Annotated in this window: 44 protein-coding genes and 1 other RNA gene; 20 read left to right on the top strand and 25 right to left on the bottom strand. The window is 45.9% G+C overall.

The window, feature by feature from the left end; all coding sequences use genetic code 11:
• Positions 1-401: 401 nt before the first annotated feature.
• The 8 genes from L1D44_RS17120 (at position 402) to lpxL (ending at position 10286) form a co-directional block, all read left to right on the top strand.
• Positions 402-1367, top strand: coding sequence for a LysR family transcriptional regulator (locus tag L1D44_RS17120; RefSeq protein WP_239892542.1), 966 nt, complete (start codon positions 402-404; stop codon positions 1365-1367).
• Between the two features lie 206 nt (positions 1368-1573).
• Positions 1574-3787, top strand: coding sequence for a molybdopterin-dependent oxidoreductase (locus L1D44_RS17125; RefSeq protein WP_239892543.1), 2214 nt, complete (start codon positions 1574-1576; stop codon positions 3785-3787).
• Positions 3788-3797: 10 nt separating this feature from the next.
• Complete coding sequence (locus tag L1D44_RS17130) at positions 3798-4343, top strand: 4Fe-4S dicluster domain-containing protein (protein ID WP_220769183.1); 546 nt, start codon at positions 3798-3800, stop codon at positions 4341-4343.
• Positions 4343-4933, top strand: a complete 591-nt coding sequence (locus tag L1D44_RS17135) for a molecular chaperone TorD family protein (RefSeq protein WP_220769177.1) — start codon at positions 4343-4345, stop codon at positions 4931-4933. The genes L1D44_RS17130 and L1D44_RS17135 overlap by 1 nt, the downstream gene beginning before the upstream one ends.
• A gap of 113 nt (positions 4934-5046) precedes the next feature.
• Positions 5047-6009, top strand: coding sequence for a formate dehydrogenase subunit gamma (locus L1D44_RS17140; protein ID WP_239892544.1), 963 nt, complete (start codon positions 5047-5049; stop codon positions 6007-6009).
• Positions 6010-6152: 143 nt separating this feature from the next.
• Positions 6153-7217 (top strand): porin, encoded by a 1065-nt coding sequence (locus tag L1D44_RS17145; protein ID WP_239892545.1) that lies wholly within the window; start codon positions 6153-6155, stop codon positions 7215-7217.
• 132 nt (positions 7218-7349) lie between these two features.
• Positions 7350-9218, top strand: a complete 1869-nt coding sequence (locus tag L1D44_RS17150; RefSeq protein WP_239892577.1) for a methyl-accepting chemotaxis protein — start codon at positions 7350-7352, stop codon at positions 9216-9218.
• A 138-nt stretch (positions 9219-9356) separates the two neighbouring features.
• Positions 9357-10286: an LpxL/LpxP family Kdo(2)-lipid IV(A) lauroyl/palmitoleoyl acyltransferase gene (lpxL, locus tag L1D44_RS17155; RefSeq protein WP_239892546.1), complete on the top strand. Its 930-nt coding sequence runs from the start codon at positions 9357-9359 to the stop codon at positions 10284-10286.
• Positions 10287-10326: 40 nt separating this feature from the next.
• On the opposite strand, the gene L1D44_RS17160 is transcribed toward lpxL, so the two are convergent.
• The 3 genes from L1D44_RS17160 to L1D44_RS17170 form a co-directional block, all read right to left on the bottom strand.
• Entirely contained in the window at positions 10327-10668 is a 342-nt protein-coding gene (locus L1D44_RS17160; RefSeq protein ID WP_239892547.1) for a YkvA family protein, read from the bottom strand.
• Positions 10669-10777: 109 nt separating this feature from the next.
• On the bottom strand, positions 10778-13084 hold the full coding sequence (locus L1D44_RS17165; protein ID WP_239892548.1) for a YgiQ family radical SAM protein: 2307 nt from the start codon (positions 13082-13084) through the stop codon (positions 10778-10780).
• 238 nt (positions 13085-13322) lie between these two features.
• A complete protein-coding gene (locus L1D44_RS17170) occupies positions 13323-13721 on the bottom strand; it encodes an MAPEG family protein (RefSeq protein ID WP_239892549.1) in 399 nt (132 codons plus the stop codon).
• 211 nt (positions 13722-13932) lie between these two features.
• On the opposite strand from L1D44_RS17170, the gene L1D44_RS17175 reads away from it, so the two are divergent.
• Together L1D44_RS17175 and L1D44_RS17180 are read left to right on the top strand one after the other, a co-directional pair.
• Positions 13933-15153, top strand: a complete 1221-nt coding sequence (locus L1D44_RS17175; protein ID WP_239892550.1) for a threonine/serine exporter family protein — start codon at positions 13933-13935, stop codon at positions 15151-15153.
• A gap of 175 nt (positions 15154-15328) precedes the next feature.
• Positions 15329-16969: a ShlB/FhaC/HecB family hemolysin secretion/activation protein gene (locus tag L1D44_RS17180; protein WP_239892551.1), complete on the top strand. Its 1641-nt coding sequence runs from the start codon at positions 15329-15331 to the stop codon at positions 16967-16969.
• Here L1D44_RS17180 and L1D44_RS17185 read toward each other — a convergent pair.
• Complete coding sequence (locus tag L1D44_RS17185; RefSeq protein ID WP_239892552.1) at positions 16966-19065, bottom strand: winged helix-turn-helix domain-containing protein; 2100 nt, start codon at positions 19063-19065, stop codon at positions 16966-16968. The genes L1D44_RS17180 and L1D44_RS17185 overlap by 4 nt on opposite strands.
• 318 nt (positions 19066-19383) lie before the next feature.
• On the bottom strand, positions 19384-23037 hold the full coding sequence (locus L1D44_RS17190) for a S8 family serine peptidase (RefSeq protein WP_239892553.1): 3654 nt from the start codon (positions 23035-23037) through the stop codon (positions 19384-19386).
• A 691-nt stretch (positions 23038-23728) separates the two neighbouring features.
• Between L1D44_RS17190 and L1D44_RS17195 the strand changes: the two genes are divergently transcribed.
• Positions 23729-27559 carry a S8 family serine peptidase gene (locus L1D44_RS17195; RefSeq protein ID WP_239892554.1) on the top strand — a complete coding sequence of 1277 codons (3831 nt, stop codon included), beginning with the start codon at positions 23729-23731 and terminating at the stop codon, positions 27557-27559.
• 148 nt (positions 27560-27707) lie between these two features.
• Here the strand turns inward: L1D44_RS17195 and L1D44_RS17200 are convergent, their stop codons facing one another.
• The 5 genes from L1D44_RS17200 to L1D44_RS17220 form a co-directional block, all read right to left on the bottom strand.
• Positions 27708-28127 carry a DUF6491 family protein gene (locus tag L1D44_RS17200; protein ID WP_239892555.1) on the bottom strand — a complete coding sequence of 140 codons (420 nt, stop codon included), beginning with the start codon at positions 28125-28127 and terminating at the stop codon, positions 27708-27710.
• 122 nt (positions 28128-28249) lie between these two features.
• Entirely contained in the window at positions 28250-28576 is a 327-nt protein-coding gene (locus L1D44_RS17205) for a multidrug efflux SMR transporter (protein WP_028767378.1), read from the bottom strand.
• 472 nt (positions 28577-29048) lie between these two features.
• Entirely contained in the window at positions 29049-29888 is an 840-nt protein-coding gene (fghA, locus tag L1D44_RS17210; RefSeq protein ID WP_239892556.1) for an S-formylglutathione hydrolase, read from the bottom strand.
• 165 nt (positions 29889-30053) lie between these two features.
• A complete protein-coding gene (locus tag L1D44_RS17215) occupies positions 30054-31184 on the bottom strand; it encodes an S-(hydroxymethyl)glutathione dehydrogenase/class III alcohol dehydrogenase (protein WP_239892557.1) in 1131 nt (376 codons plus the stop codon).
• A 235-nt stretch (positions 31185-31419) separates the two neighbouring features.
• A complete protein-coding gene (locus tag L1D44_RS17220; protein WP_239892558.1) occupies positions 31420-31686 on the bottom strand; it encodes a DksA/TraR family C4-type zinc finger protein in 267 nt (88 codons plus the stop codon).
• A 260-nt stretch (positions 31687-31946) separates the two neighbouring features.
• On the opposite strand from L1D44_RS17220, the gene L1D44_RS17225 reads away from it, so the two are divergent.
• Both L1D44_RS17225 and L1D44_RS17230 read left to right on the top strand, forming a co-directional pair.
• Positions 31947-32822 carry a LysR substrate-binding domain-containing protein gene (locus L1D44_RS17225; protein WP_239892559.1) on the top strand — a complete coding sequence of 292 codons (876 nt, stop codon included), beginning with the start codon at positions 31947-31949 and terminating at the stop codon, positions 32820-32822.
• Between the two features lie 668 nt (positions 32823-33490).
• A complete protein-coding gene (locus L1D44_RS17230) occupies positions 33491-34555 on the top strand; it encodes a M43 family zinc metalloprotease (RefSeq protein WP_239892560.1) in 1065 nt (354 codons plus the stop codon).
• A 438-nt stretch (positions 34556-34993) separates the two neighbouring features.
• Here L1D44_RS17230 and rnpB read toward each other — a convergent pair.
• Both rnpB and rsmI read right to left on the bottom strand, forming a co-directional pair.
• Positions 34994-35339, bottom strand: an RNA gene (rnpB, locus tag L1D44_RS17235) — RNase P RNA component class A.
• Between the two features lie 72 nt (positions 35340-35411).
• The gene (gene rsmI / locus L1D44_RS17240; protein WP_239892561.1) at positions 35412-36254 is read right to left on the bottom strand and encodes a 16S rRNA (cytidine(1402)-2'-O)-methyltransferase; all 843 of its coding nucleotides are present in this window, start codon (positions 36252-36254) and stop codon (positions 35412-35414) included.
• A 102-nt stretch (positions 36255-36356) separates the two neighbouring features.
• Here rsmI and L1D44_RS17245 point away from each other — a divergent pair, with 102 nt between their 5' ends.
• From L1D44_RS17245 to L1D44_RS17260, 4 genes are all read left to right on the top strand, one after another.
• Positions 36357-38285 (top strand): penicillin-binding protein activator, encoded by a 1929-nt coding sequence (locus tag L1D44_RS17245; protein WP_239892562.1) that lies wholly within the window; start codon positions 36357-36359, stop codon positions 38283-38285.
• 102 nt (positions 38286-38387) lie between these two features.
• A complete protein-coding gene (locus L1D44_RS17250; RefSeq protein WP_239892563.1) occupies positions 38388-38726 on the top strand; it encodes a YraN family protein in 339 nt (112 codons plus the stop codon).
• Positions 38727-38798: 72 nt separating this feature from the next.
• Positions 38799-39392, top strand: a complete 594-nt coding sequence (locus tag L1D44_RS17255; protein WP_012153519.1) for a phosphoheptose isomerase — start codon at positions 38799-38801, stop codon at positions 39390-39392.
• On the top strand, positions 39389-39958 hold the full coding sequence (locus tag L1D44_RS17260; protein WP_239892564.1) for a BON domain-containing protein: 570 nt from the start codon (positions 39389-39391) through the stop codon (positions 39956-39958). Before L1D44_RS17255 ends, L1D44_RS17260 begins: the two co-directional genes overlap by 4 nt.
• A gap of 35 nt (positions 39959-39993) precedes the next feature.
• On the opposite strand, the gene L1D44_RS17265 is transcribed toward L1D44_RS17260, so the two are convergent.
• The gene (locus L1D44_RS17265; RefSeq protein WP_239892565.1) at positions 39994-40878 is read right to left on the bottom strand and encodes a DMT family transporter; all 885 of its coding nucleotides are present in this window, start codon (positions 40876-40878) and stop codon (positions 39994-39996) included.
• 143 nt (positions 40879-41021) lie between these two features.
• Between L1D44_RS17265 and L1D44_RS17270 the strand changes: the two genes are divergently transcribed.
• Positions 41022-41894 (top strand): LysR substrate-binding domain-containing protein, encoded by an 873-nt coding sequence (locus L1D44_RS17270; protein WP_239892566.1) that lies wholly within the window; start codon positions 41022-41024, stop codon positions 41892-41894.
• A 52-nt stretch (positions 41895-41946) separates the two neighbouring features.
• Here the strand turns inward: L1D44_RS17270 and trpS are convergent, their stop codons facing one another.
• From trpS to rpe, 3 genes are read right to left on the bottom strand one after another with little or no spacing between them, the layout of a single operon-like run.
• Complete coding sequence (gene trpS, locus L1D44_RS17275; RefSeq protein ID WP_220769154.1) at positions 41947-42957, bottom strand: tryptophan--tRNA ligase; 1011 nt, start codon at positions 42955-42957, stop codon at positions 41947-41949.
• Between the two features lie 5 nt (positions 42958-42962).
• Positions 42963-43661, bottom strand: coding sequence for a phosphoglycolate phosphatase (locus L1D44_RS17280; RefSeq protein WP_239892567.1), 699 nt, complete (start codon positions 43659-43661; stop codon positions 42963-42965).
• Between the two features lie 3 nt (positions 43662-43664).
• Complete coding sequence (gene rpe, locus L1D44_RS17285) at positions 43665-44339, bottom strand: ribulose-phosphate 3-epimerase (protein ID WP_220769152.1); 675 nt, start codon at positions 44337-44339, stop codon at positions 43665-43667.
• 200 nt (positions 44340-44539) lie between these two features.
• On the opposite strand from rpe, the gene L1D44_RS17290 reads away from it, so the two are divergent.
• Positions 44540-44878, top strand: a complete 339-nt coding sequence (locus tag L1D44_RS17290; RefSeq protein ID WP_239892568.1) for a hypothetical protein — start codon at positions 44540-44542, stop codon at positions 44876-44878.
• An 8-nt stretch (positions 44879-44886) separates the two neighbouring features.
• The gene (locus tag L1D44_RS17295; protein ID WP_239892569.1) at positions 44887-45072 is read left to right on the top strand and encodes a DUF2970 domain-containing protein; all 186 of its coding nucleotides are present in this window, start codon (positions 44887-44889) and stop codon (positions 45070-45072) included.
• A gap of 25 nt (positions 45073-45097) precedes the next feature.
• On the opposite strand, the gene L1D44_RS17300 is transcribed toward L1D44_RS17295, so the two are convergent.
• The 9 genes from L1D44_RS17300 to L1D44_RS17340 all read right to left on the bottom strand — a co-directional run bounded on the left by L1D44_RS17300 (position 45098) and on the right by L1D44_RS17340 (position 54204).
• Positions 45098-45937, bottom strand: a complete 840-nt coding sequence (locus L1D44_RS17300) for a Dam family site-specific DNA-(adenine-N6)-methyltransferase (RefSeq protein ID WP_239892570.1) — start codon at positions 45935-45937, stop codon at positions 45098-45100.
• Between the two features lie 54 nt (positions 45938-45991).
• Positions 45992-47389: an AAA family ATPase gene (locus L1D44_RS17305; RefSeq protein WP_239892571.1), complete on the bottom strand. Its 1398-nt coding sequence runs from the start codon at positions 47387-47389 to the stop codon at positions 45992-45994.
• A 153-nt stretch (positions 47390-47542) separates the two neighbouring features.
• The gene (aroB, locus tag L1D44_RS17310; RefSeq protein ID WP_239892572.1) at positions 47543-48622 is read right to left on the bottom strand and encodes a 3-dehydroquinate synthase; all 1080 of its coding nucleotides are present in this window, start codon (positions 48620-48622) and stop codon (positions 47543-47545) included.
• Positions 48623-48624: 2 nt separating this feature from the next.
• A complete protein-coding gene (aroK, locus tag L1D44_RS17315; RefSeq protein WP_202723319.1) occupies positions 48625-49140 on the bottom strand; it encodes a shikimate kinase AroK in 516 nt (171 codons plus the stop codon).
• A gap of 216 nt (positions 49141-49356) precedes the next feature.
• Entirely contained in the window at positions 49357-51408 is a 2052-nt protein-coding gene (locus L1D44_RS17320) for a type IV pilus secretin PilQ family protein (RefSeq protein WP_239892573.1), read from the bottom strand.
• Positions 51409-51429: 21 nt separating this feature from the next.
• A complete protein-coding gene (locus L1D44_RS17325) occupies positions 51430-51945 on the bottom strand; it encodes a pilus assembly protein PilP (RefSeq protein ID WP_239892578.1) in 516 nt (171 codons plus the stop codon).
• A complete protein-coding gene (locus tag L1D44_RS17330; RefSeq protein WP_239892574.1) occupies positions 51945-52565 on the bottom strand; it encodes a type 4a pilus biogenesis protein PilO in 621 nt (206 codons plus the stop codon). The genes L1D44_RS17325 and L1D44_RS17330 overlap by 1 nt, the downstream gene beginning before the upstream one ends.
• Positions 52562-53137: a PilN domain-containing protein gene (locus tag L1D44_RS17335; RefSeq protein WP_239892575.1), complete on the bottom strand. Its 576-nt coding sequence runs from the start codon at positions 53135-53137 to the stop codon at positions 52562-52564. The genes L1D44_RS17330 and L1D44_RS17335 overlap by 4 nt, the downstream gene beginning before the upstream one ends.
• Positions 53125-54204, bottom strand: coding sequence for a pilus assembly protein PilM (locus L1D44_RS17340; protein WP_239892576.1), 1080 nt, complete (start codon positions 54202-54204; stop codon positions 53125-53127). Before L1D44_RS17340 ends, L1D44_RS17335 begins: the two co-directional genes overlap by 13 nt.
• Positions 54205-54455 lie beyond the last annotated feature (251 nt).

Raw genomic sequence — 54455 nt, forward strand, 5'->3', positions numbered from 1 at the left:
ATTTTATGAAATAAAATCTGAAGATGGTTTTTCATCCATAAAAAACAATAAACCCAATCTAAAAAACAATGCTAAACATCTAAGTGTCACGAATTAAAAATAATACACAAATCACACAGTGCAATAAGAAAGCGCCAAAAAACAATTAGTTACCAAGACACGCCTCTCTAAACAAACTGTACTATCGTTCCACTTAATAACAACTACCCCTTTCACAAAACTGTTTACAGATATATCTATAGCAAATATCACAAACTGCAATTTGCTAAAATTAAAATGTAAAACACGAGAGCCATATCAAATATACAAAAATAAGCTTATTAAAAATGTGACTTACAACACTGCATATCAAAACTCATATATAGATTATATTAACCAATATATTTCAGCCGGAATTCACCGTGAACAAAATAGACCAATTAAATTACAACCAATTAAAAGTATTTATTGCTATATATGAACATGGTCAAAGTCATCAGGCTGCAAATGAATTAGGCATGACAGCATCTGGCGTCAGCCGTACATTAAAAATATTAAGAGACACATTTAAAGATTCACTCTTTATAAGACGCTGCTCCGGTTTTATTGCCACAGAAAAAACTCACCAACTCATTCCGATGGCCAAGAGTCTCGTGGAGCAGTACCAAAAAATAGAGATGCAACACTCGGTATTCACCCCAGCTGAATCGGGAGGGCAATTTGTTATCCACGCCTACGATGAGTTTGTCTATGCGGTGCAAAAAGTGGTGCGCAACGATATCTTAACGGAAGCGCCAAATCTCAGGTTCGATGTCCGAGTTCTCACCCATGACTGCACCACAGAGTTGGCCAATGGTGATATGGATTTTATCGTCGTCTATGAGGGCTTTAACGGTAAGAACCTCAACTACGAAATGTTTAGTGAAACCGATAGCCTTTATATTCTCGCTAGACGCAATCATCCAGTCTTAAGCCAAGCAATCACTCTCGAAAACCTCTCCCGTTACTCCTGCTTAGAGATCGATAACTACGATGATCTCAGCTGCCCACTGCTGGTCAACCTATGTCGAGAAAAAGATCTGTGTATGGAAGTTGAAGGCTACACCGACAGTTTAGCTTCGGCCATGCGCCTTCTCAGTGAAAGCGATGCCATTACTCTGAGTTGTAATCAGTTCACCCGTCAATTCGTCAATATGCTACCCGATATCGATTACGTCAAATTGCCCGAAGAGTTAGCGCAAAAGTGTCGAATTCGTCGCCGAGAAAACCGCGAAATTGGTAACTATGTATTGTTTGGTAATACCAACCATTCGGCGGCATTTAACTGGGTTAAATCTAAGCTTATTTGCGGCCTTGAGAGAGAGTGGCGTCTAGCCAGTGAAGACTAGTGTTTAGTTTCAATCAATAGGGAAAGTCGAACCCAGAATGATGGGAGTTCTGAGTTTGCAGTTAGAGGAGTTTTAAAAATAAAAATTGTGTGTAATCCAGTGAGTACCCGCTACGCCTGAAGCAGGCCCACTCGCTGAGCAATATTAATGTCGTCTTTGCTACAAAAATAAATAGTGAATTAACACTATCAAGATGGGGAAAACATATGAAAATTAACAGACGCACCTTCCTGCAGGGAGTTGGAGCCAGTTCTGTTGTCGGCTCCTTGTCTGGCTTAATGCCAGGCATTGCCAATGCAACTGAACGCGGTGGTGCACCGGACAAGCTACTAAAACGAGAAGGAAAAATCGTTTATCACACTTGTCAGCGAAACTGTGCCGACCGTTGCCTATTGAAGTTTACTGTACAAAATGGCCGTATGACTTATGTCGAAGGCGCATCCGAGATGAAAAAAATGGGGACATCTCCTTGCGTTAAGGGCCATGCCTACGTGCAGTATACCTATGCAGCCGATCGCATTTTGCACCCGATGGAACGCGCGGGTGAAAAAGGTGAAGGTAAATGGCGCCGCATTAGCTGGGATGAAGCCTATGCAAAAATTGCGAGCCGTTTACAACAGATCATTAAAGAGCATGGCGCTGACTCCATTTTGCCATACAGCTACTCGGGCCACGAAGGCGTTATCGGTAAATACGGCGGACCTAGCCGTTTCTTTAACGCAGTCGGTGCTCGTAAGCTCGATCGTAAAGTGTGTGTTTTCGCCGCTTATGAAGGTCTAAAGTCTGTTACAGGTACTTACCAAGGACCCGATCCATACGACAACATTTACACCAATTGCTATATCTCTTGGGGTCAAAACGAAACTGCCACTAACGTTCACGGCATCAAGTTTATTAACCAAGCACGTGACAAAGGCGCTAAGTTGTTAGTGGTTAACCCAATGCGTACGCCTATCGCCTCTCAAGCTGACATCTGGTTACAGCCTAAGCCGAGTACCGATACGCATCTCGCAACGGGTATCATGAAATACCTTGTCGATAACGACTTAGCCGATATGAAGTTTATCGAAGCCAACACCCTTGGCTATGAAGATCTGCTCAAGCGTCTCGACGAGATGAGCTATGACGAGATCGAGCAAGTTACCGGTGTTCCGAGAGAGAAAATGTTCGAGTTTGCCAAAGTCTATGGTGAATCAGAGCTTTCTGTCATTCGTTTAGGTTACGGTATGCAGCGTAACTACAACGGTGCACGTATGTCTCGCGCCATCGCCATGATGCACGCAGTCGCGGGTCAATACGGTAAGATTGGTAACGGCTTTATCTATGATAATACCCAAGCCGATGACAGCCTTAACTATTCTAAAGGCCGTGCAGACCATATTCACCCTAACGGCGATACCGTTGGTCACGTGAACATGACTGAGATCGCCAAAGCGATTCATCCAACCAATCCAACGGCTTACGGCAAACCGATCAAGCCAATTAAAGCCGTGATTAACTATAACGGTAACTTTGTCTCGGTTGCACCAGATTCAAATGCTTGTCGCCTAGGGGCAATGCGTGATGATCTATTCCTGGTGGTACATGACTTCTTAATGACAGATACCGCTGAACTTGCCGATATTATCGTGCCATCAACCACGCAGTTTGAATTCCCAGACATGGGTACCGACTACAACTGCTATCACATGCAAACTTCTGAGAAAGTGATCGAGCCTTTAGGTGAATCTAAAGATAACTGGATCTTCTTTAAAGAGTTAGCGGCGCACATGGGGCTAGATTATCACCCAGAGATGCGAGTCGATTACGAGCAGATCCTACGCGACTTCCTTGATACTGACGAACCTGCATTTAGACACAACAACATCACCTACGAGAAGATCATCGAAGACAAATTTGTCACCGTCTACGATCAACGTCCTTACTTTGGCGATGGTAAATATAAAACGGACAGTGGCAAGATCGAGTTCTACTCGCAAATGATGAAAGACGCGGGCTACCACCCCGTTATCGACTTCGGCTTGCCTGAAGACGAGATGATCCCTGAAGAGAAGAAGCTACCATTCCGCATGCTATCTCCTGCAATTCCGCAGCGCGCTAACAGCTCCTTCTACAACGTTAAATACATCCGTAACTTCCCTGCATACTTGGCCAAGATCAATACCGAAGATGCGAAAGAGTTAGGCATTAAAAATAACGACAGAGTGAGACTCAGCAACCACCGAGGTGAAGCATTCTTCACCGCGCAGGTTTCAGGGCAAGTTGGCCGCGGTACCGTTATGGCACCGAAGAACAACTGGCGCCGCATGGATCCATACGGCAAAGCTAGCTGTACCAACAACTTAACCACCGACAAGTTAACCGATATGGGCGGCTGTTCGGCCTACCACTCGACCAATGTCGCGCTAGAAAAAGCCTAAGGAGTAAATGATGACGATGAACAAAAGAGTAGGCTTTGTCTTCAGACAAGAAAACTGTGTCGGCTGTGGTGCTTGTACTGTGGCTTGCCAAATTCACAATGAATTACCAGAGAACCACCGCTTCCGTAAAGTCGACCGCTATGAAGTAAAGCGTGATGACGGTGCCATCGATGTGTGGCTATCGCACTCTTGCATGCATTGTGAAAACCCAGCTTGTCTGATGGTTTGCCCTGCAAAAGCCTACCACGTACGTGATGATGGCATTGTGGTGTTAGATCGTGAGAAGTGCACCGGTTGTGGTCTATGCGCCAGCGCTTGCCCTTACTCTGCTGTCAGCATTCGTGAAGACGACGGTAAGGCAGATAAGTGCAACATGTGCGTCGAGTTACTCGATCGCGGTATGCAGCCTGCGTGCGTCCACGGTTGCCCAGTGGAGTGTATCCAAGTGGGCAACATTGACGAGGTGCTTAAGAAGCCATCTGCCAGCAAAGAGGGCATTGGTTACGGCGACTGCATCACGAAACCTAACATGGTGATTATTAAGGAACGCGCATAATGACAAACCAATATGGTCCGATGGCAACGGCTTACTTTGCCTTTAAATCGATGATCTTCTTTCCATCAGAAGTAGAAGCACTTAACGGATTAATCGCTTACCTAGAATCGAGCAATCCACAGAGTCCACTATTGGCTGAAGCTAAGCGGTTTGTCGAAGACCCATCCGAGCTGGAGTTTGACTTCAACCGCATGTGTATCGGCCCATATAAGCTGTTAGTTGCACCCTACGAGGGCGTATACCGCAGCGGAAACCATGTCATGAACACAGATGAAACTGTCGAAGTGGCTGACTTCTATCAACAGATAGGTTTAGTCATCGACGATAAATTCAATGAACCTGCCGATTTTATCGGTAACGAATTGGAGTTTCTTTACTGTGTGCACGCCCTTGCAAGTGAGCAACGACAAGCAGAGAACCTAGATGCCGCCAACGAACTGGATGCCATGGCAGATGAGTTTGTTAATAAGCACCTAGGGCTATGGATTAATCCATTCTGCGAAGGCATTAAGCAGCATGCCAGTCTCAATTTTTGGCGCGAATTTGCCACTGAGTTGCAACTTTTTATCACTAAACAACTGCATGAATAGACTGACATCAAATCATTCTATTACACATCAGGATCAGGCTCTCTTGCAGCATCTAATGAGCGATGCACAAGAAAGCCAAAAGAGGCGACCCTAAGTCGCCAAAGGAGTTACCTATGAACAGAGCAATAAAATGGTTAAGTTTTATTGTGATCAGCCTGTTTGTTTCAACGGCCGCCATGGCTGATGAAGCAAGCTTGCAGCCACAGCAGTGGCAACCCATTAAGGTCGAAGCTATCGCTGGCGATATTCCAGAGTTACGCGGCATGCCTACTGATCCTCAGTTACAACTGCCCGCATCACTCCCTGAAGATGCCAACGAAACCGTTTTAGGTTATTTAGCTGCGACTGACACCATCGCGTTTTTGGTCTACGCCAGCCTATTTGCCGTTATCGCATTGTTTATCATTTTCATCGTAATCAATGGTATTTCACGCTTAGATGATGGCTTCTCTGGCAAGTTAATTAAGCGTTGGTCGGGTTTAAGTATCAGTGTGCACTGGCTAGGTGCCATCGCCTGTATCTTCTTAATCCTAACCGGCTTAGTACTAGCAGGTGGCCGCCTATACCTAGAGCCAAGCATGAACCAATCTAGCTGGGCGTCACTAGTAGGGCTGTCGAGCGGTCTGCACGAGCTGATGGCGTTCCCATTCATCTTAGGTTACATACTGATGATCTTAATGTGGGCACCGAAGCAAATTCCAGCCAGTTATGACCTTAAGTGGTTTGCGGTATTAGGTGGCTATCTCAACACGGGTAAGAAACATCACCCTGATGCAGGTTTTGCCAATGCCGGTGAAAAACTATGGTTCTGGGTCTTTGCCCTATTTGGCGGCCTAATGGTGATCTCTGGACTCACCATGATGTACCCAGAGACTTTCGTTGTCACCAAGAACACAGCCAATACCATGCTGTTAGTGCATATCGTATCAACCATTATCATCACCGCCTTCTCAGTGGTTCACATCTTTATGGCAACCGTAATGTCAGAAGGTGGCATGTCCAACATGACCTCTGGCTATTGCGATGAAAACTGGGCTAAACAGCACCACAACCTCTGGTTCAAAGAGCTGAAGTAATTCACTCCAGCTAAAACTGTACCACCTGCTCACCAGCCCCCAAGCTGGTGAGCAGTTAACACAATCACATTTATTCGTTCTGCACCAACTCTAGCCTTTAGAGAGGGCGACTTGCTGCAGCCGAAATATAGGGAAATACACTCATGAACACATTTAAATCACTGATGGCGATTGCCGTTAGCCTCTGCTGCGTCAATGCCTATGCCGCTGACTCTGCCACCAATGCAGAACTTGAGGCGCGTATCGCCAAACTCGAAGGCAATACCACGCCATCACAGTTCAAAAATAGCCAAGTGAGCCTCTATGGCTCTATTCGCCCAACATTGAGCTACCTCGACGATAGCCATGATAAGACCTGGGATGTGCGTGATGCTCTTTCTCGGGTGGGGATTAAGGCTAGCACAGAGTTCGCAGACGGTTGGACAGCGATCGCTCAAGGTGAATGGAGCGTCGATATAGCCAACTCGGGTAACTTTGGTAAGGCACGCCAAGCCTATGCCGCTATCGCCTCACCTTATGGCCAAGTCGGCATAGGTAAGCAACGCCCAGCACAGTACACCTTGGTGGCCGAGTATGTGGATATCTTTAACCATGGCAACAGCCCTTTTGCTTACGATCATGAAAGTCCATTCTTTGTCGATAACTTCGTGACCTACCAGCTTGTTACCGGTGACTTCACTTGGATGGCAGGCGCTCAATTTGATGGTGATAACGGTGATGATGCCACCGATATGGTGAACGTCGGTGTCGGCTATGACATCGACCAACTGCATATTGGTTTAGGTTATGTCACTCAAAACACAACCGATCTGCAAGGGATCGAAGGTGACGATAAGACTGTAGGTGGCGTCGTGGCGTATACCTTTAGTAACGATCTGTACCTTGCCGTAAGCTATCAAGATAAACAATATAACTATGATGCTGGCAGCATGAATAAAGATCGTAGCGGCAGCACCTTAGATACCGCGTTAGCTTATCCTATTTTCGATGACTACAAAATTAAACTCGGCTACTTCCAGTTTAAAGATGGTATCAAAGATAACACTTCTGCCGACTATGACGGCTTCAACACCACACTTGAATGGAATCCATTAGATAACGTTCGTGTGCACCTTGAATACTTAGATAAAAGCTATGATAACCGTGACAACGACCATGCCGTCACCATTGGCTTTAGATACGACTTCAACCTAACTTGGCACGGCTAAGCTAACGTATCGGTCTGCCTATAAGTTCACATTTTTAGCTCCCACTTCAAGAGGCCGACTAGGCCTCTTTTATTTCTGCCCTACTGTGGAGATAGTCCTTTGTTAGGATTTAAAAAATCGCTAATTGCGTCAATGGTTACCTTAGTCGCTCTTTGCCTACTCATCTCAAACTACTTGTCCTATGTTGAGCTTAAGCAAAGCACCATTGCCAGTACCAATGAAAAACTCACCGACGTCGCCAACTATGAATCCAGTAAAATTGAAAGCTGGTTTCAAGAGAAGGCGAGCTCAATTGATGCCCTCGCAAAACATTATCAAATGGGCAGTTACCACGATAACTACGCCAATGCCGCTAAGATAGCGAATGATGTTGGCGGTGTTGCGAGGATCTACTTTGGTTTTGATGACGGTAGCGCCTATTCAACCGAAACCAACGACAAGTGGATTAATGGTAAAGCCATCGCCGCAAAATACGATCCTAGAACTCGTCCGTGGTATACCCAAGGGAAATCGACTAACAACCTTGATATTACAGATATTTATGTCGATGATGGTACGGGACACAATGTTATTTCAATCATCAAAAATCTCGGTGATGGCGTTGTGCTCGGTGATATCGAACTGACCTATTTGGCCGAGACAGTAAAGTCCGTTCAATACCCGGGCGCTGTTGTATTAATCACAGATCAGACCGGTAAGGTGTTAGCGTCAGAATCGAAAAAAATAGTTAGCGGTAGCCGTTTTTCAGACTTTGGCCTCGCACAAGTAGAACAAAAGCTGCTTGCTCATGATGAGGTTATGCAAGAATACACCTTGGGCGGCCAAGATAAGCTCGCCTTTTCCAAAGCCATTAATTTGGTCAACGGCAAAAAGTGGTATTTATTTGTCGCCTTAGATAAATCGATAGCCTATGCCGCAGTAGATAAAGCGCTTTATCGCGCCATCATATCTTCGGCAATCATGCTCGCGCTGGCAATTAGCACTTTACTCGGCGTGCTGATGGTACTCTATCGTCCGATTTTATCACTCAAAGAGATGGTGATTGAACTGTCAAAAGGCAATGGTGATCTGACCCGGCGCTTAGCCGTCAATAATGATGACGACCTCGGGCAGATCTCTGCGGGGATCAATCTGTTCATAGAAAGCCTGCAAAAGATGATGCTTGAAGTGCTGCAATCATCAACCCACATTGCCAGCAGTGTTGAACGCTTAAGAAATGAGACCGAGGCTAACAGCTCAATTCTATCCGCCCACACAACAGAGACTGAGCAGATTGTCACCGCCGTCGAAGAGATGAGTGCCACCGCCAACGACGTGGCTCGAAATGGGGCTGAAACCGCCTCTTTTACCCAGATGACAAACCAACAAACCCTCGACTCTAAAGCCGTTGTTGCAGCAGCCACAGATACGGTTGCTCAGCTGGTTCGTGAGGTAGAAAACACCTCTGCCAACATAGCGCAAATCGATAAAGACACCAGCGATATCACCCAAGTACTGAAAGTGATTGGTGAGATAGCAGATCAAACCAATCTGTTGGCACTCAATGCTGCAATAGAAGCTGCACGAGCTGGTGAGCAAGGCCGAGGGTTTGCCGTGGTCGCAGATGAAGTGCGTGCCCTCGCGGCAAGAACTCAGTCGAGCACAGCGGAAATAGAGCTCACTCTGAATAAGCTCAGAGCTGCATCTAACGCTGCTATATTATCGATGAGTGAAACTAAAAATACCTGTCTAAAAACCGCAGATACGACGGAAAAGGTGGCTAACGATCTCGATGAGATAGGCAGCTCTGTTAATCAGATCAATGATCTCAACACACAAATAGCAACAGCTGCTGAAGAGCAAAGTTCAGTATCAAGCGAAATCACTCGCAACATGTCAGCGATCAGTGAAATGGCGAGTGAACTGGCAATAAACGGCGAAAGCACCAGTCGAGAAACGGTCAACCTAGCAACAGCAAACCACCAGCTTGAGCTTATCGTGAATCAATTCAAGCTAAACTAATCTTCCTCCGCCGCAGTCACGCTGCGGCAATTCCTCTTGCTATAGAGCTGAAAAAGCAGATAAGCAGCGCCGAACCAACTCCAATCGAGTATAATCAGCTAATCACCACCTTATCTTTAATAAAAACACCACCGCGTTATGAGTAAGTACACAGCTCCCAGATTTTCAATTGCATTGCTTCACCCTAAATACTGGGGCGTGCTAATAATAGTAAGTATCAGTTATCTTTGTAGTTTATTGCCCTATTCCATCCAAATTCGTATGGGTAAAGCGCTAGGACGTATCGCCATCGGCCTTATGAAAAAGCGTCGCAAAACTATCGAACGTAATTTAGAGCTCTGCTTTCCAGAGATGAGTGATGCCGAGCGTGAACAGCTGGTTAAGCAAAATATTGAAAATACCGGACTGGCACTGTTCGAGACAGGTATGGCCTGGTTTTGGCCAGAGGCTCGCGTAGCGAAGCACATGACCGTTGAGGGCTTGGAACATATCGACAAGCTAAAGGCCGAAGGACGCGGCGCTCTGTTGGTGGCGGTGCATTCGCTCAACCTTGAACTCGGTGGTAGAGCATTTGGACTCTATAACTCTGGGATGGGGGTGTATCGCCCTAACAACAACCCTTGCTTCGACTACTTCCAATTAAAGGGGCGCTCTCGTGGTGGCCACACGCTGATCCATCGTAAGAACGTTAAGTTTATGCTGGAAGCACTCAATGATGGTGCGTTTATGTGGTACGCCCCTGATCATGACTATGGTCGCCGTCGTTCGACGTTTGCGCCGCTATTTGCGGTAGAAAATGCCTGTACCACGACGGGTACTAGTATATTGGTAGAAGGCTCTGACTGTGCGATTGTGCCTATTGTGATGGTGCGTAACGACGATAATGGCCACTACACCTTAACCATCAAAGAGCCATTAATCGATCAGTTCCCTAAAGGCGATGAAAATGCCGGCGCACGCTTTATCAATAAGATTGTTGAAGCTTCGATTATGGACGCGCCCAGCCAATACATGTGGCTACATAGACGCTTTAAGAATCGTCCCGATGGTGAAGCCTCTCTTTATTAAATTCTCCTATTAAGCGTTGTGCTCTAACTCAAAGAGCAAACTAATCAAACCAAGTGGCTGACTTTTCGGCTGCTTGGTTTTCTACGTTATCATCGACATACATAGATACCATGGCTAATGCCGCTGCCAAGGCGCCGAGATCGTCTGAGAACCCCATGATAGGAGTTAAGTCAGGAATGGCGTCAATCGGCGAGATGAAATAGGCTAGCGCACCAAAAATCACAGTCTTAGCCCATTTAGGCGTGTCTGGACGCTTGGCCGCATAATAGAGACACAGCGCGTTCTCTATCACTTCTCGACCCGCTTTCTTGGCAAATAGTTTTACCTTTAGCCAAAAACTCTCATCGCTATATTCGTTAGTGCCATTCGTTTCTTCAGTCATGATCCTGCCCAACAAAAAGGGAATATCATAGATATTCCCTTATTTTAGTTTATTTAGCTACAGCCAGCTTATCGCTACTGCTCTGGACGCTTGTTTGGCTAGCCCAATTTTACCTTTGGTGCTTAGGTGTGGTGCCCCAGGCATTCTTTTTAGGAGGGCGCTTGCCGCCTTGGCCCGGCTTACCCTGCGCTGGCTTGCCTTGCCCTGCTTTATTCTGACCCGGTCTATTGCCAGCCGCTTTATTGCCACCCGACTTACTCTTACCTGATTTGCGATCATCAAACTGATCTGCTGAGTGACGGGTAAAGGCCTTCTTAGCTTTACCATCGTCTTTGCCGCTTAACTTCTTATTGCTGCGGTTAGCTTCACGTTCTTGGCGCGTCTCTACTGGGACTAGGCAATTTGGACCATTACCGATCAGCTTCTCCTTGCCCATGGCAATCAAGGCCTCACGAATAAGCGGCCAGCCAGCTGGGTCATGGTAACGCAGCAAGGCCTTATGTAACTTACGCTGACGTCCTTTCTTCGGCACAGTAACCTGCTCACTATTGTGCTTAACGTTTTTAAGCGAGTTAAGCTCAGTGTGATAAATCGTTGTCGCATTCGCCATTGGCGATGGGTAGAAGTTTTGCACCTGATCAAGCTTAAACTTCTCAGCCTTTAACCATAATGCCAGGTTCACCATATCTTCATTAGTAGTACCTGGGTGCGCCGAGATAAAGTAAGGGATCAGATATTGCTTCTTACCCGCCTCTTGTGAGTACTTATCGAAAAGGGCTTTGAACTTGTCATAGGTGCCCATTCCCGGCTTCATCATCTTGCTCAGCGGCCCCTCTTCGGTATGCTCTGGAGCAATCTTCAGATAACCGCCAACATGGTGAGTCGCCAGCTCTTTAACATAGCGTGGATCTTCTGTAGCTAAGTCATAACGCACCCCAGAAGCGATCAATACCTTCTTGATCCCCGGAATATCACGGGCGGCGCGATACAGGTCGATAGTCGCCTGATGGTCTGTATCTAAGTGACCACAGATCGACGGGAAGATACAGGATAAGCGACGACAGGTGCTCTCGGCCTTTACGCTAGTGCAGCCTAAGTGGTACATGTTGGCCGTTGGGCCACCCAGATCCGAGATAACCCCAGTAAAGCCCGGCACCTTGTCCTGAATATCTTTGATCTCTTTAACGATAGAGTCTTGCGAGCGACTCTGAATGATCCGCCCTTCATGTTCGGTGATCGAACAGAAAGAGCAGCCACCAAAGCAGCCCCGCATGATATTAATAGACGTCTTAATCATATCGTAGGCAGGGATCTTCTCCTTGCCATAGCAAGGATGCGGTACGCGCTGGTATGCCAGATCGAACACGCCGTCCATCTCATCAGTATTCAGTGGCCAAGCGGGTGGATTCACCCAAATGGCGCGTTCTGCGTGCTTTTGAAATAGCGCTCGCGCACAACCTGGATTTTGTTCTTGATGCAAAATACGCGAGGCATGGGCATACAGGTATTTGTCTTCAGACACCTTCTCATAGCTTGGTAGCATGACATAGGTCTTCTCCCATGGCTTAGGTCTTGGAGGCTGGACACTGATCGCCTTAGGTGCATCATTGTCGAAGATCTTCTCATCCGTCGGCCCAGATAGGTTTTTGCAACCCACATCATCGGCGCCGTACGGATTCGGAATAGGGTCAATCTTGTGTAGTTGATCGAGCTTGCGTGAATCCACGCCCTTCCATTCAGGCAGAGGCTCGTTACGAATAACCGCTGTACCACGGATATCGTGCAGCTGTGACATAGGCTCGCCAGCCGCCAAACGATGAGAAAACTCCACCAGAGGTCGCTCGGCGTTACCGTAAATCAAGATGTCGGCTTTCGCGTCTAAAACTACACTGCGGCGCACTTTATCGGACCAGTAATCGTAGTGGGCGATACGGCGCAGACTCGCTTCGATCCCGCCAATCACCACAGGTACCTGTTTAAAGGCTTCTTTACAACGCTGGGTGTAGACAGTTACGGCACGGTCGGGACGCTTGCCGCCAACATTACCGGCGGTATAGGCATCATCATGACGCATACGACGCTCAGCCGTATAGCGGTTGATCATCGAGTCCATGTTACCCGCAGTTACACCAAAATAGAGGTTAGGCTTACCTAACTTCATAAAGTCTTCTTTGCTAGACCAGTCGGGCTGGGAAATAATACCCACTCTAAAGCCTTGGGCTTCGAGCATACGGCCAATAACCGCCATACCAAAACTTGGATGATCCACGTAGGCATCGCCCGTTACGATAATGATATCGCAACTATCCCAACCTAACTTTGCCATCTCTTTACGAGACATAGGCAAAAATGGCGCAGGCTTTGTCAGCTCTGAGCGATACTTTGGAAAGGTAAATAAGGTGGATTCTACTTGCATGGATTAGGCAGCCTAACTGAAATACAAAAAATGACGCAGGTTTCGCGCCCCAAGTTACTCTCACAGTGGGGACGCGGAGTATAACAGGCTACGCCTGCTAGGTGTGACTAAAAAAACATCAAATTAGCGCTTTTTTTAGTATAGACCTTTAACCCATAATTTGGCTGTGGGTATTATGGGGCTGGGGTTTAGCCTTGATTAGCCCCCTCATTACAGTAAATCAGCACAGATGCAAACGCTATAGATGAGTCATGAAAGCGAATAAGTTAATTGCCACCAGCCCAATGATGACCACCCATGTCATCAACACGCCCCAAAATCGGCCAAAGTGGTAACCCCCTCTCCCCTGAGTCAAGCCTATGGCATGCATCAATCTCGACACTAGCCACACAGTACCAAATAGGTGCAAGACTGATGCACTCGCACCGTTAGCTTCAGCGATAACCAGTAATAAAAGCGTCATGGGCGCATTTTCTAAGAAGTTCGCATGTACCCGCTGTGCCAGCAACAAGGCATCGTTTCCCCCATTGCCGATACCGATTTTATGTAAACGTCTTTGCTTTATCACTCGGTAGGTCAAAACCACCATAAGCAGCGCACTGAGGCTGAGATACAGTCCTGATATTAATAGCGGCATTTGCTCTCCTATTCTATAAACATAAAACCACAGCATTACAATTGCAGAACATTATGTAAATAAATGGCAACTTTTTTAGCTCAAATAGGTTAAGATGCGCTCGTCAAAACATGGCAAGCAAGCATCTGCGTCGAACAACCGATAAAAATAATAATAAGCAGTTGTTTCATCTAGTAAATCATCCTGAAGTCACCTATAGCGAAGTAAGATAGTGGATAATCAAGAGTTTTTAGAAAAGCGCCGTTTCATCATCAGGCTTGGTAAGGCTTTGCATAAATTTGGCACGCCAGCCTACCGCCTAGAAGCCCACCTGCAAGGTGTCTCCAAGGTACTTGGCATTGAAGGGTACTTCTTGATTTCGCCAACGGCGATGACCTTTGTACTGCAACATGATGAAGACCAAGAGTACAATCACGTTGCCCGCGTGAAGCCCGGCGAGCTAGATCTTGGCTCACTGGCTCGTACCGATGAATTAGTCGAAGAGCTGATGTCCGGTCAACGCAGCTTAAGTGAAGCACTTGAGCGTCTTGAAGAGATCTCTAATAAACCTAACCCTTACGGCACCAAACTAACGCTACTGGCCTTTGGGATCTCGGCTGGCGCCTTTGCCATGTTGATGGGCACCAGCTGGAACGATGTATTTTGGTCTGGCATGTTAGGCCTGATGGTTTACGGACTGGTTTTCAGTGCCGAACGTTCTAAATCGATGGCCGAGATGTTAGAGCCCCTTGCCGCAATCCTCTGTGCGATTGCCGCCTTTGCGATTGCACGCATCGATCCCTCAGTCAACATTCCTGTGGTTATCTTGTCTGGGATTATTATCTTTATTCCTGGCCTAGCCCTCACCTTAGGGCTCGCCGAACTTGCCGCGCGCGATCTCATCTCTGGCACAGCGAGGGTCATGGATGCCTTCATGCTGCTATTTAAGCTCTACTTTGGAGTGATCTTAGGCATGGCTATTGGTAAGGCACTATTTGGTGAGACCACTTACATTCCCCCCGAAGCACTTCCTCAGTGGGCGGTATTTATCTCCGTACCTATCTTATCTATGGCATTGGTGATTATATTCAGGGCGCGAATGAAAGACTCACCATGGGGAATATTAGCTGGTACAGTCGCTTTTTTCTCTGCCATGCTCGGAGGCCTCTATTTTGGCGAGTCTATTGGAATATTCTTTGGTGCACTCGCTGTCGGCGTATACTCAAACCTCTTTGCTCGCTGGATGAAGGCCCCCGCGTCTATCGCACTGCTACAAGGCATCGTTATCTTGGTGCCGGGCAGTAAAACCTATATCGGACTCAATACGCTGATTTTGGGTGAGACAATATTTAATCAAACCCATTTAGGGACACAAATCTTCTTAATCTTTATGTCGATTGTCGCAGGACTGATCTTCGCCAACGTCGCCGTACCACCAAGACGGACCTTGTAAGGCTTAACGGTAATGAATAAAAAAGAGCGCTCATTTGCGCTCTTTTTTATTGCGCCACATCGCTTTCAACTAAAGTAGAACAGCCTGTTATTACTTGACTAATCGACACTTAGCATCTGTTATTAGATGTAATCTTGTGCCTGTTTTCGATTCTAGCCAAGGAGGACTTCAATCTATGGGACGGGTGTTCGGCCTAGCACTAGCGCTCTTTTTTAGCATCCAATCGGGTGCTGCTTCGGCTGAAAACAAAGTATCGGATAACGAGCGCCCAGAAGATTACGAACAAAAGAAGCAAACCAAGAATATTGTGATCAAGAGTAATGACATCTTCGATCTATCTGACCCTGAAACCTTCTTTATCCATCGCTGGGCCAATTACCTGCATATCAATACTCGGGACCTAGTGATCCGCGATAAACTCAGCTTCAATGAGGGTGATAAGGTCAGTCAGAAAGACCTTGAGGAAGCACAGCGAATTTTGCGCTCCCAAGCCTATATCCGAGATGCCAAGGTCACATTCTCTCAACCGGCTGCCGATGCAGATCTCGCCGATGAAGGTGAAAATATTCTGGTTGAAACCTGGGATAACTGGTCACTACTGCCTACCTTTAGCGCTAGCCATAGCGGCGGAGAAAGTAAGTTTTCTATCGGCCTCAAAGAGGATAACTTACTCGGCTACGGTATCCGTACCCGTGTAAAGTATCAGTCAAACGAAGAAAGAACTGGCTATCTTTTTGCGGTAGAGACCCCTATCCAGTTCATCAAACACGCAACCCTCGCCGCGAGCTTTTACGATAACAGCGATGGTCAGGCTAAACATGTCTATTTTGAGAAGCCTTTCTACAACTTAGACGGTAATTATATGTATTCGGCCGAGTACTTAGACGATCTGCGTGTCGACACCCTTAAACAAAACGGCCAAGATATTAATGAGTTTGAGCATGCTGTGGCCTATAACAATGCGCGCTTCGGCTGGCTAATTGAGCGTGACAGTAAACAACTTTCTCGAGTTATCACAGGGATCACCCAAGATCGCCACCAATTTGATCATATTGATAGCTATCCAAATTCAGAGCTGCCACAGGATAGGGATTTTCTTTACCCTTGGGTTGCCTATCAATATCTACAGGATGACTTTAAGGTGCTCAACAATGTGTACCTGATTAGTAACAACGAAGACTTTAACTTAGGTTGGCAGCATTACTTTAAGCTAGGTATCGAGACTCGGGATCTCAATGACAGCTCGCCCATCGGCTATCATTTGGATTGGCGTTCTAGCCGCGGCTATCAAGGGGATGAACAACTGATTCTATTAGAGATGGACGCTAAAGGTGTGTTTGCCACGAGCCAAAATGATTTCTATCAAATAAATCTCGCTGCAGAGTATTTCTACCATATCACCCCAAAATGGACAGCTTACTCAAAGCTCAGGCTCAGCACCTCTCAAAATAACTACTTGGACGAGCCATTCGCCCTAGGTGATGAGACGGGCGTTCGAGGTTACCCAAATGACTACCAGTATGGCGATCATCAATGGACCTTTACCGCCGAACTGCGTAACTACCCTAACATTAATCTGTATCAGTTAGCCGAACTCGGCTGGGCGATTTTTACCGATGTGGGCCACGCATTTGGCGGCTCAGATGAAAACAATGCAGTGTCTTCACCTATTGGAAGTATCGGCATTGGTGCTCGGATTTATTCATCGAAATCGAGCTACGGTAATGTCGCTCATATCGATTTAAGCCTGCCCTACACTAGTGGCCCCGAGGTCAACAGCTGGGAGTGGCGTTTTCAGGTTAAAAGCCATTTTTAAAGAAGATAACTATCTGCCAATGAAATCCGATAAATATCAGCATCATTGATTCCCAGCATACTCACAACCAAAGCTCCATCAGCAGCTTTAGCTAACGCTCGTCCCCCACGAATGCTCATCGCGGGAAGTGAAAAAACAATTTCAGGCTGCCAGTGGCTATCCAAACGCACCAATAGATCTTGGCTATCACTGCGCTTTAAAAAGTACAGCTTGCCGTCTTGATAAAAGAAACTGCCCCAATCTGCCACTGCTAATTCGTTTGTCACTAACACTTCATCGCCGAGCTTTGGCTGATAGAAAAGGCCTGGAGTATTATCCTTACTGTAGTAAAGGCCTCCCAAATTATCTTCGACTCCATACTTAGCCCCTTCCCCAACAATACTCTTCACCTTCAGGGAATCTATCTCATACTGATAAATTCCCCATTTACCATCGATGTTCGATGAATAATAAATCTTACGCCCATCCATAGAAAATGATGGGTTACGTATATCCCCTAGGGCTTGGGGGATCACATTCAATTGGTTCGTACTTAAACTGCCGGTATACAGCATATAATGGTCAGCCCCGTTGGGTTTTAAGGGTAAGGCATATCGGTCATCTATTGGTGAGGTTGCTGGTACACCCACAAGACCTTGCTTCTCGGTGAGCTGTATACTGCCAGCTTGCTGCTTCAACCATAGCTCCCAACTGCCACTGCGGTTAGATAAAAACAGTAACTCTCCAGTTGCAGTAAACTGTTGGCCAAACATATCGCGAGACGAAGAAGCCAGCTGACTTAAAATATGACCATCCGTTAACGAACGCAGAGTGATGTGTTCCTGTGAAATATGCCTCGAATAATACAAGCTTTGGGTTGTGTCATTGATGACTAAACTGCTGATCGTATCGTCTCGATGAAAATCCTGAACCGACTGGGTCGCAAAACTGTATCGCTCAATGACAAAATTCCCCTCCCGCAATGCATTAAAATATAGCAAGTTGTTTTCGTGTTCCCACTCAAGTGAAATAATCATCGACTCACCAGAGATCACCTCTAAAGCGGTGTCATCAACCAGTGAATGGATCAAAACCCGCGCGCTTAGTTCAACAGCACGCACTACCGCCAACTCGGTACTATCTGCCGACCAGCTGACCAATAGATCTTCTTCGCCAACCTCAGGTGTTGTTAGCTGGGTAATTTTATTACTGTGTAACTCATAACTAAAAACAGCAACTCTATCGCTTAAAGATTTTGCATACGCTAGACTCTGCCCGTCGGGCGACCAATCTAAGCTGTTCAGGTATCCGCGACTCATACAGCCGGTATCAAGTAAGCGGTCTTGGTTAGTAATCAGCTCACGTACGTGAAGCTCACACTCCCCGGAAGAGTTAAACCTAAAGTATGCCAATGCCTGCCCATCAGGAGACCAAGTTGGTGAAGTTTCTTTATCTTCGCTCATCGATACCTGTCGCAATGGCGCGGTGTCATCACTCAAGTCTTTAATGTAGATCTGCGCCTTCTTCTGCTCTCGGCGCCATTGAAATGCCATAAAGCGCCCATCTGGCGAGATAGCCGCTTGTTCCTCAACGCCCTCGAAGTTAGTGATACGCTCGGGAGTGACCAATACCTCTTGCTTAACCTCAGATGTAAATGGATAAAATTGATATCCACCTAGCATTAAGATAAGTAGAAACACAGCAAAGACAATGGCTTTAATCAAAGGTTTCTGAGTAGATGAAATTGACTGGGTCTCTTGGCTGAGAGATTGAGATGGGGCTTCAACCGCTTTTGGCGTCACGAGTAGCTGATAACCGACTTTTGTAATGGTCTTAAAGTATGCTTCCGGCTCCTCTCCAAGTTCAGATATCGTCTTTCTCAGCTGCCAAATCGCATTGCCAGTACCTCGCTTTCCCACCTCTATGTTGCCAAGCCAAACTTGCTCGATAGCGGTTTCTTTAGTGACGGTTTCACCTGCATGTAATACCAGTAATTTAAGAAACTCAAATACTTTGGCGGGCAAAGTCAGTTTTAGCGCTCCTTTACTTATCGTCATATCGTGGCAATTAACGATACATTGACCAATCTGATATTTTTGATGTGGTAACGAAATCATATTGACTATCGACACTCCCCAGATACTTATAAAAAACAACAAAACTTAACTTTTGCGCAACACACATCTTATCTAGGTGACTCATTTAATCTAGTGCCAACTTAATTAATTAGATTAAAAAACTGTCTATAGTTAACGCTTATCTAATCTAACTGCCAAATGGCTATAGCCATCCCCTTTTACAATCAGCAGCTTGAAGCAATGTCGGCAATAGCTATATTTCGCTGTATCAATTTGTAATCTTATAAATACAAAAAGAGAGCATCTTTGATGCTCTCTTTTTAAAAGGAGGAGATCTCCTATGACATTAATGAGTCTTTAGCGACGCACTTTACGGCGTAGGCCAAGCAAGGCAAATAGGCCTAATAAACTCAAACCCAAACTTCCGCCATCATTGCTATCTTGAACTGGCTCAGCAGTAACGGGAGCATTCACTGTCATCACAAAACTGGCTTCAGTCTTATGCACCGAATCATCGGCGGTGACCACCACACTGTATTCACCAGCACTCCCCGCTGAAGCATGACCCGTGATCACGCCACTAACACTGTCGATACTCATACCTTCAGGCATGCCTGTCGCACTATAGGTTAAGGCGTCCCCCTCTGCTTCAATAAAATACTCGGATGCATTAATTTCAACAGCATCGGTTTCTGCAAGTGTCACAGCAGGCATCTCTCCTACTAGCTCAGGTGCAATGTCGTTAACGTTATTAATTGCCACATATACGTTAGACACTGCGCTATAGGCGTTACCTTGGTTAGCGATAACTTCAAGGGTATAACCAAGATTACCGACATCGTAGTCCAGCGCGTCAGTGTTGTTGACGACTATTTCGCCTTGGTCACTGATGATGAATGGATCGCCAGGAATCGCATTTGCAAGGCTTAGGCTATAAGGGGACGACTCATGCTCAAAATTAGCACTGGCAAAAAAGGTTTCAGAATCAAGCTGAATCTTTGCCACAACTGCACCTATTTCAGCATCTTCATCTACACTGTGGACTTGTCCATCCAGTGGGTGAGCCATTGAGGAATATCGACCTTGACCCATAGGGGACAACATGCCCCAATTATCATCCAAACTCATCAGCATCATGCCGTGATTATCACAACCACCTGAACCACCAATGCCAAAAGTAAAGTCACATTCACTAGCCATACTAAGCTCAACAGTTTCACCAGCAGCGAGAGTCATCATAGGCTGGTAATCTTTCGCCTCTCCTTCGGCAACCAAACGTGAGATGAGCGGTAATCCCCCACCTTTAATTTCCATCTCTCTCATCTCGCCAGTAAACCAGTCAAAATACGTTTCAATCTTCACTTTGCCGTATTTAACTGGATTATATTGGATGATAGGCTCACCTAGATCAGCAACGGCATCACGGTCAGTGGCGAAAATCCAACCATGGTTTTGATCTAAATCTTCAACACTGTCCATACTCTCGCTATGGAAAAGTTCTTCCAAACAGTATTGAGCGACGACATTTTGCCCATGACCCGTCATCAATGTTGGTAACTTAGATTGCATGTAACGCTTACGAGGCTGGGTCCAGTCATATTCTTGGTTATAGTCGATATACCAAGCCGCTGGAGAGCCATTTTCATCGGGCTCAATAAAGCCCCCCATAACAACTTGAGAAGACTCATCCCAAGCATAAGGGTTATTAATGACCCCTTTATCTAACTCATTATCGAGGACAAACTGCTCTTGATATACGCTCCACCATAATAAGGCTGCACCACCTTTATCGAAGTGATTAGCCATGCCTGCATCGTTTGGCCTAAAGAAGCGACTCGCAACCACTAACTTCTTACCCGTTGTACACATGGCTTCATCGTAGACTCCACCACCAACTGCACTTAGCATATTGCCTTGGGTATTTTCTTTACCCTCTGGAAGCTGTTTCTGGTGATACATGGCTGGGAATACTGCAAAAGTAGTTTCAGTTGTACTGCTATTAGTAAACTGCTGAGTATATGCGCCAGCCTCAGGACTGAATTTAACCGCAAAATCAGTGCCATGCTCAACTTTTAACGTTGTGAAATCTCGGCTGATTTCAGTGCTTACCCTCGGCTTTACCAACCAGCTCATGCTGACCGTTGGCTTTTCCTCTGCTGACAGCTGCAGCTGACCAGAAAGCTCAACTTTAGACCAGTTTTCCGATATAAGATCACTGCCTTGCTTCATCGGCCAGTTATCAAGTTTTGAAAAATCAATCTCCAGTACCACTGGGAAAATAACGGTCTGCCCTGCTGGTACACTCACGCTTGTAGGCACATCCCAACTCAATGCTGAATCACCGCTCTTGCCCATAGACGTCATAGTGACTTCATAGGTAACCGTCTCCTCAGCGAGGTTTTTAAGCTGAACCTCTTTCACAAAGCGCTGCAGACCCGCAGCTTCTTCAAAACCAAAACTTAAATTTGGCTGATAGCTATTTTTCTCCCAAGCAACCACCGATGAATTGATAGCGGCATCGATGTTTTCAACACCGTTACCTATCAAGACAAGATCGGCCTGCTCATTAGCGAGATTCATAACATTGTTATCGGCGGTGTTCATCAATAGCGCTTTGATCTCCACCATAGATAACTCTGGACGCTTAGATTTAAGCACTGCCGCTGCGGCAGCCACTCGCGCAGCCGCCATTACGGTGTGCGATTCGGTATCTGTTTGATCGCCGCCGCCAACAACTGCAACATCAATATTTTCGGCGTAGCTCACCATATCAGGCTTTGAGAAGCCATTGGCTCCACGCACAGGGCCGTGGGGAGTGCTCTCGGTCACCTGCATATTGTTATCAGCATCAGTTCTCATGCCGCCAACCGTCAACGCACTAGGTGCGGCGCCGCGCCAAGTCATATTGAAGCGGTTATCAAACCACTCGCCACCCGTACCAGCGTTGACCACGACCAAAGTCCCTAAACCCGATGCCATTTCGATGGCGTGAGCCTCAACAACAGGGCTCGAGATCCCATTATCTGACGGCGCATAAAATGCGCTGCCACCGACAGCATCAACGACGATGATATCTGCACGATCATCGAAACTACCATCTTGATTAGGATCTAGCGCGTACTCTAAAGCCAGCATAAAGGTACTGCTACTCTCAGGTGCTAAGCTATAACCATAACCATATGGGTCTGAAACATTTGAGGTTTTAAAAGCGGCAATTTTTGCCCCTGGAGCCAGAGAGTGCACCACACTCGCAAGGCGTGTTCCATGGCCAGTATTATGAGTCGCACCGTCGTAATCACGGGTGTAATAGATATTCTGATCAATTGGGTTTGGATCCAGCCCCCAGCCGGCATCACTGCTTAAATCCATCCCTTCAACGACAACATCAGTTGGGAAGCCATCAAAGGTATTCATGGCATTGGCCATCGCCTCTCCGTAAGTTGCAGCCTCGCCATCTCCTCCTAAGCCCACATGAGTATAATCCACCCCTGTGCCAATAATGGCGACCTTAACGCCCTCTCCCGCCGTTACGTCATCGACTAAAGCTGGTGCCTTTGTCATAGTTGAAGCAGGATTGGCGCTTGGCTTACTCATCGCATTGACCGGCGCTACCGCAGTGGTTGTGTCAGCGATAACCGCCTTTACACCTGCGATAGCCTTAATTTTCTCTGCATAAGAAGCGTCGGCTTGAACCCGCACAAAATTACCAAAGATTTTCGCCCCTGGTAACACTTCAATATTGCCATCCAGCGCCAGAATATCGTTAAGTACGGTCTTCTGCTTGGCTTCAACCTGCTTAAGACTTTCGGCGAATTTCTTTTTGTTATTTAAAGTGGCCTTAGTCAGTGAGCCGACATCTGCAAGATAGACATTGAAAGTCAGTCGTTGCACTTTCTGAGCCTGTGTACTGAAGGCGGGTAAAGTATCTGAGTTTTGTGCGATGGCAATTGATGCAGGAACCATCGCAGCCAGTGCAATGCATGTTGCCAGTTTAGATTTTTTAAATGACATATTTTTTCCCTAAGAAGTTGCGACATTATTTTTATTGTTCAAGTCATACATTTAAGGCCGACTAGGAATCTCACCTCGACCGAATAACAACTCATTAACGCTAACCTCTATGGTTTTCTTTTAAATACGGCTAAACAACAAGCACTCGGCCTTTGATTTTGTTTCTTTTCTCTTTCTATTTATCTTCACTCCCTTACAAATCAAAAGGTTAACCTGACAGCATTGACAAAGAAAACTCAGTTGAAAAAGCAAGGTTTCACTCAATGGCTCAGTGATTTTCTATTTGTACTCATCCTAGTCTCCACATTTAGCCGCCGACCTTTTCTCTGTTGTGCCTTCCCCCTTTAACCACTTGGATATACGAGAACTATTCAAGAGCTGTTCAAGAACTATTCGAATATAACTCCCTTCATCCGCTTTAGCTGACTCATCTTTAGCAGGGGCAATCCTTACCTAACACTGAAGAAATAAAAGGATACATATAGATACAAACAATCTTTATAACCAATTGTTTTAAAAGAAATTGAAAAATAAATGAAGCATAAGTGAAGTCGAAATGTAGAGCGCTATTTGCCCTCAATCGTTTTGATGGGGTATCAAGTTGACGTCGAATTAACAACTTCTACCGATTTTGCTCTCACTACCACAGTGCTGCAGCGCAAAAAAATAATTAAAAAAACGAGGAAGACCTGTGAAATCATCTTATAAGAAAAGTCTTATTGCAGCGGCGCTAAGTATGGCGCTTGTCCCTGCATCTCAAGCATCAATGCTAGACAGTCGAGGACTTGACCCCGACAGCGGTCAACGTAGCAATAAACTCCAACCTAGCAAGCGCAATACAGATAATCTCTACATGGTTATGCTTGATGAGCAACCTCTGGCGACCTACAGAGGTGATATTGCCAACTTAAAAGCCACCAGCTTACTAAGCAATAACGCTAACAAACGAGAAAGCACTGGCACTTTAGATGTGCAAAGTGCGGCGAGCCAAAACTATCTCAACTACTTAGCCACGCAAAAACGTAGCACGATTAATCGCGCGCAAAAGAGCCTCAAGCGCCAGCTGACAATTCAGAATGATTACCAAATTGCTCTTAACGGCTTTAGTACTGAATTAACAGAAGAGGAAGCCAAGCTTCTCGGTACTGTTGACGGGGTTAAATTCGTTCAAAAAGTAGAAAGACGTTACCTCACTACCGATTCAGGGCCCAGTTACATTCAAGCGCCTTCAGCTTGGGATGGGACTGCAACGGGAATAGCCAGCAAAGGCGAAGGTGTCATCGTCGGTATTCTCGATACAGGGATCAGCGCCTTCAACCCTTCATTTGCCGATATTGGTGGCGATGGCTACGATCATACCAACCCATTGGGGGAAGGCGTATACCTAGGCCATTGCAGCGACTCTGAACTTGCCCATTACTGCAACGATAAGTTGATTGGGATCTGGGCCCATGACGGAGTTTTGGCTGACTATACTCCCGAAGGCGATGATGTGATTGGAATCGACCATAATGGTCATGGCTCCCATACTGCATCAACCACAGCTGGCAACGTAGTAAAAAACGTGCCTATCTACAATGTGATGGGGGATAAGGCTGAGTTTACTTTCGGTCAAATCAGCGGCGTAGCCCCTCACGCTAACATTGTTTCTTACCAAGTTTGCGCCGCCGATGCGGGTTGTTGGCCCGATGTTAGTGCGCTCGCCGTTGAACATGCTATCGCTAATGGCGTTCAAGTACTCAATTACTCGGTAGGTGGCGGAGCCAGTAACCCTTGGTACGATACCGATGCTCAGGCTTTTTTAGCCGCCCGAGAGGCTGGGATCCATGTTGCCACCTCTGCTGGAAACTCTGGTCCTGAAGCTGGCACTGTCGGCTCTCCCGGTAATGCCCCTTGGTTAACAACCGTTGCCGCCTACACCCATGACCGTGGATTTACCGATAAAGAAGTGAGCTTCAATGGTGGTGACTTTGCCCTAGCAAGTTTATCTGGCAAAGGCGCAACAAATGGGATCACAGCTAAAGTGGTGCACGCCGAGGATTTTGGTGATGCAGACTGTTTAAACCCATTTGCGGAAAACACCTTTAGCGGTGAAATTGTGGTTTGCCAACGTGGCGAAATTGCCCGTGTATCAAAAGGAACTAATGTTTTGGCTGGCGGTGCGGGGGGCATGATATTAGTCAACGTGGATGGCGGTTCTGAAACCATAGATGCCGACTTTCATGTGCTACCAGCAATCCATATCGATGCTTTACAGGGCAGTGAACTCACCGCTTGGCTAACCACAGGCGAAAATCATATGGCGACGATTGGCGTCTCAACCATGGAGAATACTCCCGAAAACGCTGACATAGCAGCAGTATTTACCTCTCGCGGACCAGAGCCCATAATGAACCGCTGGTTAACCCCTCATGTTGCCGCACCAGGCGTAGCGATTTATGCCGCCAACTCTGAATATCAGCCATGGCGAGAGCAAAAAACCGAGTCTCCTTACACCTTTATGGATGGCACATCTATGTCTAGCCCCCATGTGGCTGGAGCGATGGCGCTGATGACAGCCCTTAAGCCCGAGTGGACACCCGCACAACTACAGTCGGCGCTGATGCTGAGTGCCGAATTTAATACCCGCAAAGATGACGGGGTGACGCCATCAGACTTTTTTGACTCGGGAGCTGGTAGCATTCGTATTAATAACGCCCTCAATACGGGCCTAATTATGGATGTAACCTATCAAGAGTACGTGGACGCCAACCCCGACATTGGTGGCAAACCTGAAGCAATGAACATGCCATCGGCCGTACAACAAGATTGCATGATAAGCTGTAGCTGGACACGTACATTCACCGCAACCTCTGCATCGACTTGGACCGTAAGCGGCGATACTAGCGTGAATGGTTTAACCATTAGCGCCTCCCCTAGCAGCTTTAGCCTAGCTGCTGGAGAAAGTATCACCTTGGAAGTGAATGCCACCATATCTAACGGTTTCAACTCAGAATACGGTATGGGTCGACTCCTACTCACCCCTTCCAATGGGAGTTTAACCCCGTCAGCTATGCCAGTAATCGGTACATTTGTCGCAGGCAGTTTCCCTGAAGCCACCTATCTTGAAACCAGTAAAAATAAAGATAGTGCGGCCATAGAAGGAGTCACAACCGTTGGTAGTAGTGATCTTCAAGTTGCTGTTTTCGAACTAGCAGAAGTTGAACGTATCGAAGTATCTATTCCGCGAGATGATAGCGATGATGCTAGTTGGCCGACTAATGTCTGGAACGATAGCCGCTTTTTCCATTCTCAACTCATTAACGTCACACCGAATACCAAGCGTATTGTGGCGCGAATCAAACAGACTACATCACCGGATCTTGACCTCTATATCGGCCGAGATTCCAACTACAACGGCAAGCCTGACGATTACTTTGAAATGGCTGAACTGCTGTGTATGAGCGCCACAGAAACCGCACTAGAGAACTGCGTAGTCGACACCCCCCAACCTGGCAGTTACTACGTAGCTGTGCACAATTTTGGTGATACTTCAGCACCTTCAGACACGGTAGATGACATCACTATAGAACTTGCCGTTATCGATAAAGATGACTCAAGTATTAGTGTAGATTTCAAAACACAAGTCGATGCTCGAGAAGATATAGGCCTAGTACTCAACTGGGATAAAACACTCAAGTCTGACACCTTATATACCACTGTACTTGAAATTGGCACTGGCCCCGATGCCGCGAGTAATGTCGGCCTAATGCCAATTGAGCTGTATCGCAATGCCACTTACCTCACAAGCACCCTTGATAGTGAATTTGTCAATACAGGCGACAAACTCACCTTATCGCTTGAACTAGCAGCGAACCCCAGTGATAAGGAAATGGTATTCGATGTTACGGTTAACCTTCCTGAAGGTCTCACCATCGAAAGTGATAGTCACTCTGGTCTGCTAGATCAAGGCAACCTTAGCTGGCAAGTCACCCAAGCAGTAAACAGTGAAGCACAAACGATTGTGCTGGTGCTAGATACTTCTGCTCAAGTGATGTCAACGACCTTGAACTTTGAAGTGTCACACACAGTTAATGGCATTAGCCTAAGTGAAACCCTCAATCCAGTGGCATTGGAGGGGATCCCTGTCGCGCGAATTAATGGTGCCAATAGCATAGATATCACTGCCGATGAGCAAACAAGTGTGAATCTCTCGGCAATTGAGAGCACCGCTCCCAATACTGACGATGTGCTCAGTTATCACTGGGTGCAAACTTCAGGACCAGCTATCACCATCGCTGACAATTCTGCTGCAGAAATTAATATCCAGTTACCAGATATTGAAACCGATGCGACCGCTGTGGTGGAGTTGACCGTGAGTAACGGCCTGAAGACAGCAACGGCAGCCACAGCCACGATTAACATTATAGCCAAAGAGGTTAGCCCCGAGCCGACACCAGAAAAGAGCGGGGGCGCTTTAGGACTAACGGTGTTGCTGCTTGGACTACTTGGCTATCGCCGTCAAACAGCAAAGAAAAAGTAACCATATGAAAATAAGAAAAAGTGTACAAAAGCACTTATTAGCTATGGGAGCATAGCGCCATTCCTTGTTTGCCGACCACTTAGTGGTCGGCTTTTTTCAAAAGTGGCCTCAGCCATGACCTCACATTTCATCACTCGGTTAAAGCGAACTATTTAGTATCATCAAAAGCTTCTATTTTGGCTTTAATTGCGTCTTTCTGCTGCTTATCTTCCAACTTATAGATCCGCTTTATTTGCGCCTTTATCATAGGATCTTGTACTGTCGAGACCGAGTCGAAGCCTACCTCTACTTTACCTAGGGTCGAGGTCACCAATAGGCCTTGGGCAAAATTAAGATCGTTCAGACCACTGCTTAAGATAAGTAGATAACTCTGCCTTGGTCGAGAGTTCACAATAACAGAATATTTGTCGACACTTTCCCAACCATCCATACGAAAGTTATCGATGGAATTTACCTGTTCAAGTTCAGGAAAAGTATACATTGCCGCTCGCTCTTTACTCGCCTCACTCGAAGCGCAACCCGCTAAAAGCACAATAAATGATAAAGCTACTAATTTTAATAAACGCATAAATTTATCTCCTTACGATTCCAATCTACTTTAGCACCGATTAATGAATGCGCAAAAAACATCCAATCTCATTCAGAGTAAAACCATTAGCCAAATCATAGGAATAAAATACTCTCAAGGAACTAATGAGCGTGGCCTTGAGAGAAATTAATCATCATCACACCTACGGCCACCAGCGCCATCCCCACCCAAGCCGTCATATCTAAATGCTGACGGTAGAATAGTGCCGATAACAGGGTCACAGTAACAATGGCCAGTCCGGCCCAAAGCGCATGCACAACCCCCACAGGCATACCTTTCATTGCCTGACCTAAAAAGATAAATGCAGTTAAATGCCCTAACAACACTAACGCAGCTGGTAGCGGCTTACTAAAGCCATCAGTAGCTTTCAACGCCACATGAGATAAAGCCTCAGCAACAACACCCAGTAAAAGAAAAATCCAGCTCATGTTTGTTCCTTAGAATCGACTTAGCAAAGGTCTGTTTGCAAAGGTATTAAAATCAATAGCCCCATTATATTCATCCAATAAACAATGATAATTACCATGAAATACAAATAACTTTTACCCTTAGGTAATAATCATAATTAACTCAATAAAAAGCCGCCTAGTTAGGCGGCTTTTTATATCAAGATTTCAAGTGAGCAATAAAAGTTAACTTTAGCCTGTTACTTGATAACGTGCTCTGCATGAAAGCGCTGCTGGTTTTCGATAAAGTTAATGATAGAAGGGAAAAGTAATAGCTATCTRCYATACCTCCCCAAAATCAAAAYRCTTCATTAATCGAAAGTTAGCTTATTTTGCCAAGTGCTCAGCATGAGAACGTAGGTGATTTTCGATAAAGTTAATGATAGAAGGGAAAAGTAATAGCTATCTGCTATACCTCCCCAAAATCAAMACGCTTCATTAATCGAAAGTTAGCTTATTTTGCCAAGTGCTCWGCATGARAACGTAGGTGATTTTCGATAAAGCTAGAGATAAAGTAATAGCTATGATCGAAGCCTTCTTGCATATTTAATGTTAGTGGATAACCACTTACCTTAGCTGCAGCTTCCAGCACTTCAGGCTTTAGCTGTTCAGTAAGAAAATCATCAGCCTCGCCCTGATCCACTAGTGCTGGCACGAACTCAGTCGCTTGACGCATCAACAGGCTAGCATCGTATTCAGCCCAAGTCGTGGTATCACGACCGAGATACGCCGTAAATGCCTTTTTACCCCAAGGGCAATTGACAGGGTTAGTTATCGGGCTAAACGCCGAAACCGACTGATAAGCCTGTGGATTACGCATCGCAATCACCAATGCACCATGACCGCCCATAGAGTGACCCGCAATCGAACGCTTGCTGCTGACAGGGAACATAGACTCAATCAGCTCTGGTAGCTCATTAACCACATAGTCGTACATTCTATAATGACGATTCCAAGGCGCTTGAGTCGCGTTAACGTAAAAACCAGCCCCTTTACCAAGATCGTAGCCAGGATCATCGGCAACATCATCACCTCGTGGGCTGGTATCAGGCGCAACAATCGCGATACCCAGCTCTGCAGCCATGCGCTGTGCGCCCGCTTTTTGCATGAAGTTTTCATCGGTGCAGGTTAAACCTGATAGCCAGTAAAGCACTGGAACCTTGTCACCGTTTGACGCTTGAGGCGGTAAGTAAATGGCAAACCGCATGGCGCAGTTAAGTGTCTTCGAATGATGGCTATATTGTTTATGCCAACCACCAAAGCTCTTATTTACACTGATATTTTCAACGGTCATTTAATACCGACTCCTATAAATTTTTTACTAAATCTTGAAAGATTAATCTTTAAAGCCAAATTTTTAAAAGTAAGTCTCTAAACTCATCATTCAAAACTAGCACTTCAAAATTAGGCCTTTAAAAGCAACAAGCGCCCGAGAGCGCTTGTTATCTTGAATGTCTATTTACTTGTCGAAGTGAATAACAGTACGGATACTCTTACCTTCGTGCATTAGGTCGAATGCTTCGTTAACTTGCTCAAGACCCATAGTGTGAGTGATGAAGTCATTTAACTTGAACTCACCTGCCATGTAACGCTCAACGTACTCAGGTAGTTCTGAGCGGCCTTTAACACCACCAAATGCGCTACCTTTCCATACACGGCCAGTTACCAGCTGGAATGGACGAGTTGAGATCTCTTGGCCTGCACCTGCAACACCAATAACGACTGACTCGCCCCAACCTTTATGACAACACTCAAGTGCACTACGCATCACGTGTACGTTACCGATACACTCGAACGAGTAATCAACACCGCCATCAGTTAGCTCAACAATCACATCTTGAATTGGCTTGTCGTAATCTTTAGGGTTGATGCAGTCAGTTGCCCCTAGTTTACGCGCTAGGTCAAACTTGCTCTCATTGATGTCGATAGCAATGATGCGTGATGCTTTTGCCATTGTCGCACCAATAACAGCCGACAGACCAATGCCGCCCATACCGAAGATAGCAACTGTCGCGCCTTCTTCAACTTTTGCCGTGTTCATCACCGCGCCCATACCCGTTGTGACACCACAACCGAGAAGACAGACTTCTTCAAGCGGCGCTTCTGGATTCACTTTTGCTAGTGAAATCTCAGGTAATACTGTGTACTCAGAAAACGTCGATGTGCCCATATAGTGGAAGATAGGCTGACCATCTTTAGAGAAACGAGTGGTGCCATCTGGCATCAAACCTTTACCTTGAGTTTCACGGATCTTCTGACAAAGGTTAGTCTTACCAGACTTACAGAATTTACATTCGCCACACTCTGGCGTGTAAAGTGGGATCACGTGGTCACCCACTTTAACGCTAGTTACGCCTTCACCGATAGACTCAACGATACCGCCGCCTTCATGGCCAAGAATACAAGGGAAGATACCTTCTGGATCATCGCCAGAAAGGGTAAATGCATCGGTATGACATACGCCAGTGGCGATCATCTTAACGCGCACCTCACCTTTTTGCGGCGGCATGACATCTACGATTTCCATAGAGAGTGGTTCACCAACTGCCCAAGCAACTGCGGCTTTTGATTTGATTGTTTGTGCTGTCATCTTGTATTCCTACTTTTAATAATCTTTAAATTGCGATGCGTCACCGCAGTGGGTATGGCAAAGATTATAACTACCTGTTCAACATTGATAATCCCATCAAACAGTAATTTACCTTTACCATATGGTAATAATCTTTTGAAAATGACTTCATTCTTTAGTGAAGACTTTTCCTAGGCTCGATCTAAACTCAAGCCGTTTAGTTAACTCATTTCTATTCGCTGCAATGGTTGCAAACTTAACGCAGTTGACTATCTTTACTGCCTCGACGATTAAACAGGTGCTGCTTCCCCTGGCTGCTATCGATTTCATTTTGGCAATGAAGACAGAGTCGAACGCCAGGAACAGCTATGCGTCTCGCCTCAGGGATCACTTCACCGCACTCTTCACAATGCAGTAAACTAACACCATCGCGTAGTCGACTTCTCGCCGCAGCGACTGCATCCTCGACACTACTGTCTATCTGATCTTGTACTGCACCATCTCTAGACCATCCACCAGCCATCTTGAAACCTCTGCATGCCAATTGTGTTGCTCAAAACGATTAGACTCTTAGCAAGTCAATGACCCAACCATTAATCTATAGTTGAAGCCTTATCGTTAGTCGACATCGAACCATTAACTTTGATTAGCGGCTCAAAGAGCAACTTCTCAATTTCGATGCTGGCTATTATATTTATTTCCTTGTGAATGATAATTAGCGATAAGTACAATTATCTTTTACCATATAGTAAATATAAGATTCATTGCAGATGGGGAAACCACATGTTTAATTGGGAAGGAGTGAGTGAGTTCGTTGCCGTCGCAGAAGCGGAAAGCTTTACCAAGGCGTCGCAACGATTAGGCATATCGACTGCGCAAGTAAGCCGCCAAATCAGTGCACTCGAGACAAGGCTCGCTGCTAAGCTGTTTCATCGCACCACCCGAAAAGTGTCTGTGACCGAAGTGGGCCGCATCTACTATCAGCACTGCCGACAGGTACTCGATGGCTTAGAAGAAGCCGAACGAGCCATCACCAACTTACAGACCACTCCCAGAGGACTGCTCAAAATCACTGCACCTGTCACCTACGGTGAAAAAACCATTGCGCCACTGATTAACGATTTTGCGGCGCTATATCCAGAGCTTGAAGTTAAGCTAAACCTGAGTAACCAAAAGCTGGACTTAATCGATGAAGGCTATGACTTAGCCATTAGATTGGGCCACTTAGAAGACTCAAGCATGATGGCAAAGAAGCTAAGCAGCCGTACTCAGTATGTTTGCGCTTCTCCAAGCTATATTTCTACCTATGGAATTCCCCATTCGCTATCGGAGCTTGATCAACATAACTGTCTTATCGGCACCATGGATTACTGGCGTTTTCAAGAGAATGGCAAAACCAGAAATGTACGGGTCAGAGGGACTTTAAGTTGTAATAGCGGCCACGCGTTAGTCGATGCGGCAATAAAAGGTATCGGTATCGTGCAACTGCCAGATTATTACGTTCTGCCCTATATTGAAGATGGTCAGCTGACACCGCTACTTGAACAGAATCGTCAACCAGAAGAAGGTATTTGGGCGCTATACCCACAAAACCGCCACCTATCGCCTAAGGTACGTATGCTATTAGAACACCTAACGGCGGCTCTTAAGCAGGCCTAGCATAGCGATTATTTTGGCCCATAGCCTAAGCTACGGGTCAAAAGTCATTTTCATTTAAAGCTCACTGTAACTATTACGGTGCTAAGGATAATGAGCCCCCATCTACAACCCTCACTTGATCATACCTGGCGTATTTCCATTGAGCCCCGAGGCGATTGGCAAATAGTGTCTCATATTGTGATTCTTGCTCCTACACCGCCGAGTTGGAACTTCTAGATCTCAGTGGAAATAGCCAAGATGCTCCGACTCTAGTTGAAGGTGAAGCCCAGCATTATTGCAAGCCTCGTTCCCACAAGATCGCTAGTCGCGCTAATTATTCTCAAACGTGTCAAAGCCAGCCAATAATAAACGTGCTTTTTGCTATTAAGTTCATGAGCCTAGTCGCAATCGAGTCTGCGATTACAATGTCGAGCTTCTCCTCTAACACTAAGCAGAATAGTGCTCAATTGGCTGCTTAAGACTGGCTTTATCTTCTCAGTAACGCCCACGGATTTTACATTTCATTTACATTAACAGTTTACAGCGGTCAAATTTGGATTATATTGTATACAGAATATTTTATCTGTTTAGGTTCAAGCTGATAAAGCTGTTATTCGATTTAACTTTGCATCCTCACTGGAGTCGGAGCAAATAAACTAAATTAAAATCAAATAATAAGAGTAACCAAAATGAAAAAACATTTTAAAATATCTATCTGTGCCGCCCTTGTAGCCACTTCATCATTCGCAACGGCAAAGCAACCAGAGTTTAGTCAGCACCACTGTAAGGCTGCTGAAATCAATGCTCAGCATTACCGTAACTTCCCGAGCGCGCTACTCGAAGCACAGGAACGTCACGCCAACATCGGCAAGGTTCAGCAATCGAGAGCAAAGGCTGGCAGCGATAGCTCTGATACATCTCAATCCCCCTATGCACTAGCCAACGAAGTCACACCGAACTACATTATTCCAGTTGTATTCCATGTTTACGGCACTGTTCATAATGGTGATACAGTCAATGATGCGGTCATTATCGACGCCTTAAATAAAACCAATGCTGACTTCCAAGGTAGAACCGCTGACTTTGCCGACATAGATCCTGAGTTCCAATCTATAAAGGACTCTCTAAATATTGAGTTTCGTTTAGCCTCTATCGATCCTAATGGGAACCCGACCTCCGGCATTATTTACTACCCTGAATCTTCGGGTGCAGGAAACTATTCCAGCTCTGACGTTAAACGCGATCACTGGGACAACTACCGCTATATGAACGTGTATATTCAGAACGACCTCTACGCGGATGGCGTGACAAACAACTCTGGCGTTGCTTGGTACCCTGATACTGGCATGTCAGACGATGGCTTGGCTCGAGTTGCATACAACGGCGCCTACCTTGGTACAAACACAGATGAAAACTTCCGTTCTGTGCTGACCCACGAGTTTGGTCACTTCCTCGACTTGATTCACACCTTTGAAGGTGGCTGTAAGCGCGGCGCCGAAAGACGCTGTTCAGTAACCGGAGACAACACATGCGACACTCCACAACAGAACAGCTGGCAGATGAATCCCGGAGATGGCGGCATTCTTAACTGTATGGGACAGACCATTAACTGGCAGAACTTTATGGCCTATTCAGATCAATATGCCAACTATACTCAACAACAGGTCGATCGTATGATCAATGGCTTAAGCAGCCCATCAAGAGAAACCTTATGGTCAGCATCTAACTTAGCCGCAACAGGCGTAGCAAACTAACGATAGCCCTCATAAAGTCGCGCTATCGCAAAGCCAAAAACAAAAAGCCGCATCTCTTTCGAGATGCGGACTTCTATTTGAATAGGTGACATTGATGCCCGATAAGCTGCTCCTTGGGCAATACAGAAGTAGGCAACTCTTTATCTAGCAGAAAGCAAAAAGCCGCACCTCTTTCGAGATGCGGACTTCTATTTGAATAGGTGACATTGATGCTCGATAAGCTGCTGCTCCTTGGGCAGCGCAAAGTAGGCAGCTCTTCATCTAACTATGACAAAGCCCGATTATCGAAAGATAAGCGGGCTTTCTATTTGAATAGATGCCATCAATGCTCAGAAAGCCCTGCCCCCTTTACCAAGGAGAGATTTGACTACTTTCCATCTAGCAGAAAGCCAAAAACAAAAAGCCGCATCTCTTTCGAGATGCGGCTTTTTGCTTGAATAGGTGAGTTGGCCGATAAGCCGGGTCCTGTCGTGGACAGTTATTCATCTAGGCCTGCAATCGCTCACAGGCTCAAGCGACCTACCCGGTCCCAACGCGAGCAGCGCCATACGGGACCCTATTTGGTCTTGCTTCGGGTAGAGTTTACCTTGCAACGGACTATTACTAGCCGCCCGGTGCGCTCTTACCGCACCCTTTCACCCTTACCAATCCGAAGATTGGCGGTCTCCTCTCTGCTGCACTTGTCGTCGGTTCACACCGCCCAGGCGTTACCTGGTACCCTGCTCTTTGAAGCCCGGACTTTCCTCCCCGCTCTAATGAGCGCGGCAACTGTCTAGCCAACTCGGCGCGGATTATAGCTAAGCTCAGGCAACAAACCAAGGACTTTCACAAATCAGCTTAACTCAAAGCTAATCTATTAGAGACCGATCGCTAATCCGTGCTTATAAAGTGCATTCTTTTTAATGTCGTAAATCTGTCCAGCAACGGCAGCAGCCTTCTTCAGTGGCAGCTCTTCACACAGCAATTTAAGCGTATTTATCACGGTAGGTGAAAATTCTGACTCTTCATCGCTACGGTGGCCGTGGCACATCAACACGATTTCACCACGCTGTTGATTCGGATCATCTTTAACCGTCTGTAAAACTTCACCCGACGTCCCCGTTAAGAAGGTCTCGAAGGTCTTGGTCACCTCACGAGCCATGACGATTTCGCGATCTTCCCCCAAAGCAGCCACGATAGACTCTAGGCTATGCACGATACGGTGTGGTGACTCATAAAAAATTAGGGTACGAGGGTCGTCTTTTAATGCCGCTAACTTATCCAGTCTCGCCTTCTCTTTCGATGGCAAGAAACCTTCGAACGAGAAGCGATCAGAGGGTAAACCTGAGGCACACAAGGCGGTGATCGCCGCGCAGGGGCCCGGCAGTGGGATCACATTAAAGCCCGCTTCGCGAACTTGCTTAACTAAGTGGTAGCCAGGATCAGAGATCAGTGGCGTTCCCGCATCTGAAATTAACGCAACCGCCTCGCCATTGCCCAACTTTTGAATGATCCATTGAGCTCGATCTCGTTCATTATGATCATGTAAAGCTGTCTTGCGAGTCTCGATACCGAAGTGACTTAATAACTTACCGCTATGACGCGTATCTTCGCAGGCGATAAGTGATACCTGATTCAACACCTCTAGCGCACGGCTACTGATGTCTCCTAGGTTCCCTATTGGTGTGGGAACAATATAAAGCGCGACCGACAGGTCCATATCTACCTCTGTATTGAGTATTGGCAAGAGTTTCTAACAAGACTTTCGCCAAGGGGAAGAGCAGGTTAAACTATTAGCAGCATCTTACCAGAGTGAAGACCCGTGTTAAAAAGACTGAATACAACTAAATTTATCTCTATCGCAATTTTATCTGCGATTTTGTTCGGTTGCGGCACGACGACTGCACCGGTAAAGCCTGAAAAGACTGAAGTTTCTTTAACGACTGTCACCAAGTCGTCATCGCAATATATGGCGCTAGCTGCCAATGAAAAAAATAAAGAAACCCGAGATAAGTATGTTTTACTTGCAGCTCATGCCTTCATCAATGAAGGAAATGGCAATGCTGCAGACAAAACATTGAAGTCAATTGCACAGGATATCACCCAAAAGCCCGAGTTAATGGCTGAACATATCTACCTATCGGCGCGTGCACTTGAGATGATCTCTACCTATGATCACGCCCTGAAGATACTTGATTATCCAAGCAACTGGAAACTGCCAAATTGGCAATGGGTTAGCTACTACCAGTTAAAAGCGCACCTATATCAGTTGCTAAACCAACCGATAGATCAAGTAAGGCAGCTGAGTCTACTCAGTCAGTATCTGCCTACCGCAGAAGCTTATGAAGTGAATGACACCATCTGGCGCTCACTACAGCCGATTAATGAGCAGACACTATTAAGCTTTAGCAACGATACTAGCAATCCAATTTTTGCAGGCTGGGTGCAGCTGGCTTATATCGCTAAGCACTATGCTATCGATCCTAACGATTTAGTGCGCCACTTGGGTAGTTGGCAGCAGCTAAACCCAAACCATCCCGCAGCGGCAAAATTACCCACGGATTTAGAAAAGGCGCTTAATACTCAGCCTTACCAGCCAAAGAACATCGCCGTATTACTGCCACTGACTGGCCCTCGTGCCGTTGTCGCAAATACCGTTAAGCAAGGTATTCTAGCTAACTATATGGCTACGGGTGACGATAGCGTAACACTCAACTTCTTCGATACCGCTACTGGCGCACAGGGCGCATACCAACAGGCTGTAGCGGCGGGCGCTGAGTTCATCATTGGTCCCTTATTACAGTCAGAAGTTGAGCAGTTACAAAATATGACTTCCGAGAGTGCAGTGGTAACATCTGTCGACACTGGGGCGAGTTCCAACGGCGTGACTAATACAGGCGCTGTAACTAATACAATGGCTGTGGCACCTGCAACATCGGTTGTAAGTAAAACCATTCCTCAGCTTTACTTAAACCATATCGATACCTTTACCGCCGATCCCGATAAGTTCTTTTTTGCACTATCACCGACCGATGAAGCTATCGATGCCGCTCAGCGCCTCTACAATGATGGTATCGAGCAACCACTATTGCTTGTCAGCAACGATGCCGTTGGCCGCCGCATGGCTGAAAGCTTTAATACCCAGTGGCAGACGCTAACAAATACCCCTGTTGAAATTCATTACTATGATCGCGGTGACAAGATGAAGGTCACGGTGCAAAAAGCACTAGGAGTGATCGACAGTAAAGAGCGTATCGCCCGTATTAAAGCGATTCTAACGCCTAAGATTGAAGCTGATTTTCGATCTCGCCGTGATATCGATGCGATTTATATGATCTCCGCCAGTCAAGACTTAGAGCTACTTAAGCCATTTATCGACGTTAACTTCAGTGTGTTTGCCGATCCGGTTCCACTCTATACCACTAGCCGTAGTCGAGTTGAAGGAGATAGCCGTGAAACGGCCGAAGAGCTAAATAATCTCACTATTAGCGATATCCCGTGGCTCCTATCACCCAATAGCGAAACCCAGATGGTCAACGAACTATGGCCAAGCTGGGGCAATAGTCGCAAGAGACTGTTTATCATGGGCTATGACGCACTGGATTTAGTGGGTAAACTGGCGCAGATGCGCGCCCTGCCCGGCTACCAATTTTCAGGTCGCAGCGGCATGCTGTCGGTATTACCTGACGGCACGATTAATCGACAACTAAGTTGGGGCCGTTACCAAAGAGGTAACTTACGTCCGCTCTAAAGCCGATGTATAAAACTTTACAGTTAAATTAGCCGAGGCAAATAGTCTCGGCAGACACTTTAAGATATAGTCAAATTGACGCTACAAGGATGAGCGAGTTTGATGTCAAACAGCCCAAATCAAGGTCAGATTGCCGAGCACACCGCTAGGCAATATTTGGAACAACAGGGACTCTGCTTTGTCGAACAAAATGTTCGTTACCGTTTTGGTGAAATCGACATTGTGATGAAAGATGGCAGCGATTGGGTTTTCGTTGAGGTAAAATACCGCTCTGCGTCTCGATACGGTGGGGCTGTTAATGCGTTAAGCCACGCACAAACTCAGCGAATAAGAAAGGCTGCAAGCCATTACATACAGTTAAATCGAATCGATGCCATATGTCGCTTCGATGTTATCGCGGTCGATCTCCAAGGGATCCAGTGGATCCGCGATGCTTTTTAAATCGTTTAATTTTCATATGCTCCACGCAATTAAAATTGTAACAGTGGACATACATAAACATAGGGTTTATCCATGTTAGAACGCATAAAAGACAGCTTTACGGAATCAATTCAAACTAAGATTGATGCATCTGAAGCCCTACCTGAGTCAATCGCAAAAGCCGCAGAGATGATGGTTAACTGCCTACTGGGCGGCAACAAGATCCTCGCTTGTGGTAATGGTGGTAGCGCTGGCGATGCACAGCATTTCTCGGCTGAACTATTAAACCGCTATGAAATTGAGCGTCCACCACTTCCAGCTATTGCTCTAAGTTGCGATACCTCGACTATCACAGCGATTGCTAACGATTACAGCTATGATGAGATCTTCTCTAAGCAGATCATGGCACTAGGCCAACCAGGTGATATCCTGTTAGCGATTTCAACCAGTGGTAACTCTGGTAACGTCATCAAGGCGATGGAAGCAGCACTGAGTCGTGACATGACGATTGTGTCACTAACGGGTAAAGATGGCGGCGCGATGGCAGGCCTACTGAGCGTCAATGATGTTGAGATTCGTGTACCTTCTAACGTCACGGCACGCATTCAGGAAGTTCACCTGCTAGCGATTCACTGTCTATGTGACAACATCGACCGCACACTCTTCCCTCAGGACGAGCAGGCATGAGAGCACTGCTCCCATTAATCGCTATTATGTTAATGCTGCAAGGCTGTGCTGGAGCCATTATGGTCGGCGCGGTCGGCGGCGCAATGATGGTTAATGACGAGCGTAGCTTTAAGACCCAGATTGATGACACCAATGCCGACTTTAACGTCTCTAGCGCATTGGCTTCTCATGACGATCTAAAAAATCAGGCCAATATTAGCGGCATAGTCATGAACTCCAACGTATTGATGATTGGTCAGGCGCCAAACTCGATGCTAAGAGATAAAGCCATTCGTGTGGTTAAAGAGCTACAGATCGGCGGTAAAATCCATAATCAGATCCGTATCGGTAATCCGACCTCATTTACCACCCGCAGCAACGACACTTGGATCACCACCAAGGTAAAGGGTCGCATGCTCAACGAAAAGGGCTTGGATGTCACCAATATCAAGGTCGTGACAGAAAATGGCGAGGTTTTTTTGATTGGTTATGTTGAACGAGAACAGGCCAATTTAGCCGTTGAAGTGGCTCGAAATACTGCTGGCGTACGTAAAGTCATTAAGGTGTTTGAATACACAGACTCTTAACCTGTAAACGATATGCCCGCCAGCAGTGAGAAGAATCATCCAGCCTTTTGCTCGATGATTTTTTTTGGTCTGAAATAAGCAATCCGAGCCGTAATCCAGGGGATAATTAATGACGGCAACACGATAAAGCCCGCACCCACCCAGCTTAACCCATCTAGCCACTCATCAAACAGCAACCAACCAAACAACACACAAAATAGTAGCCCGGTATATTCGGCAATCGCAATCTGGCTCGCCTCTGCTTTGCGGTAAGCCAATACGCACAACCAGTGATAGGCCAATAAGAAGCTATTGCTCAGCGCCGCGATACCAATGAGCCCCCAACTTATACCCTCAAAGCCTTGCACCAAAACCATAACGAATGTAAGTGGAATGCTGAGTAAGTTATACAGCATGAGCGTCACACTAGGGTTCTCTGTATCAGGTAGCTTGCGCAGTGCCAGTTGATTCAGGGCAAAGGTAAATGCCGAGATTAGCACAGCAATACCGAACCAGTTAATCTCGCTGGGTCGCAGCAGAATCAAAATACCGATAAAGCCCAAAATAGTCGCAAGCCATTGGGTTGGTGTGACTTTCTCTTTCAAAAAGATCGAGCCCATCAGGACTATCATCAGTGGTGCCGAGAAAAATAACGAACTAACGGTAGCCATCGGCAGTGACATCAAGCCCATGATCAAACACACCGCGCCCAACGCACCGGTATTAGAGCGAAAGAAATGCACCTTCAGATACTTAGTCGTAGGTCGCTTTGCATAAAACCATAACGGCATTAACATCAGTACCGACAATATCTGCCTAATTAATAGGAAAGTCGCGGCGTTGCTATCGTCTGGCATCCACTTAATCGAGACATCATAAAGCGCACTAAAAAGGTTACCAAAAACTAAGATAGCCATGGCGATCATGACATTTGATTTCATCTGCTATTCCACAGTACAACTGAATTTGAGCGCATGATATCGCCCGCAAAACCTAAACTAAAATGATGTTTTTTCGCCAATCATGAATTAAATTAATACTATGATTGAGATCACCTATTAAATTCATACTTAAGGCTGCGAATATGCGCAAACTACCACCACTTAGGGCTTTACAGGTTTTTGAGGCTGCAGCCAGACAGTCACACTTCTCCCGTGCGGCCACCGAGCTTTGCATTACCCAAAGTGCGGTATCTCATCAGGTAAAGCAGCTTGAGGAGCACTATGGTGAGCGCCTGTTTAAACGAGAAGGACGACAGCTTCGACTCACAGTTAAAGGGGAGTTGTTGTATCGGGAACTGGAACGGATCTTCAACGAACTTAGCGATTTAAGTATGCAGATCAGTGGCGACAGTAATGATCAACTGCGGCTAGCGGTTTATAGCTCATTTGCAATCAAATGGCTGATCCCACGGCTCAGCGACTTTCGGCGCCAACATCCACAAATAAAAATTCGCCTCGATATGATAGCCGGTGATCCCGAGCTAAGTGATAACGTGGCGGATATGTTTATCACAGGACAAAGTGGTCAGCTGGGTTATTACCATCAGTCTTTGCATAAGGAGCGCCTAATTCCTGTCATCAGCCCAAGTCTGCTAACAGGAGAAAGTCCACCTCTTAGCGAATTAATGACTCATCCGCTGCTTACCGTCGACGAAGGGCCATTAGGCTTAGACTGGGACAGATGGTTTGTTGCAAACAACTTAACTCTTCCTGCGGAGCAACAGCAGCATATTTTTAGCCATGTATTAATGGCTATTGAAGCCGCGATTGCGGGTCAAGGTATTGCACTTGCATCGGACTTTATGGTGCAAGCGGATATTGAAAGGGGCCTGTTGGTGGAGCTAGATCTACCCGATATTTTAACGGGCTTTGAGTTCTACTTCAGCTGCAAGCAGCGACGCCTAAAAGAGCCTGCTATCGCCGCATTTGTGGCTTGGTTAAGCCAACAGAATTAAGCCAATAAAAAAGCCAGCAAACAGTGCTGGCTTTGTTGTTAAGCATATAGAGTTAAACGATAAGACCGATCTTCTCGTATACGCTCTTAAGCGTGACTTCGGCACGCGCCTGTGCTTTCTCTGCACCATCTTTCATCACTTGATTCAAGAAGGCTTGGTCTGCACGGTACTCTTTAAAGCGCTGCTGTAGCGGCTCAAGCATACCTACAACCGCCTCACCCGTTGCCACTTTCAAGTGACCATACATCTTACCTTCAAACTCGGCTTCGATGCTGGCAATCGACTGGCCAGTACAACCAGACATCAAGCTTAGTAGGTTTGATACACCTGGTTTTTCAGCTACATCGAAGCGCACGACTGGCGGCTCTTCACTGTCGGTCATCGCCTTCTTAATCTTCTTCATGATCGCCTTTGGATCTTCTAGTAGGCCGATAACATTATTACGGTTATCGTCAGACTTAGACATCTTCTTCAGCGGATCTTGTAGTGACATGACCTTAGCGCCGTGCTCTGGAATGAATGGCTCAGGGATCACGAAAGTCTCGCCATAGGCGTTGTTGAAGCGAGTCGCGATATCACGAGTTAACTCTAAATGCTGCTTCTGATCTTGACCCACTGGGATCTCGTTCGCTTGATAAAGCAGAATGTCTGCAGCCATCAGTACAGGGTAGCCAAACAAGCCAACGTTGATGTTGTTAGCGTGCTTTTGCGACTTATCTTTAAACTGCGTCATGCGGTTTAGTTCACCCATCTGGGTGTAACAGTTTAATGCCCAACCAAGTTGTGTGTGCTGTGGCACCTGTGACTGGATAAATACCGTGCTCTTCTTTGGATCGACACCACAAGCCAAGTACAGCGCTAGAGTATCGAGACAGGCTTCGCGTAATTTAACCGGATCTTGTCTGACAGTGATCGCATGCAGGTCAACGACGCAATAAAGGCAATCATGACTATCTTGCATCGCAACCCACTGACGTAACGCGCCCATATAGTTGCCGATGGTTAGCTCGCCTGATGGCTGAGCACCGCTTAGAACTACTGGTTTCGTTAGGGGTGTCGTCATTTTGTTTATTGCTCCGTTGCTTTATCGCACTGACTGAGTAGCGCGGTTATTTCACTAAATTGTTCACATACGGCATCTGGGCCGCTTAGCCCAATATCTTCACCGTAGTTATAGCCGTAGGTCAAGCCCACAGAGGCTACCTTAGCCGCTTTTGCCGCTAATATATCGTTCTTTGAGTCACCCACCATCAGCAACTGCTCAGTTTCTAACTGCCACTCATGCAAAATATGCTGTAACGGTAACGGATCAGGCTTCATCTTAGACAACGAATCCCCACCAAGCACTAGACTAAAGTAACCGTCAATATTGAATGCTTTCAATAATGGGACGGTAAATTCATAAGGCTTGTTAGTTACGATTGCCATGAGGTAGCCCGCTTGCTTAAGCTGCGACAATACCGTTTTAACGCCGGCGTAAAGAACGCTGTGTTGCTCTAGGTTCAGCTTATAGAAATGCATAAAGCGTGGCATGCAAGCTTGTAACTGCTCTTCGCTCACTTGGGCGTTGAGCGCAAAAGAGAGTGCTCTTCGCATCAGCATCTGCGCACCATTACCAACCCAGCTACGCACCTGCTCATCGCTACATTGTGGCAACTCTAGCTCTGCTAGAGTTGCTCGTGTGGCTGCAGCAAGATCGGGCACGCTGTCGATAAGCGTGCCATCTAAGTCAAATGCTACCGCTTTAATTTGACTAAACTTGTTCATTGACTATGCCTCGACGCTTGCAAGCTCTGCACGCATCTCATCGATCACCGCTTTATAATCAGGGCAGTTGAAAATCGCAGAACCCGCAACAAACATATCAGCACCGGCAGCGGCAATCTCCGCAATGTTGTCGACCTTAACGCCGCCATCGACTTGCAGACGAATGTCATAACCACTGTCATCGATAAGCTTACGCACCTGACGTAACTTATCTAATGTAGAAGGGATAAATGATTGGCCACCAAAACCTGGATTGACCGACATCAACAAAATAACGTCTAGCTTATCCATAACGTGGTCAAGATAATGCAGCGGCGTTGCAGGATTAAGCACTAGTCCCGCTTTACAACCCGACTCTTTAATCAACTGTAGAGTGCGATCCACATGCTCGGAGGCTTCAGGGTGGAAAGTAATAATCGATGCGCCGGCTTTGGCAAAATCAGGAATGATACGATCGACAGGCTTAACCATTAAATGTACATCGATATCGGCGGTCACACCATAGTTACGCAGTGCCTGACAGACCATAGGGCCAATCGTTAGATTCGGTACATAATGATTATCCATCACATCAAAATGAACCACATCAGCCCCTGCGTTTAATACCGCATCGACATCTTCACCTAAACGAGCAAAATCAGCAGATAAAATAGAAGGAGCAATCAAAAATGGACGCATATCGAACTCACCTGAATGTTTAAGAAGTACGCTATTCTACCTGTTGCAGCCATAGCCCTCTACACCCTTGAGCGCATTTCAGGTAATTAGCTGGGGTAAAATATTTCATTCGGTTAGCAAAATAGGATTTAAATGTAAAAAATGTTTAAAATATAGTCGGCTTTGCTATACTAGTTCGACTAGGCGAAAAAGGAGGCGCGATGAAAGGATTTACCCAGAACAGAGCAGTGATAAAATCTACTGCTATTCTTGCGCTTGCTACTTCTGCAATTATAACGCTCGCCTTGTCATCTGCGCCTATTGAAACAGCGTCAAATGCGGCTTGCGCTTGTGACAGTGCCAATAGTCAATATAACCCGAGTCTCCCCGCAAGCCACCCAAGCAACCGCTGCGCAAATCAGTCTCACGATTTAAGCTGGAAAAGCTGGTTAACCGGTAAGAGCCACACTAATCAGCTACATTTTATCGATCTGTTTGAGCTGCTATACGGCCACGAAAGTGCGCCTATCAGTAAAAATACCCCGCTAAACGGCAAGTAATAGGTTAGATGCTGCGCCGCTGCTGGCAAATATTATTGAGCACTTTAGCCGCATTTTTTGGTGTGCAAACAGAACAAAATCGTATTAGAGACTTTCAAACCTCATCAGCCCTTGCCTTTATCATTATGGGCATAATACTGGCGATGGTGTTCGTGGTTATGCTTCTGCTTATTGTTAATCAAGTACTAGCTTGATTAACGAGAATAAACACAAGCTAAGTTAGTCATTTTCGCTGTGATAGGAATCATCGTACAAGGCCATCAACTCGTCGACCTTCTTGCGGCCGCTTCCCTTCTGACTAATGTTACGTTGTACCTGTATCGTACCAAAACGCGCACCATGATATAGCTCTCGCGTTAAAGGAATATCATGGTTACTAATCAACACAGGAATACCCCGCTCAATCGCGGTATGGCGTGCGTGTCTGGCTAGTAGAGCCTGATCGTCTAGCGAGAAGCCACTGCCCACATATGTGGTAAAGCTAGCCGTTGTCGATAATGGCGCGTAAGGCGGATCGCAATACACCACATCTCCAGATTGAGTCATATCTATCGCTTGCTCATAACCGATACAATGAAACTCGGCATTTTGCGCCTTAAGCGAGAATGCTCGGATCTCTTTCTCTGGGAAATAAGGTTTTTTATATGAACCAAATGGCACGTTGAAGCCACCTTTACGGTTATAACGGCACAGGCCGTTAAAACCATGGCGATTCATATAAAGAAAATAGACTGAGCGCGTAAAGGGATCTTTGGTCGCATTAAAAGCCGCACGGATCTTATAGTAAGCTTTCTTATCGTTCATTTCAGGAACGAAAAGCGCCTTTGCAGCTTCGATATATCTATCGGGCTCTTTTTGCACTATCTTGTACAGGTTAATCAAATCATGATTAATATCGCATAGCAGATAGCGGCTGTAATTAGTATTGAGGAACACCGAGCCTGCGCCCACAAAGGGTTCAACCAGACGTTCGCCTTCAGGCAGATACTCAGCTAAGGCTTCAATCAGTTTAAATTTTCCGCCAGCCCACTTTAGAAAGGCCCTTTGTTTTTTAATCATTTAAATTGATTGAACACTGTGAAAAAAAGAGAGCTGATGATTGTACTCTGTTTATTATTGAATTTCACGACTTGGTAGTACATCTTGTAGCTCATATTCATTAAGATTTTGCCAGGCGCGGATCCAAGGGTCTGAAATTCCGGTTTTTGTCGTTAACAACGCCGCTTGTTGTTGAGCATCTTGAGCGCTGTTAAATTCACCAAATAGCACGACCCAACGCTGCTTATAGCGCGCAACTCTCACCTCAGGTATATCCTTCAGTGACGCTAACATTTTATAAAGCGAATCTACCTGCTTAACACTCGCAAGTTGCAGTGTGTAACCTTGGGTTGGCCTGCTCAACGAACTCGCTGGTACAGCCTTTGTCTTTGTAATTACAGCTTGTTTACTGTAGCTACGGGATTGTGACTCTTGAGGCGTTTGCTCCTCAGTTTCAGCGGTAAAAGTCGCAATGGGTTTAACCTTATATGTCGCAACAGCCTCAATATCATTAACCTCTTCATCTTCTACCCGCTCCGATTCTTGCAGCTTAGTGCCTTGCATTGATTGTGAATCAGTGCCCCTCGAGTAACCTGCTAATAACTGCTCGCCATACTCAACAAGAAAGCGGCTATCTGAATCGGAACTTGCTTTAGCATCGATAGCAAACTTAACTTCACTCGAAACGGAGGTTTTCTTATCGACTTCGCCATCTAGCAGTAACCAACTAAGTAGTAAGACAGTGATAATAAGAAATGAGGCAGACACTATAGTTCTGAGTCGAGACTTTGACGGCTCTTGCTTCTCATCACCATTGAGAGCAAGCTCAAGCAGACTAACCACCTCTTTCGGTGTTCCACGCTGTAGCTCCAAACGATTTTTTACTATGTCTCTAGGAGTAAAAGGCTGCTGCTCACTGCGGCTTAACAGTGTGTAATATAAACCTTCTCGTTCCACTTGCTCTAGGGGCTCAATATGAATTGGGAGCACTTGCTCTAACAAGGAAGCGGGAAGCTGCGCGGCCACATCATCAAAAAACGCCATGGGTGAGGTCATGACAATCTTGACTGACTTATTCCCCAAATTCATCTGACTGAGTACGATGCACTCTGCCCAGATCTCAAGAGGTAAAAGATGGGCGTCATCGAGCACTATGCAGCTAGCCGCGGGTAGGGAGTCAACCTCGCTAAGTAGGCTCTCTGGTAGCGGGATCTCGTCGTCAAAAACAGGATCGCTTAGTAACTGAACCAACACCTTGCGCCGGATCTCGGCACTATCACAATGTTTTGGACAGATAACAAAAGCCGAACTATGCCGATCTAGCTCATTGAGTAAAGCCGTAACGAGCGTTGTTTTGCCTGCGCCATCTTCTCCTGTTAGCACCATTAGCTGTTCGCCATACAGGCTGATATGTAACAAGCGATGCAACAGAGATTCTTGACTAGGTAATAGGGTTGAATCTGAAAATGACATCTAAAAGTGACTCCCATCAGATAGAAGCTCTAGTCCCTTAATTTTAAGGCGCAGAAATTCTCGGCTATGCAACACATTGATAGCCTGAAAAGGAGAAGTAAGGTTTTGATTCTCTAAAATGAGTTTAGCGTTCACCAATCACCTGCAACATAACTATGCGCAGTTGATAACCTCTTCCAGTAGCTCATCGGATACATCGCTGTAGATCCCAGCCAGGCCAATGCCTTTGGGTAACACCAATCGTAACTGCCCTTTGAGCACCTTCTTGTCTCGGCGCATATGCTTAATGAATTGTTCAAAATTCATTGTTTCAGGAGCTATTGTAGGTAGGTCGAATGCCGCTAACAGTGCTGTAATACGACAAACAATTGACTCATCCACTAGCCCAAGCTTATTTGAGGTTATTGCAGCAAGGACTGTGCCAGCGGAAACTGCTTCACCGTGTAGCCAAACTCCATAGCCCATTTCGGCTTCGATAGCGTGACCAAAAGTATGACCTAGATTTAGCAGCGCACGTACAGCTTGCTCGGTTTCATCTTCTTCGACCACTTCCGCCTTGATTTCACAGCAGCGACTGATTGCATACTCGAGTGCATCTTTATCCAATGCCTTCAATGCTTCAACATTGTCCTCAAGCCATTGGAAAAAGTCTGCATCCCAAATAATGCCGTACTTAATCACCTCAGCCATCCCCGCTGCAAATTCACGCTTAGGCAATGTACTCAAGCAGTTAGTATCAATTAACACGCACTTAGGTTGATAGAAGGCACCTATCATGTTTTTACCTAGCGGGTGATTAACTGCAGTTTTGCCACCAACAGATGAATCGACCTGAGATAAAAGCGTTGTAGGGATCTGAATAAAATCGATGCCGCGCTGATAACTGGCCGCAGCAAAGCCTGTCATATCACCAATAACACCACCGCCAAGAGCGATCAAAACCGTATCTCGACCAAGATTTTGCTCTAACAATGAGGTGAAAATCGCATTCATCTGCTCGAGGGTCTTATACTGCTCACCATCTGGCAGAATGACAGGTTTGACGCATGCGAAATCCGACAGCATAGCTTCTACCTGTTCTAGATAGAGAGGCGCTATCGTTTCGTTGGTGACAATAAGGATATTTTTAGCTTGAAGATAGCGAGCCAAGGGCTCGCTACTTCTAAACAAATTCTGGCCAATTTCGATGGGATAACTACGTTCTCCGAGTTCAACCAGAACTTGCTTAGTCATATTTAAAAACCTAACTGTTCAATAATTTGGTTTGCAACAACTTTGGCGCTTTGCTCATCAGTCTTAACGATGACATCTGCAATCTCCTCGTAAAGAGGGTTACGCACCTCGGCTAGACTCTCTAGCACTTCTCTTGGGTCATCGACCTGTAGCAATGGACGACGCTTATCTCTTTGCGTACGTGCAACTTGCTTATCGATAGTCGTTTCAAGGTAAACAACGATGCCGCGTGCAGAAAGATTGTTACGGATCTCTTTGCTCTGAATCGAACCGCCGCCAGTTGCTAATACAATACCTTGCTTTTCGGTTAAGTCTGCAACAACCTGCGTTTCGCGGTTGCGGAAGCCCTCTTCACCCTCAACATCAAAAACCCATGCGATATCAGCACCTGTGCGGTTTTCAATTTCTTGATCTGAATCGTGGAACTCTAAGTGCAGCATCTGCGCCAGATGACGGCCTATAGTGCTTTTACCAGCCCCCATAGGGCCTACTAGGAAAATATTACGTTTTTCGGCCATTGATTTATACGTCTGAATCTTATTGAAGTTTGCCTACGCCAACCCAAATAACGAGAGTTGACCTTTAATGTTACCTTGCTCTATTGAGACTTGACCGCTGATTATCTCAGCTAAATGCCATCTATGGCAAGCGAGTAATGCATTTCTATCAAAAATGTATCGACCAAAATGACAAAGCCAGCGCCAATTACGCTGGCTTTAAAAATATCTTTTCGCTTACAGCGCTTCAGAGACGATCTTTGGCGTTACGAAAATTAACAACTCCTGGCGCTCATTCTTATCGGAGGTGTTTCTGAACATAAATCCAAGATAAGGAATGTCACCTAAGATCGGAACCTTACTGACGCGGCTAATAAGCTGCTGCTGGTAGATCCCGCCCAGCACAATCGTTTCACCATGGTCCACCAGCACTTGGGTACCGATGCGCTGGGTATCGATTGATACCGCCTGCCCCGTTGGTGTATCGACAGTTTTACCCTGAGAGTCTTGAGTGATTTCAAGATCCAGAATCACTCGATTATCAGGGGTGATCTGCGGAGTCACACGCAGTGATAATACCGCCTTCTTAAAGGTTACAGTTGTTGCACCACTAGAGCTCGCCTCAACATAGGGGATTTCAACACCCTGCTCAATGAATGCCGCTTTCTGATTAGAGGTAGTAATACGCGGGCTCGCAATAATCTCCCCCTTATTTTCCTGTTCCAATGCGCTTAACTCAAGATCGAGCACGGTACCATCGGCAAGTTTAGCCACATGAAACGCAATACTCGTCGGGTTTGCCACTGCTGCAGGCAAGTTAACGTTTAAACGATCATCCAAACCCGGAATAATACCATTGGCAATATCCCCCGCCCCTTCTAGGCTACCCGAGGTCCCTTTATTGCCCTGTTGATCGGTTATTCCCCAACGCACACCAAGATCTTCTGAGACATCATCTTTTACGGTTACCATGCGGGCCTCAATCAAGACTTGCTTAATTGGGATGTCCAGCACTTCAATTAACCGATGAACATTCTCTAGCGTCTCCTCAGTATCTTTAACTAAAAGAGTGTTGGTACGCTCGTCGACGGCGACACTGCCACGACTGGTTAGCAAACTTGAGCCTTCCCCTTTTAGCAGAACCGCAATATCCTTCGCCTTGGCGTAGTTAATTTGCAGGTATTCAGAATAAAGCGGTGCAAGCTGTTCCACTTCCTGCTTATTCTTAAGCTCTTGGCTCTCACGAATGGCGATCTCTTCGCTTGGCGCAATCATCAAGATATTACCTTCGATACGCTTATCTAAGCCCTTAGCCTGAAGAATAAGGTCAAGCGCTTGATCCCAAGGCACATCATCGAGCCTTAGCGTAATATCGCCTTCAACGGTATCACTGGTGACCAAGTTGAAGTTATTGTAATCGGCGATGATCTGCAGCACCGTTCTCACTGAAATATTCTGGAAGTTTAGTGATAGCGAGCGACCATCATATTTCTTCTCTTCCTTAACGATATTCATGCGCTCTGCTTTCTTCATCGTTAATTTAAATAAGTCACCATCTTGCTGATAGTTATATTCATAGTTACCGTCGATATCGATAAGGAAGCGGGCCGTTAAATCCTCTTTAAAAGTTTCAAAACTCTTTACTGGTGTGGCGAAGTCGTAAACATCCATCACATATAAAAAGTTGCTATTAATCTCTGTGTTATATAACTTAAGCTCGAGCTTAGCGCCGACCTGCTCAACGTTAGCAGCAACAGAGCTATTATTTAACTTAACCAGTAACTGGCCACCGCCGTCTTGGGTACGGCGAAAATCAATATTTTCAATACTGTTAACGAAGGCGTTATCGATGCCTGTGTTTTGATCCGCAATTTCATCATTAATCGTTAAACGGTAAGTATTACCAACAACCTTGCCCTGATAAGGTTTAACCTCATCAAGGCCGACAAAAACTTGTAAATTACTCCCATTAGGGACAGTGCTTACAGTTTCAATACCAACGGTTTTAATTGGCAGTGTCTGCTTCTCTAATGCAGAAATAGTGTCATTAAAGCCTAGAATAATCTGTGCTGGTGAAGCCTTAAGGTCGATATCAGGTTCTTGGATATCATCCTCAAATACCAACTGTAGCTCGAGCTGGTGATCGACTACCGCATGGTACTTAACATCGACTAATCGGTTCGCAGCTAGTGAATGCGGAGTCATACCAAGGATTAATGCAAAACCAATAACTGTCTTACAGAAAGACATTACCTTGTAGCTGGCCTTTGGCGTAATTGAAGATCTCATTGTTCCCTCAGTCATCTCTTATTATTCTCCAGTCAATTCCATACTGCTATTACGTTCCGTCCAGCAGCCAGATCCATCTGGGATTAATTCTATTATCTCGACAGTTTGCGGCGTTACTTTGGCGATCTTGCCATGGTAGAGACCTAAATATTGGCCTACTCCTAAACGATAAACACTGCCATCGGTTGTCTCTAATAAAGCCCAAATCTCTTCTCGCTCGCTTAGGGTTCCACGCATCTTCAAATTATCTAATGCATAGGTTTCTAATCGTCCTTTACGACGTTTAAGATCGGGTTGTAAACAGTCCTTAGTGGTATCGATAACCTCTTCAGTTAATTCTCTTGAAGGTGGCACATAAGGACTTCTCATTAAATCTGCTTGATAAGCAAAATGCTCAAACTTGGGTGTTTCTTTTAACGGAGGGATATGCGCAACGTGCTGTGCTTTCGTTGTGGTAACAAATAACTCAAGATCACTCTTATCACCAATGCAGCCAGTTAATAAGACGCTGCTAATTAAAAGTGGTAGCAGTTTCATCATTTCGCTGCCCCCTTTTTGTCTTTCGCGGGTAATTCCGCTCCCTCTTTAAAACGGTAGGTCTTGGCGAGAATATCCATTCCCAGCTCGCCAGTGTCATTCCGCTTAATAACAAAATCGTGCAAACTTACGATTCGTGGCAATTTCGCGACACCACCAACCAGATGGCCTAATTCGTGATAATCACCACTCACAACTATTTTGATAGGGAACTCAATATAAAAATCACGTGTGATTTCCGACTCCCAATCTAGGCTATTAATGTTCAGCCCCGAGTCTGTCGCGACAAAGGTTATATCATCGAGCAAACCTGGCATCTCATTTTTTGAAGGTAGCATCTTTAACAACTCTGCAAATTGCACCTCCATAATCGCAAGCTGTTCACGATACAATTTTAGATTCGCTGCCAGTTGATACTTGGCCTTGAAGTCATCCTTTAACTGTTGCTCTTTTTGCTGCTCGGCGTTAAGTACATCTATCGCATCAGAGATAAATAGAAAGTAGCCGCCTACAAATACACAGACTGCCAATAACACTGCAAAAACGACTTTCACTAACTGCGGCCAAGCGCCGATGTTTTCAAAATCGATATCGTTAAATTGGCTTAGATCGAGGTTCATATGTTTGCCCCCTCAGTCTTTGCTATTTCATCGCCGTCGACGATCGTCACTCGTAAAGTAAAGCGCTGTAGTTGCCTTAACTCTTCATTTTGTGCCTTTATCGACTGCATATTAGGGTCTTGCAACCAAGATGAAGCCGCCACCTTTCTCATCATATTGGCGACATTATTGTTAGACTCACTGCGACCCTCAATCCACAAGATACTGCCTTTCTTTTCTATGCTCGACAGGTAGATCCCGGGTGGCACAACACGAACGAGCTCATCTAGAACATGGGTTGGCAAGTTTCTAGATTGCTGTAAGCCCAAGATAATTTCGGTTCGTCTCTCGATATCTTTCTTACGCTCACGGATCTTAGTAATCTCGGCGATTTGCGAGTCGAGCAACTGAATTTCAGCCTGCAGGTAAGCGTTACGACTTTTCTGTTCGTCCACAAACATATCGATCGTCATCAGTGACAGGTAAACCACTAAGCCAGAAACCAAAAACACCAGCGCCAGTATGCCAGTATAATCTCGCTTCTGCTTTTCTCTGGCCTCTTCTCGCCAAGGTAATAAGTTTATGTTCGCCATTCTGAATAGCTCCTTAGCGCCAGTCCGCAGGCCAACATATATTTACTAATTTGGGGTTGTAGATGGGCCTTTATTGCGTCATCGGCATGCAAGCAGCCTTGGAAGGGATCGGCAATGATCGTATGCACACCTAACTCATTAGTCATGAGGCTAGCCATGCCCTCAAGCTTGGATGTGCCTCCGCACAACACGATATGATCGACTTTATCTCGCCCGCTAGAAGTGCAATATATTTGCAGTGTTCTTTTGATTTGCTGTAGCAACTGAGTTTGGAATGGCGATAAGACTTCAAAAACATAGTTACGTGGCAGATCACCGTCTAGCTTAGCTTTTTCAGCTTGCTCATAGGTCATGCCATAAAAAGATAGAATTGACTGGGTAAACTGCTCTCCACCAAAAGCTTGTTCGCGAACAAATGTGGTTTCGCCATTTTCTACAACCGAAAATGTTGTAATGTTGGCGCCAATATCCACCAGCGCGACCACTTTATCGCTGACATCTTCGGGTAATTGAGCCGCTATCATGTCAAAGGAGCGCCCCAAGGCATAACCCTCTACATCGACCACTTTAGCCTCTAGATTTACCGCTTCGAGAGAATCGCTTAAGCTATCAATATTTTCTGTTCGACATGCACTCAACAGCACATCCACTTTTGTTGGGTCGGTGCGATTTGTACTTAGAGTTTCAAAATCGATATTCACTTCATCGAGGGAGTAAGGGATAAGGTTATCGGCTTCAACCTCAATCTGCGCCTCCATCTCCTCTTCACTTAAGGCCGAATCCATATAAATAACTTTGGTCATTACAGCTGAACCGGAAACAGCAACGGCGGCATATTTGGTCGACTTAGGTAATACTCGCTTTATTTGCTTTAATGCATCAACAACAGCTTCACTATCGCGAATTTCATGATCATTAATGGCTCCCTTTTTCAAAGGAACCGCTGCATGGCTTAATATTTTATATCCATCAGCTGTCTTGCTCAGCAGTATTGCTTTTACCTCATGGGAGCCAACATCTATCCCAACCATCTGCGGAGCCTGACGCTTCCAAAAATTAGAAAGCATAGTCCAAAGTCACTTTTATAGTTATTGTATCCAAAGTAGATTAGCACAAAATCAACTCGTTATAACTATTTGTACAAAATGTTTCCGCATTTTACAATCGCCATTTTTTTGACTTCAAAGCCACACTAGTTCGCAACTATGACGCGATCCAACTTTAAATTGGGTTACATTTACAAAACAACTACTATATCTGCCACTATGTTCTCGGTATAAGCTATAAAACAGTATTAATAGCTCATAAAATGTGAGTT

Origin of the sequence: Shewanella sp. Isolate13 (assembly GCF_022398325.1) — a bacterium.
Classification (GTDB): domain Bacteria; phylum Pseudomonadota; class Gammaproteobacteria; order Enterobacterales; family Shewanellaceae; genus Shewanella.

Coding starts and splice junctions, on each gene's coding strand:
- L1D44_RS17125 (WP_239892543.1), top strand. CDS start 1,574: ATGAAAATTAACAGACGCACCTTCCTGCAGGGAGTTGGAGCCAGTTCT.
- L1D44_RS17130 (WP_220769183.1), top strand. CDS start 3,798: ATGACGATGAACAAAAGAGTAGGCTTTGTCTTCAGACAAGAAAACTGT.
- L1D44_RS17135 (WP_220769177.1), top strand. CDS start 4,343: ATGACAAACCAATATGGTCCGATGGCAACGGCTTACTTTGCCTTTAAA.
- L1D44_RS17140 (WP_239892544.1), top strand. CDS start 5,047: ATGAACAGAGCAATAAAATGGTTAAGTTTTATTGTGATCAGCCTGTTT.
- L1D44_RS17145 (WP_239892545.1), top strand. CDS start 6,153: ATGAACACATTTAAATCACTGATGGCGATTGCCGTTAGCCTCTGCTGC.
- L1D44_RS17150 (WP_239892577.1), top strand. CDS start 7,350: ATGGTTACCTTAGTCGCTCTTTGCCTACTCATCTCAAACTACTTGTCC.
- lpxL (WP_239892546.1), top strand. CDS start 9,357: ATGAGTAAGTACACAGCTCCCAGATTTTCAATTGCATTGCTTCACCCT.
- L1D44_RS17160 (WP_239892547.1), bottom strand. CDS start 10,668: ATGACTGAAGAAACGAATGGCACTAACGAATATAGCGATGAGAGTTTT.
- L1D44_RS17165 (WP_239892548.1), bottom strand. CDS start 13,084: ATGCAAGTAGAATCCACCTTATTTACCTTTCCAAAGTATCGCTCAGAG.
- L1D44_RS17170 (WP_239892549.1), bottom strand. CDS start 13,721: ATGCCGCTATTAATATCAGGACTGTATCTCAGCCTCAGTGCGCTGCTT.
- L1D44_RS17180 (WP_239892551.1), top strand. CDS start 15,329: ATGGGACGGGTGTTCGGCCTAGCACTAGCGCTCTTTTTTAGCATCCAA.
- L1D44_RS17185 (WP_239892552.1), bottom strand. CDS start 19,065: ATGATTTCGTTACCACATCAAAAATATCAGATTGGTCAATGTATCGTT.
- L1D44_RS17190 (WP_239892553.1), bottom strand. CDS start 23,037: ATGTCATTTAAAAAATCTAAACTGGCAACATGCATTGCACTGGCTGCG.
- L1D44_RS17200 (WP_239892555.1), bottom strand. CDS start 28,127: ATGCGTTTATTAAAATTAGTAGCTTTATCATTTATTGTGCTTTTAGCG.
- L1D44_RS17205 (WP_028767378.1), bottom strand. CDS start 28,576: ATGAGCTGGATTTTTCTTTTACTGGGTGTTGTTGCTGAGGCTTTATCT.
- L1D44_RS17215 (WP_239892557.1), bottom strand. CDS start 31,184: ATGACAGCACAAACAATCAAATCAAAAGCCGCAGTTGCTTGGGCAGTT.
- L1D44_RS17220 (WP_239892558.1), bottom strand. CDS start 31,686: ATGGCTGGTGGATGGTCTAGAGATGGTGCAGTACAAGATCAGATAGAC.
- L1D44_RS17225 (WP_239892559.1), top strand. CDS start 31,947: ATGTTTAATTGGGAAGGAGTGAGTGAGTTCGTTGCCGTCGCAGAAGCG.
- L1D44_RS17230 (WP_239892560.1), top strand. CDS start 33,491: ATGAAAAAACATTTTAAAATATCTATCTGTGCCGCCCTTGTAGCCACT.
- rsmI (WP_239892561.1), bottom strand. CDS start 36,254: ATGGACCTGTCGGTCGCGCTTTATATTGTTCCCACACCAATAGGGAAC.
- L1D44_RS17250 (WP_239892563.1), top strand. CDS start 38,388: ATGTCAAACAGCCCAAATCAAGGTCAGATTGCCGAGCACACCGCTAGG.
- L1D44_RS17255 (WP_012153519.1), top strand. CDS start 38,799: ATGTTAGAACGCATAAAAGACAGCTTTACGGAATCAATTCAAACTAAG.
- L1D44_RS17260 (WP_239892564.1), top strand. CDS start 39,389: ATGAGAGCACTGCTCCCATTAATCGCTATTATGTTAATGCTGCAAGGC.
- L1D44_RS17265 (WP_239892565.1), bottom strand. CDS start 40,878: ATGAAATCAAATGTCATGATCGCCATGGCTATCTTAGTTTTTGGTAAC.
- L1D44_RS17270 (WP_239892566.1), top strand. CDS start 41,022: ATGCGCAAACTACCACCACTTAGGGCTTTACAGGTTTTTGAGGCTGCA.
- trpS (WP_220769154.1), bottom strand. CDS start 42,957: ATGACGACACCCCTAACGAAACCAGTAGTTCTAAGCGGTGCTCAGCCA.
- L1D44_RS17280 (WP_239892567.1), bottom strand. CDS start 43,661: ATGAACAAGTTTAGTCAAATTAAAGCGGTAGCATTTGACTTAGATGGC.
- rpe (WP_220769152.1), bottom strand. CDS start 44,339: ATGCGTCCATTTTTGATTGCTCCTTCTATTTTATCTGCTGATTTTGCT.
- L1D44_RS17290 (WP_239892568.1), top strand. CDS start 44,540: ATGAAAGGATTTACCCAGAACAGAGCAGTGATAAAATCTACTGCTATT.
- L1D44_RS17295 (WP_239892569.1), top strand. CDS start 44,887: ATGCTGCGCCGCTGCTGGCAAATATTATTGAGCACTTTAGCCGCATTT.
- L1D44_RS17300 (WP_239892570.1), bottom strand. CDS start 45,937: ATGATTAAAAAACAAAGGGCCTTTCTAAAGTGGGCTGGCGGAAAATTT.
- L1D44_RS17305 (WP_239892571.1), bottom strand. CDS start 47,389: ATGTCATTTTCAGATTCAACCCTATTACCTAGTCAAGAATCTCTGTTG.
- aroB (WP_239892572.1), bottom strand. CDS start 48,622: ATGACTAAGCAAGTTCTGGTTGAACTCGGAGAACGTAGTTATCCCATC.
- aroK (WP_202723319.1), bottom strand. CDS start 49,140: ATGGCCGAAAAACGTAATATTTTCCTAGTAGGCCCTATGGGGGCTGGT.
- L1D44_RS17320 (WP_239892573.1), bottom strand. CDS start 51,408: ATGAGATCTTCAATTACGCCAAAGGCCAGCTACAAGGTAATGTCTTTC.
- L1D44_RS17325 (WP_239892578.1), bottom strand. CDS start 51,945: ATGAAACTGCTACCACTTTTAATTAGCAGCGTCTTATTAACTGGCTGC.
- L1D44_RS17330 (WP_239892574.1), bottom strand. CDS start 52,565: ATGAACCTCGATCTAAGCCAATTTAACGATATCGATTTTGAAAACATC.
- L1D44_RS17335 (WP_239892575.1), bottom strand. CDS start 53,137: ATGGCGAACATAAACTTATTACCTTGGCGAGAAGAGGCCAGAGAAAAG.
- L1D44_RS17340 (WP_239892576.1), bottom strand. CDS start 54,204: ATGCTTTCTAATTTTTGGAAGCGTCAGGCTCCGCAGATGGTTGGGATA.